We start from the raw sequence: 57,671 nt of genomic DNA, 5'->3' as shown, positions 1-57,671 counted from the left end.
AAATTCGTGAAGTTGGTCGTGAGTACGGAACAACAACTGGTCGTCCGCGCCGCGTAGGTTGGTTCGATAGCGTTGTTGTAAGACATGCGCGTCGTGTTAGTGGTTTAACGGATCTATCATTAAATTCTATCGACGTTTTAACAGATATTCCAACTCTTAAAATTTGTGTTGCTTACAAATACAATGGCGAAGTTATCGATGAAGTTCCAGCAAACTTAAACATTTTAGCGAAATGTGAGCCTGTATATGAAGAGCTTCCAGGTTGGACAGAAGATATTACTGGTGTAAAATCATTAGACGAGCTTCCTGAAAATGCACGAAAATACGTAGAACGTGTTTCTGAGTTAACAGGAATTCAATTATCTATGTTCTCAGTTGGACCAGATCGTAACCAAACGAATATTGTTCGTAATGTATACGAAGCTTAATTGATATTTTAAGAAAAAACTCATGTCCGCATGAGTTTTTTCTTATCTTTTATAAAAAAATGAAAAAAAGTATTGCGAAGAATACAGAATACATGTTATGATACATCTTGTCGTCACGAAAATATGACGTTGGTGAGTATGAGCCATTAGCTCAGTTGGTAGAGCATCTGACTTTTAATCAGAGGGTCGAAGGTTCGAATCCTTCATGGCTCACCATTTTATTTTTCGTGGCCCGTTGGTCAAGTGGTTAAGACACCGCCCTTTCACGGCGGTAACACGGGTTCGAATCCCGTACGGGTCATGTTTTTTTATGCTTATTTTTGGTCCCGTGGTGTAGTGGTTAACATGCCTGCCTGTCACGCAGGAGATCGCCGGTTCGACCCCGGTCGGGACCGCCACTTTTGTTTATACCACCATTAGTGGTTTTATATATAGTTTTGGCTCGGTAGCTCAGTCGGTAGAGCAGAGGACTGAAAATCCTCGTGTCGGCGGTTCGATTCCGTCCCGAGCCACTCTCAGGATATTAAGTGGGCCCACTTAATATCCTTTTTATTTATGTGATTTTACAAAACTGAGTAGTTATTTTAAAATAGAACGAGGAGCCTCTAGCAGTTGAAGCTAGAGGTTTTTCTATAGATCGTATAGGATTCCGTGTAAAAGTGGATCATACATGAGTCTATGAGAATAGAGGAGAAAATACTTAAACAAAGGATGCGGTCATATAGGACATACTATGTAAACATCAATATGTTTAGGGATTATTGACCATATTTTTATAAGGAGGAAATAGACGATGATGGGAAAGAAAATTTTAGTAGTTGATGATGAAAAGCCGATTGCAGATATTTTGAAGTTTAACCTAGAAAAAGAAGGTTTTGAAATAGTAATGGCGCATGATGGTGATGAAGCAATTGAAAAAGCTAATGAAGAACAACCAGATATGGTTTTATTAGATATTATGCTACCAGGTAAAGATGGCTTAGAGGTTTGTCGTGAAATACGTAAAAGTTCAGAAATGCCGATTATTATGCTTACAGCAAAGGACTCTGAGATTGATAAAGTATTAGGGCTTGAGCTTGGGGCAGATGATTATGTAACGAAGCCATTTAGCACGAGAGAATTACTTGCTCGTGTGAAGGCGAATTTACGCCGTCACCAACAAGGTGGTGCTGCAGAAAAAGAAGAAAATACAGAAATGGTTATTGGACCAATTGTTATTAATCCAAATGCATATAGTGTAACGAAGCGCGAGGAAAATATCGAGCTTACACATCGTGAATTTGAGTTGCTACATTATTTAGCGAAACACTTAGGACAAGTTATGACACGCGAACATTTATTACAAACAGTTTGGGGTTATGACTATTTTGGAGATGTGCGCACAGTAGACGTAACAGTACGTCGTTTGCGTGAAAAAATTGAAGATAATCCAAGCCATCCTACTTTAATTGTAACTAGACGTGGAGTAGGGTATTACTTGCGTGACCCAGAGCAGGAATAGTATATGAAGAAAGTTGGTTTTTTTCAATCTATTCATTTAAAATTTGTGCTTATATATATGCTATTAATATTAATAGCGATGCAAGTTATTGGGGTATATTTTGTAAGGGAATTAGAGAAGAGCCTAGTACAAGGTTTTAGGGATTCTTTAACGCAGCAAACAAACTTATTATCATATAACTTGAAACAAGAATTTAAAAAAAGTTATACAAAAGCAGAAACAGAGTCAACAGATGAAACGATTAAAACTTCTATTCGAAAGTTTGCCTCTGATCAAAAAAAAGTTATACAAGAGGTAAGTGTATTTGATTCGCATAGAAAGTTACTGGCTATTTCAGATGAATCAAAGCAGAATAAGGTGAATAGAACATCAACTGATATAGCTGTTCAGCGAGTGTTGGTGCAAAAAAAGCCAGAAGTGAAAATTGAGAAGGATGGTAGTACAGGCCATCGTGTTCAAGTTATGCTTACTCCGATTCTAGATGATAATGGCAAGGATGCGCTTGGTGTTATATACATCGTTGCATCTATGGAAGATGTATATAAACAAATGAAGGATATAAATCAAATTTTTGCTACGGGAACAGTAATTGCCTTATTAGTAACGGCCGTACTTGGGATTTTATTGGCTCAAACAATTACAAGACCAATTTCAGATATGCGGAGACAAGCAATCGAAATGGCAAAAGGAAATTATTCGAGAAAAGTAAAGGTGCATAGCCATGATGAAATTGGACAACTGGCATTATCCTTCAATAATTTATCAAAAAAATTACAACAAGCTCGTTCTTCTACAGAAAGTGAAAGGCGTAAACTATCATCTGTTTTATCTCATATGACAGATGGAGTAATTGCTACTGACCGAAAAGGGGATATTATTTTACTAAATGACCCTGCGGAAAAAATGTTAAATGTTTCTCGTGAAACAGCGCTCGATCAATCTGTTTTAGAGGTATTAGGGATACAGGAAGAATTTACGCTCGATCATTTATATGAAGAGCCAGATTCTGTTTTATTAGATTTTAGTACGAGAAATGAACCATATATTTTACGTGCTAGTTTCTCTGTTATTCAAAAAGAAACAGGGAAGGCAAATGGTTTAATTGCCGTATTATATGATGTAACAGAGCAGGAGCGTATAGAAAGGGAACGCCGTGAGTTTGTGGCGAATGTCTCTCATGAATTAAGGACGCCATTAACGACAATGCGCAGTTATTTAGAGGCACTTACAGATGGAGCATGGCAGGATCCGAATATTGCACCACAATTTTTAACGGTTACACAAGAAGAAACAGAAAGAATGATTAGACTTGTAAATGCGTTGTTACAGCTATCTAAACTTGATAGTACAGAGCACCGTTTAATGAAAGAATGGGTCGACTTTACTGATTTCTTTAATAATATTATTGATCGCTTTGAAATGTCTAAAGAACAAAATGTAAGTTTCAAACGATCTTTCTCTAAGAAGTCTAGGTTTATTGATATGGATACTGACAAAATTACTCAAGTGCTGTATAACATTATTTCTAACGCATTAAAGTATTCACCAGAAGGTGGAACAGTAACATATCGCTTACGTGATCGCGGTGATTTATTAGAAATTAGCGTAAGTGACCAAGGAATGGGTATTCCAAAAGAAAACGTTGATAAAATCTTTGAACGTTTTTATCGCGTAGATAAAGCTCGTTCAAGACAAATGGGTGGTACGGGACTTGGATTAGCAATTGCAAAAGAAATGATCGAGGCACATGGTGGCTCTATTTGGGCGAAGAGTGAAGAAGGAAAAGGGACAACTATTTATTTCACGTTACCAATGGCAGCAGATGAAGAGGACGATTGGGAATGAGTATGGAAAACTTTAAAACAATAGTTTTAATTAACCTAGTTGTAATTAGCCTGTTTCTTACTTTTAACCTATGGACGTATGTGCCAGATTCTACATCCATGCAAAACGCAAAATTTGTACAGGGCAATGAAGGAACGAATCAAACTAAAATTTCCGATGTTGTCCGTCCTACTTCTATCATCGTGCATAAAGATAAAAATCATTATGGGAGCAGAAGAGAGGCAGATATAGAATCAATCTATAAGCCTTTGGAAGTAGGGGAACTACATGAGTTTAGAGAGATATCAATCACTAAGGGTGATTTCCTATCCTATGTGCATGGTGAAGGGAAAATTGAACTTGTTTTCCCTACTGATATCCCATTTGATGCAGTTAAATCTATGTTTAACATGAAAGAGAAAAGTACAGATAAGCCTAAACATTTTAATCGTATTCTCCTTGATCCTTCTAGGAGTAAGGATCAAGAAATTAAAATTAACTTTGTTTCTGATGGTGATAACTTTAAAATATATGAGGCAAAATTAAGTGGTGTGTATTTAAAAGATATTGTAAATGCTCAAAATCAATTTATAGTATCAGCAAAGCCCTATTTTGATTATCAAATCAATGATATGAAAAAGTTATTTTTACCAGATGGCACGACAGAGTTAAACAATATAACATATATTTCATCTAATTTAGCAGTTGATACGTTTAAGAATGCTCTGTTTAGTGATCCTCGTTATTTAAGTCCGATTACTGAGATATCGAAAGAAACATTTACAGATGGTATTAGATCCATGGAAATTGAAAACGATCGTCACATGCTAAAGTATAAAAACTCTTCTGTCTTAACTGAGAAAACGATAGATAATTTAATGCTGTTACAAAAAAGCTTTGAATTTGTAAGTGGTCACAGTGGAAGTTTGGATTCATATCGTTTGGACTATATGAATAAAGGAGAGACAGTATTTCGCTTACATGAAGATGGATATTCCGTATTCAATACAGATGGATTAGCTGAATTGAGACAAAAATGGGGATCAGAAGAAGTAATGGAATATGAAAGACCGTTGCTGTCTTTAAATACTAAAGGCATAGAACAGAAAGTTACTCTTCCGTCAGGGCATGTTGTAATAGCATCCCTAGAAAATAATCCAGAGATAAAGAAACAAGTAATTAAGGATATTGGTATTGGATACAAGTTATCACTAGATGGGCAAGTAGTTCGACTACAACCAATTTGGTATGTAAAGCTTGTTGAAGGTGAAACGGGTAAACAGCAAATCTATGAGTGGAGTGAGGGAGGACTAAATGGATTGGGATCGAATTAAAACCATATTTATTGTGACCTTTTTTGTTTTGGACCTCTTTCTCATTTTTCAATTCATTCAAAAGCAAGATAGTAATCAATTGGAGCTTATTGCAGAAACAAAGATAGATCAAGAATTAAAAGCAAATAAAATTACTATAGGGAATATCCCTAAGGAACCGAAGAAAGAGTCATTTATTAGAGCGGAAAATAAAGCCTTTAAAGAAGATGATATACAGTCTTTGAAAAATCAAACGGCGCATATACAAAATATGTACACGATAGAAAGTAAGCTAAAAGAGCCTTTTTTAAATACGAAATCATTATCAAAAGATAAGTATAATGAATTTTTGAAGAACTATGTATTGGATGGACAAAAGTATGAATTTGGAGCGGTGAAAGACTCTAAAATTTATTTCTTCCAAAAATATAAAGATAAGCCTATTTTCTATAATAATCAGGCGATGATTGTTGTGGAATTAAATGAAAAAAATGAACTTGTTTCATATACGCAGACAATGCTAACTGATTTAAAAGAAATGGGCGAAGGTGAAAAAACGAAAGAGCAAGAAATTATTACGGCTCAAACAGCTTTAGAAAATTTGTATTTAAAAAATAAAATTCATGGAAATACACATGTTAAAGAAGCGCAAATTGGTTATGCCACTCTTACCGCATCTACTTCTAATAACCAAGTACTTGCTCCAACGTGGAATTTAAAAACGGAGCAAAAGCAGGACTTCTTTGTGAATGCAATTGAAGGACAAGTTATGGAATTAGGGGAAAAGGAAAATCAAGTGGCTGATGAACATACTGGAGTGAGAAATAATGGGGTTGCATTTTAGCGTACTTGCAAGTGGAAGTACAGGAAATATGCTATACGTAGGAACCGATGAAAAAAAATTACTAGTCGATGCAGGTTTAAGTGGTAAAGCGACAGAGGCTTTATTTAAACAAGCAGAACTGAATATAAATGATGTATCAGGTATTCTTGTAACACATGAGCATAGTGATCATATTAAAGGGTTAGGTGTATTGGCGCGAAAATATGATTTACCCGTTTATGCGAATGAGAAAACATGGAATGCAATGGAACATTTAATAGGAAATATCCCAACTGAGCAAAAATTCATTTTCTCAGTTGGGGATGTGAAAACATTTGGTGATATTGAAGTCGAATCATTTGGAGTTTCTCATGATGCGGCTGAACCGATGTTTTATGCTTTCCATAATAATAATAGGAAATTAGCGCTTATTACAGATACGGGATACGTAAGCGACCGTATGAAGGGCGTTATTAAGGGAGCTAATGCTTTCGTATTTGAAAGTAATCATGATGTGGAAATGCTTCGTATGGGACGTTACCCATGGAGCATTAAACGACGCATTTTAAGCGACGTTGGGCATGTTTGTAATGAGGATGCTGCATTAGCGATGGCAGATGTAATTACAGATGAGACAAAGCATATTTATTTAGCCCATTTAAGCTTAGATAATAACATGAAAGAACTAGCTCGTATGTCAGTATCACAAGTACTAGAGGAAAAAGGATTTGGAGTGGGTGAATCCTTTGAAATTCACGATACAGATCCAAAAATGCCTACAAAAATTCAATACGTATAATTCTTCATTTTAGTAAACAATAAAGGTGAATATAGTTGTTTTCAGGAAGATGGGTGAACAAATATGTCCTTTATTGATGAAGAAAATTATCGTATGAAACGTGCAGGAAAAAAGAAGCATAAAGGTATAGTTCTTTCTAGTATAGCGGGAACAATTGTAGGAGCTTCTTTATTTGCGTTTGGAGCTCCTTTATTTTCAAATTCTGCTGATACGCTTCCGCAAGCGGAAGCAAGCGGAAGTAACATGGCCGAAGCTCAAGGAATTAAACAGATTAGCTTTGTAGATGCTGTTGATCGTGCATCTGAAGCTGTTGTGGGTGTTATTAACATTCAACGAGATAACTTTTCAGAGGCAGATTCAGAGGCTGGTACAGGATCAGGAGTAATTTATAAAAAGACAGATGGTCAAGCTTATATTGTAACGAATAATCATGTTGTAGCTGGAGCGAATCGTATTGAAGTAAGTCTAAGTGACGGTAAGAAGGTTGCTGGAAAAGTATTAGGAACCGATGTAGTCACAGATTTAGCTGTATTAGAAATAGATGCAAAGCATGTGAAAAAAATAATTGAAATTGGCGATTCTAATACTGTTCGCAGAGGAGAGCCAGTTATTGCGATTGGAAATCCACTTGGACTGCAATTCTCTGGAACTGTTACGCAAGGTATTATTTCAGCTAATGAACGTATTGTCCCTGTAGATTTAGATCAAGATGGACATTATGATTGGCAAGTAGAAGTGTTACAAACAGATGCGGCGATTAACCCAGGGAATAGTGGCGGTGCGCTTGTAAATGCAGCAGGACAATTAATTGGTATTAATTCAATGAAAATTGCTGCAAAAGAAGTAGAAGGAATCGGACTGGCTATTCCAGTGACTAGGGCTGTTCCGATTATGAATGAACTTGAGAAGTATGGAAAAGTAAGAAGACCGTATGTTGGGATTGAACTTAGGTCATTAAATGAAATTCCAAACTATTATTGGTCAAAAACATTACATTTACCAGGTACTGTAACAGAAGGAGTTTGTATTTTGGATGTGAAAAGTCCTTCGCCAGGCGCGGATGCTGGTTTAAGAGAACATGATGTTATTGTGGCAGTAGATGGAAAACCGATTCGCGATATTATTGGATTCCGCACGGCCTTATATGATAAGGAAATTAATGATAAAATGACTCTTACGTTTTATCGTGGTACAAAAAGAGTAACAACAACAGTGAAATTAGGCATTCAAAAGTATTAAAAACAGGAGGGCCTACCTCCTGTTTTCTATTGTAGAAAAGTGAGGTGAAGAAAATGAATTTACCTTGTTGTTTAGAACATGTTGAATTAGCGTTAGATATTATTGTGGATGAGTGTGAAGTTGCACCGGTTATCAACAGTGTGGATAACTCAGAAAAAGAGAAAAAAACATGTGAATTTTGTCAAAATGAGGCGACATATGTTGTATCGAACACAGATTCTCACACAATATGTGGGTAGTGTTTGTGGATATGTGGATAAGTTTTGTGGATAACATGTTTGTAAGGTGGAGGATACGTGTGAATATCTCGATTATTTCAATTGGGAAATTAAAAGAAAAATATTTGAAACAAGGTATAGCAGAATACTTAAAACGATTATCAGCATACGCAAAAGTAGAAGTAATTGAATTGCCAGATGAAAAGGCACCAGAAAATTTAAGTGAAGCAGAAATGTTAATTGTAAAGGAAAAAGAAGGTATACGTATACTGGATAAGATTTCTGATGACACGCATGTGATTGCATTAGCTATAGAAGGAAAGCAAAAGTCATCAGAAGAATTTGCGGTCAGTCTAGATCGCCTTGCTACATATGGAAAGAGTAAAGTCGCATTTGTAATTGGTGGATCACTCGGACTAAGTTCAGAAGTAATGAAGCGTTCAAACGAATCACTTTCTTTTTCAAAGATGACGTTACCACACCAATTAATGCGATTAGTGTTGCTTGAGCAAGTGTATAGAGCGTTTCGGATTAATCGTGGGGAACCGTATCATAAGTAAAATATTCTATGTAAAACAAAGGTAAGACGCTGATATTATCATATTTATTTTATTATGCCTATAACTGGAGGCTATGTGAATGGTAAGTGATCAGACGAGATATTCTAGGCTCGCGAATATAACAAAAATAATAAATACGAAATTAGAACTACGTGAAGTATTGCAGCGTGTGACAATGGCGATATCAGAGGAGATTGTTAGGTGCGATGCTGTTGGAATTTATTTACCCCAGGAAGATGGAACATTTAGAGGATTTGCAGGAAAACCAGAGACCATAAATGGCGTAACACTCGATACTCAGGTAGTGGATCCTGAAATAGACTTACTGGCAAAAGAAGTTATTGAAACGAAAAAAACCATCTATATTCCTGATACCTCAAAGGATCATCGACCAGATCCGAGACCAGTTGATGCGTTTAAAATTAAGTCCTTATTAGCTCTGCCTATCTCATTTAGGCAAGAGTTATTTGGTCTGGTTTTTTTATTTGATTATGGGATTCCGATGAACTTAACAGATTCAGAAATTCAAAGTGTTGAAGCTTATGTAAATATGGCCGCGGTCGCAATTCAAAACGCAAATAATTTAACACAAAAGGAAGACCTTATTGTTGAGAAGCAGCTGTTATTAAATGTTACCCGTGATTTATCAATGTGTTCCTCGATACAGGAGAGTTTTGATAAATGCTTTTTTTACTTAGAACAGATTTTAGAGAGTAAAAATATGACTGCCCATCTTCTAGATCCGCTAGACAAAACAACGATTAAAACAACGAAATTAAGTAAGGGCTGTGATTGGACAGAAGCTGATTGGACAGAGAAAAGTTATGAAGCCAAGATCCAAGAAGTTATTCAAACAAAAAATATAGATAGTAAGGATTTATTGATGATCCCATTGATTTCAATAGGAGAAGTATTAGGGGTAATCGTCGTTGGGAAAGAAGGAAAAGCTCACAATTACGATAATTCTCAAATTCAACTAGCAAAATCTATCGTTGATGCCACAGCCCCTACGTTTTCAAATTTGTTATATATGGATAAACTAGAAAGTATAGTGGAAGAGCGAACGGGAGAGCTAGCTGCTGCTAATGAAAAAGTTACAAGTGTGATTGAATGTATTACGGATGGATTCTTTACTTTAAATAATAAATGGGAATTTACGTACGTAAATAAGCACCAATATTTTCCGCAAAGAAAAACAGCAAAAGATGTATTAGGAAAGAATATATGGGATGTTTTCCCGAGTGATATCGACACAGTTATGTATAAGGAATTTCATCGTGCGATGTCAGAACGAACTACAGTTCATTTCGAATTTCTTTCTACTGCAGATGAATATTGGCACGAAGTTATTGCATACCCGTATGATGATGGTATTTGTTGTATTTTTAAAAACATAACGGAAAAAAAGAAATATGAACAGGAATTGAAAAGATTATCTAACATTGATTTAATAGGGCAAATGGCAGCAGGTATCAGCCATGAAATTAGAAATCCAATGACAACGGTACTAGGATTTTTGCAGTTATTAAAAGAAGAGAATACCTATGAGAAACATAATAAGTACTTTCATTTAATGATTGAAGAACTTAACCGTGCCAATTCTATTATTACTGAATTTCTCTCAATGGGTAATACAAGGAAATTGGATTTGCAGATGTTAGATTTAAATTCACTTATCCGCGATATTATTCCTTTAATAAAGATTGATACGTATAATCAAAATAAATATATTCAATTCGATACAAATGACATTCCGAAATTACTTTTAAATCGTAATGAGATACGGCAATTATTAATGAATCTATATCGTAATGGCTTAGAAGCGATGAGTACAGGGAAAGTTCTAACCATTAGCACCTACAAGGAAGGTCAAAATTGTGTGGTGCTTGCAGTGCAGGATCAAGGACAAGGTATCAGGCCTGAAGTATTAGAGAAACTGGGTACGCCATTTTACACGACCAAACATAATGGAACTGGATTGGGATTAGGTGTATGTTATGCCATTGCTGCCCGCCATAATGCAAAAATAGAAATTCAAACAGGATCGGAAGGCACTACCTTTTTTGTTAAATTTAATTATGAAAATAATAAAAAATAAGCTTATTTAGAATAGTTATGATGAACCGTATCATAAATAAATTTATTCTTTGCATATAAAAAGGATAAAAAGACCATTGGACAAAAATTACCGATGGTCTTTTAAATATTATTAGATGGTATGTAGATTTCCTAAAATAAGTATGTTTCTATTTCCATAAAAATATGCTGTAATATGAAGAGGAAAAAGTATAAGTAGTTAGAGAAGTGAGGAATTAAAGGTGAAGAAGTTTAAGAAGTTTTACTTGGAGATTACGAGTGTATGTAATCTTGCGTGTAGCTTTTGTCCGCCGACGGAAAGGCAGAAGCAATTCATTTCTGTAGAGGATTTTGCTAAAAGATTAGACCAAATTAAACCTCACACAGACTACATTTATTTGCACGTGAAGGGTGAGCCGTTGCTCCATCCGAAAATAGATCAACTATTAGACTTAAGTCATGAAAAAGGGTTTAAAGTTAATATTACAACGAACGGAACGTTAATTAATAAGAGAAGGCATAGGCTGTTAAATAAGCCCGCGTTAAGACAAATGAATTTTTCACTGCATAGTTTTGATGGACACCCAGGTTCGCAAGATAAAGAGGGCTATGTAAGGAGTATACTTTCCTTCATTAGGGAAGCGACAAGTCAATCAGATTTAATTGTATCGTTAAGGTTATGGAATTTAACTCAGGATAATAAAACAAATGCTGAAATTCAGAAAAATAGGGAGTTATTATCCATAATTGAAAATGAATTTGATCTATCTTATCAGATTGAAGAGAAGCTTACACCAGGAAAAGGTATAAAAATTGCAGAACGTGTCTTTATTAATCAAGACTATGAATTCCAGTGGCCAGCATTACATGAAGAAGAGGATGATGGGAAAGGATTCTGTCATGGACTTCGTAATCAAGCAGGGATTTTAGCGAATGGGACGGTTATTCCTTGTTGTTTAGATGGTGAAGGGATTATTAACCTTGGAAATATTAATAATGATTCATTTTCTAACATTATAGAAGGTGAAAGAGCAACAAACATTGTCGATGGATTTTCCAAAAGAGTTGCGGTTGAAGAGCTTTGTAGGAAATGTGGATATCGTAAAAGGTTTGGGAAGTAAATATGAAATAAGCCCTCATAAAGCGAGGGCTTATTTTTTATTCTTGATAAGAATGCTCTAATTCATCAATTAATGAACCAACGTAAGAAACAGCTTGACGGATTGCATCTGGTTTTGACATATCTATTCCGGCATGTTTCATTAGTTCAAGTGGTTTCATTGTACCACCAGCGCGAAGCACATCTAACCAACGATCAATAGCAGGTTGTCCTTCATCTTTAATCATTTGAGCTACTGCAGTAGATGCAGTGAGGCCTGCGGAATATGTGTAAGAATATAGACCCATATAATAATGAGGCTGACGCATCCAAGTTAAGCCCGCACCTTCATCGATTTCTACAGAATCTCCCCAGAATGTCGAAAGGACATTTGTTTTAATTTCAGTTAAAGTTGTAGCTGTAAGGGCCTGTCCTCCTTCTGCTAGAGCATATACTCTACGTTGGTATTCACCCTCAAGTAAATGGGTAACAAAGTTGTGATAATATGTGCCGAGTAGTTGTAGAATGACCCATCTGTGCATCCTCTTATCGTCAGTAGTCGCTAGTAAATGCTGAGCTAATAGTAATTCATTCATAGTTGATGGTGCTTCAACAAAGTACATAGATGGGCGTACGTTCATGATACGTTGGTTTTTATTTGCTAAATAGAAATGACCAGCATGTCCAAATTCATGTGCTAATGTGAAGCATCCACGCATCGTATTTTGCCATGTAATTAAAATATAGGGATGAGAGCCGTATGGACTTGAGCAAAATGCCCCTGTTGATTTGCCTACGTTATCTGCAAGATCTACCCATCTTTCTTTGAATCCTTTTTCGATTATGGAACTATATTCATCGCCTAATACTTTTAAAGAATCTTGAATGAGCGTGGCTGCTTCTTCATAAGTAATCGTTGGATTAAATTCGGGATCTAAAGGTGCATGTAAGTCGCAGAAAAGCATTTGATCGAGTCCTAATACTTTCTTTTTTAAATCTGCAAAACGGCGCATATGAGGTGCTAATTCTTTATAAATAATATCAAGTTGGTTGTTATACATTTCAAGTGGAACCTTTTGTGGTTCTAATAGCATATGGGTAACGGATTCATATTTACGTAAACGAGAAAGTGTTACTTGTTTTTTTACTTCAGTAGCATATGTCGTCGCAACTGTATTTTTATATCGTTTCAAGGTGGAAACAAATGATGAGTATGCTTTTCTACGTATGTATGCGCTTGGAGAAAATTCATATTTACTTTCAAATAATGCGAATGAAACAGGGAGTTCGTTTCCTTGTTCGTCTTGTATAGAAGTGAAATCCATATCGGCCAATTTAGTCATGCCATAAATTTTGTATGGAGAACTATGAACTTCGCCAAGTGCAGCAAGAGCTTCTTCTGTTTCAGGAGAGAGTGTATGCTGCCTTTTTTGTAGTATTTCTAGTAGTGATTTACGGAAAGGTTCAAGTTTTGTTTCTACGGTTAAATATTTTTCAATTGTTCCTTCTTCAAGTGAGAGAATCTCATTATGGATAAAGGATAGTGCAGTATGTACTTTCGTCCATAAAGCAGAAATTTTGGAAGAGTTCGCTTGAATAACTGGATTTGTACGATCAGTAGATTCTTTTAAATTTGCATATGAGTACAGTTTTGTTAACTTCATTAAAAGCTCTTCTTCTAAAAGTAGGCAATTTAATAAAGTTGTGGAGTTAGTATGTAAACGTCCTTTAAATGCATCAAGTTTCTGTATATCATTTTCTAATACGTTTAATGCGGTATGCCACTCATCGTCGGATGTATACAAATCAGATAAATCCCATTTTAGTTCGTTAGGTACTTCAGCACGAACAAGACGATTCTCAATTATAGTTTTCATGTCTTATATCCTCCTTATTAAAAGCATCTAAAAATATGATACTAGAAAATTCAGTAAAATAAAAATATTTTACATTTTTATATATGAAAAAGAAGGACAAGCACTTCTATGCTTGTCCTTCTTTTTAAATTTAAGAATTAATATACTTTATCGCCGTTGAAAATCGAGTTTTTCACGACAACATAATCTACAGTACGAATAGCATCTAATTTTGTTCCACCAGCGTAAGAGATAGAAGATTGAAGATCTTGTTCCATTTCGATTAACGTATCTTCTAAAGAACCTTTATGCTCAACGAACATTTTCTTACCTTCAACGTTTTTCTTCTCACCCTTTTGGAATTCAGAAGCAGAACCGAAGTATTCTTTATAAAGTTTGCCATCTCTTTCGATAGTTTCCCCTGGAGACTCTTCGTGACCAGCGAATAGAGAACCGATCATTACCATAGTTGCTCCAAATCGAATAGATTTAGCTACGTCGCCGTGTGTACGAATACCACCATCGGCGATAATTGGCTTACTTGCAGCTTTTGCACACCAGCGAAGTGCAGCTAGCTGCCAACCGCCAGTTCCGAAGCCTGTTTTAATTTTAGTAATACAAACTTTACCAGGTCCAATACCAACTTTTGTTGCATCAGCACCAGCGTTTTCTAATTCTCTTACCGCTTCTGGAGTTCCAACGTTTCCAGCGATAACGAAGCTTTCTGGTAAATGTCTTTTAATATGTTGAATCATGTTGATCACAGCATTAGAATGACCGTGTGCGATATCAATCGTGATATATTCAGGTGTAAGGTGCTCAGCAGCTAATTGTTGTACGAATTCATATTCGTCCTCTTTTACACCAACGCTGATAGAAGCGATTAATCCACGTGATTGCATATCTCTAATGAATGAGATTCGTTTCTCTGGTTGGAAACGATGCATAATATAGAAGTAATTGTTTTCAGCTAAATAAGTTGCGATTCTTTCATCAATAATCGTTTGCATATTTGCAGGCACGACAGGTAATTTAAATTTATGTTTTCCTAAAGTGACAGTTGTATCACATTCAGAGCGGCTATTTACAATGCATTTTGCAGGAATTAATTGAATATCTTCATAGTCGAATACGTTTTCCATCATTTACACCCCTAAAATACGAATATTTTATTTTTATTAATTAAAAATGTTCGTCCATAGGATAATTTACATTATTTTTATTAAGAAGTCAAAGGATTTCTTAACATTTTTTTGAAAAACAGATTATATATATGAGAAATGACGTTAAAAACGAATTTAAAATGTATTTTCATTTATATTGTTCGTTTTATAAAAGGTGGGAAAATTGAGATAATTCCACAGGGTGTATATGTGCTTTTTACCTTTGGGGAGGGCTAGAGGATACTATGAAAAGGTTAATGCTAACAATACGAGTAAAAGATGTGATCAATTAGTTGAACAATATATGAAATGAAAAGGTTTATTTCTATATAAAAAGATGAATCTGGCATGATTCACCTTTTTATGTGAGGTTTCAAGTATAATAAGTAAAGTGATAGTAACGCATATAAAAGATAAAAAAGAAAATAATATAGAATAAAATGAGGTTAATATATGAGTAAAAAAAGTTTTTCTGATTATAAATTAAGTAAGGAAATTGTAAGGGCACTTACTGGATTAGGATATGATCATCCAACAGAAGTACAAGGAGAGGTTATTCCAGTTGCATTGCAAAAGAAAGACCTTGTCGTGAAATCTCAGACTGGAAGTGGAAAAACAGCTTCATTTGGTATTCCACTTTGTGAAATGGTGGAGTGGGAAGAGAATAAACCACAAGCATTAGTTTTAACACCAACGAGAGAGCTTGCGGTACAAGTAAAAGAAGATATTACGAATATAGGTCGATTCAAAAGGATTAAGGCTGCGGCAGTTTATGGGAAATCTCCATTTGCACGTCAAAAATTAGAATTAAAGCAAAAGACACATATTGTAGTTGGGACCCCTGGTCGTGTGTTGGATCATATTGAAAAGGGTACCCTTTCTTTAGAGTGTTTGAAGTATTTAGTTATTGATGAAGCAGATGAGATGCTAAATATGGGCTTTATCGATCAAGTAGAGGCAATTATTGATGAATTACCTATAAAAAGAATGACAATGTTATTTTCAGCAACACTTCCAGAAGATGTTGAAAAATTGTCTCGTACATATATGAATTCACCAACTCATATTGAAATTAAAGCAGCTGGGATTACGACGGATAAAATTGAACATACTCTTTTTGAGGTGATAGAAGACGAGAAGCTTTCACTACTTAAAGATGTAACAACGATTGAGAATCCTGATAGTTGTATTATTTTCTGCCGTACACAAGAAAATGTAGATCATGTATATAGACAGTTAAAACGAGCTAATTATCCTTGCGACAAAATACATGGTGGTATGGTACAAGAAGATCGTTTTGAAGTCATGGATGATTTTAGAAAAGGAAAATTCCGTTATTTAGTAGCAACAGACGTAGCTGCGAGAGGAATTGATATTGATAATATTACACATGTTATTAATTATGATATTCCACTTGAAAAAGAAAGCTATGTACATCGTACTGGAAGAACGGGACGAGCTGGAAATAGTGGAAAAGCTATTACATTTATAACACCATATGAAAATAGATTTTTAGAAGAGATTGAGGAATATATTGGCTTTGAAATTCCAAAGGCAATTGGACCTTCAAAAGAAGAAGTTATGAAAGAGAAAGCTGCATTTGAAGAAAAGATACATGCTAAACCAATTATAAAGAAAGATAAAAATGCGGACATAAACAAAGGCATTATGAAGCTGTACTTTAATGGCGGGAAGAAAAAGAAAATTAGGGCGGTAGATTTCGTCGGTACAATTGCTAAAATTAAAGGTGTTACAGCAGAAGATATAGGCATTATTACGATACAAGATAACGTTTCTTACGTTGAAATATTAAATGGAAAAGGACCGCTTGTCTTGAAAGTCATGAAGACTACAACGATTAAAGGGAAACAATTAAAAGTTCATGAGGCAATTAAGTAAATAAAAAACTATCCACTCTAATAGGTGGATAGTTTTTTATTTATGATTCTTTCAAATCATCAACTAGTTGCTCTGCTAAACGTCTATACATATTACTCATAGTCACGAAGGATGTTAATAGTAGAAATTTTTCGAGCTTTGTATCTTCTAAGGAAGAGATTTCATTTACTTCAGCAACACGGTTATTTACGTCTTGTTTAAAGCTTTCGACATTGGTTTCAGTAAGAGCAAGATAATTTTTATATACCGTATTTAAATCGAATGTATCATCGTTTAATAAGGAGTTATTTATATTTTCTAATGAACTCTTTATGTCATTAATGGAGAGAGCGCCTTTTAATTGATAAATTAAGCTAATTAAAATCATATGCTCTTTTGAATACTTTTTATTTTTGATAGGGATGAATAGTTTCCCTTTTGCGTAATTATTAATCATCGTTTTTGTTAATACTTTTTCATCATCAGCTCTCGTTGTATCTGCATAAGTATTTTCAAATAGTTGGACAACTTGGTCTACATATAAGTCAACATTTGGAATATCCTCAAGTTTAATATTTTTTTCTAAATGTAATGTTTCAAGTAATTCATTTATATTTTCCACGTAGGATCCCTCACTTTTATAACTTAGTGGAACTTAATGTTTAATATATCTTTAAATATGGTATTACGAAACAAATGAATTGTAAATGTTGACCTTAAAATGAAATGTGTATATAATTACATGTAGTTATTAAAACTACATGTAATTATATAAGGGGTGTTATTATGAATGCTTATGTAAGAGAACCAGTTAATGCATTTACTCACTTGGGTGGAGCGATATTGTCATTTGTTGCATTATTAGCTATGCTTGTGAAAGTTTCTATTAAGATGCCATCATTTGCTGCAATTACAGCTGTTATTTTGTTTGGTATTGGGATGATGGTCCTTTATACGGCATCAGCTGTGTATCATAGTGTTGTGGCCAATGAACGTGTTATTTACTTCTTTAGGAAGCTAGATCATTCTATGATTTTTATATTAATTGCAGGTACATATGCACCCTTTTGCTTAATTACATTAAATTCAGCAAGTGGTTTGCTATTATTTTGTTTAGTCTATGCAACTGCGATTTGTGGCATTGTGTTTAAAATGTTTTGGTTTAATTGTCCAAGATGGTTATCGACAGCAATTTATATTACGATGGGTTGGTTAATTGTTTTATTCTTTGCGCCGCTAGCTGAGAATTTAAGTACAGGAGGCATTGTTTTCTTAGTACTTGGTGGCATTTTTTATACAATTGGTGGATTTATTTATGGAACAAAGCCAAAATGGTTAGAGTTTAAATATATGGGACATCATGAAATTTTTCATGTTTTTGTATTACTAGGTAGTCTTGCGCATTTTCTAAGTGTATATTGTTACGTAATTTAATAAAAAAACGCCACATAATTTTTATTATGTGGCGTTTTTTTATTACCTGATTAGAATCGTATATGTTATAAAATTATTATGGGATAAAATGTAAGTTTCTGTGTTCGCATATTAAACATAGGATAAGAAATATGTGATATACTTTGAGAAGTTTATAATGAATGAAATATGGAGGACTATAATTATGGCAATACTTGTAACAGGTGGAGCAGGGTATATTGGTAGTCATACATGTGTAGAATTACTAAATAGCGGTTACGAAATTATAGTAGTGGATAATCTTTCGAATAGCTCGATAGAATCTATAAATCGAGTGAAAGAAATAACAGGAAAACAATTTAAGTTTTATAAAGAAGACGTTTTAAATCGAGAAGCGCTTGACGTAGTTTTTGAAGAAAATGCAATTGAAGCTGTTATTCACTTTGCAGGCTTTAAGGCTGTAGGGGAGTCAGTAGCGATTCCATTAACATATTATCATAACAACATTACAAGCACGTTAGTATTATGTGAAGTAATGCAGAAACATAATGTAAAGAAGATGATCTTTAGTTCATCTGCAACGGTATATGGTATCCCGGAAACATCACCGATTACGGAGGAGTTTCCATTAAGTGCAACAAATCCATACGGTCAAACGAAATTAATGATTGAGCAAATTATGCGTGATGTAGCATTTGCAGATGCAGAATGGAGTATCGCATTACTTCGCTATTTCAATCCATTTGGTGCACACGAAAGTGGGCGTATCGGAGAAGATCCGAATGGAATTCCAAATAACTTAATGCCATATGTAACGCAAGTAGCAGTAGGTAAGTTAAAAGAGTTAAGCGTATTTGGAAATGACTATCCAACGAAAGATGGAACGGGAGTCCGTGATTACATTCATGTTGTAGACTTAGCAAGTGGTCACGTCAAGGCGCTTGAGAAAGTACTGAGTACAACAGGAGTAGATGCTTATAATTTAGGCACAGGTACGGGTTATAGTGTACTAGAGATGGTTGAAGCATTTGAAAAAGTTTCGGGCAAGAAAGTCCCTTATAAGATCACAGAACGTCGCCCAGGTGATGTGGCAGTATGTTTTGCTGATGCATCGAAAGCAAAGCGTGAATTAGGCTGGGAGGCAACACGTGGATTAGAAGAAATGTGTGCAGATTCTTGGAAATGGCAATCAAATAATAAAAATGGCTATTTAGAAGTTTAATGATGAATAAAAAAATGACCTTTGCATAAAAGCGATAGGTCATTTTTTTTTATTCATTTTCCATTAAGTTTATTAGCTAATTTAGAAAAGAACGTTTGCTGTTTTAAATGATATGATTTTACAATATCTTATGCTAGAAGCTAGTAGAATGAGATAGAGGAATGTATTATTTTGTTAATTTTTTATGGGAATTGAAAGCGTATTATTGAAAAGTATTCCAACACTTGTATCATTGCTAGAGTCCGTTTATAATCAAGGAATCCTAGTTCATGTTTTGATAGGATTATTTATTATTGAAAGCGTTTTAAGTTCGCTCCTTTTTAAGGTAGGAGGTCTGACTTATTCAGATGAAAAATTATGTATGTAGTTTTAAATGGGAAGAAAAATAATATCAGTATCACTTTATAGTGTGGGGAGGTTAAAAGTGTGAAAGGTAAAGATTTTCACACGAATATATATGGGTTATATAGGATTATTACTTTCAGGGGCAGCTTTATTTTTAAATAGTCTTGTTATATTAGGGAAAGCAGAGATGAAAAGTGCGGGTGTTTTTAATTTATTTGTGGGTGCACTACAAATTATTATTCCGTTTTATTTGATCATGATTTCTGACCAAAGCAATTGGACAGTGTATTCATATGCGGCTACTTTCTTATTTGGATTAACTTATTTATATGTAGGTGTTACTTTTATAAAAGGAATGGATAGTAGTGGTCTAGGATGGTTTTGTATTTGGGTAGCAATTATTGCTTTATTCTATATGGTTGTTTCATTTGTTCAATTCCATGATGTTGTTAATGCATTAACGTGGTTTATGTGGGCATTACTTTGGTATTTATTCTTTGTATTAAATACACAAAAGAAGAACATCAATCAATATCTTGGAAGGATTGCCTTCGTACAATCATGGGTAACATTGACTTTACCTTCACTATTTTATTTTATGGGAGTATGGGGAGAGGGATTCGTATATGAACTATGGGTTTATGTATCAGTAATTTCTATTTTGTACTTCTGTTATTGTATTTATAAATATCGAGTACGTTAATATATGATCTGCATAAAAGCATGGAATCGTTAAACTGATTTCATGCTTTTTTATATATTAGCGTTTTATAATAAAAGAGGTGGTATCTCATAAATCATGAAAATGGGGATGATGAAATTGAAGAAAGTGTTGGTGCTAGGAGGAACAAGGTTTTTTGGTAAACATTTAGTAGAGTACCTTTTGCAAGCTGGACACGATGTAACAATTGCCACAAGGGGAGTTACTGAAGATTCTTTTGGTAGCGCAGTAAAAAGAATAATTGTCGATAGAAAAGATAGAAAGCTACTAGAAGAGCGTCTAGAAGGAAAAAGTTATGATATTGTATACGATAATTTATGCTATAGTTCAAATGCAGCGAAAATGGTATGTGAAGTTTTGAAAGGAAAAACGAAGAAGTATATTATGACATCTTCAATGGCTGTCTATGAACCTGCATTAAGTTTGTTAGAAGAGGGCTTCAATCCATACGAATATGCAATTACATATGGAGATAGAAATGATTTTAATTATAGTGAAGGAAAGCGATTAGCCGAAGCGGTTTTATTTCAATATGCAACATTCCCAGTCGTTGCAGTGCGTTTTCCAGTTGTTATTGGAGAAAATGACTATACGAAAAGGTTACAATTTTACGTTGAATGTGTTGTGAACCAAAAACCTATCGTTGTGGATCATGTAGATGGAACTTTGTCATTTATACATGAAAAAGAGGCAGGAGAGTTTCTAGCTTGGTGCGGAATGGAAAATGTGAAAGGACCAATTAACGCCTGTAGTAACGGGGTAGTTTCTACGGAAGAAATTATTCATTTCATAGAAGAGAAGACGGGAATAAAAGCACTCATCCAGGAAGCTGGAGAAAATATAGCTCCTTATAATGAGGTAACTAACTGTACGTTACATAATGGAAAGGCTCGTAAATTTGGATTTTTGTTCCGAGAGCTGAAACTAGAAATAAAAAATGTTTTAAAACATTATATAAATACAATGAAGTAATCATAAATCCCCCGGTGGCAATCCGGGGGATTCTGGAGGATTTCGACAATACTGATTTTACATTACCAAATTTACCTTATACATACGACTAATGTTTTTGTGATTGAATTGCTTGTAAATACTTCTCGTTTACTTGGTCCCAGTTTACTGTATGCCACCAATTGGTAACAAACTCTGGGCGCCGATTTTGATACTTTAAATAATAAGCATGTTCCCATACATCAATTACGAGTAAGGGGATTTTCCCTTCTTGCAAAGGCGTATCTTGATTTGGTGTACTCATAACAGAGAGTTCCTCACCGTCAAGAACAAGCCATCCATAGCCACTTCCAAAACGACTAATAGCTGCTTTGGAAAGTTGATCTTTTAAGTTGTCAAAGGTATTGAAATAATAATCAATTACTTTTGCAACATCTCCATTAGGCTCACCGCCACCTCGTGGGCTCATCACTTCCCAAAAAAGACTATGACAATAGTGACCACCACCGTTATTTCTTACAGCTGTAACAATTTCCTTCGGTAAAGCATCTAAATTACATAGCAATTCTTCTAAAGATTTATTATGTAATTCAGTATAATTTTCTAAAGTAGCATTTAAATTGTTTACGTATGTCGCATGGTGCTTTCCATGATGAATGGAAAGTGTATTGCTATCGATATGTGGCTCTAGTTCATCATAGTCATATGAAAGCTTTGGCAATTGAAATGAAGACATAACATTACCTCCTTTCTATTTAAAAAGTTGGTCTAGGTAAAAATACTTTACCTGAGTCAAAAATACACCCATTTTCCATATAAGTCAATAGTAAGTCTGTTAATTTTCTGAAAAATATTACAATAAAAGTAACACTCTCAATTTCATTTGTGACTCCTATCCTTTTTGCTTATACTGTAAAGTAGCAAGGTTTTGTTGAAATAGAAGGAGATTGTTTATGAGTAAAACGAAACAATTAATAGAGGAAGCAAGTAATTTTATTACGATTTGTTATAAGGAGCTTCATAAAGAACAATTGATAGAAGAACGTATAAAAGAAATTCAAATTGAGATAGAGAAGACAGGGACATATGAGCATACATTTGAAGAACTTGTTCATGGTTCACGAATGGCATGGCGTAACAGTAATAGATGTATTGGAAGACTATTTTGGAGTAAGATGCACATATTAGATGCGCGCGAAGTAAATGATGAAGAGGGTGTATATAATGCATTAATTCATCATATTAAATATGCAACGAACGATGGAAAAGTTAAACCAACCATTACGATTTTTAAGCAATATCAAGGTGAGGAAAATAATATACGAATTTATAATCACCAATTGATTCGATATGCAGGATATAAAACAGAAATGGGAGTGATCGGTGACTCGCATTCCGCTACATTTACGGACTTTTGTCAGGAGCTTGGCTGGCAAGGAGAAGGTACGAATTTCGATGTATTGCCACTTGTATTTTCTATAAACGGGAAGGCGCCTACATATAAAGAAATTCCGAGGAAAGAAGTAAAAGAAGTGCCAATTGAACACCCAGAATACCCTATTTCATCACTTGGAGCAAAATGGTATGGGGTTCCAATGATTTCAGATATGCGCTTAGAAATTGGCGGTATTTCTTATACAGCCGCTCCGTTCAATGGATGGTATATGGGAACAGAAATTGGGGCGCGCAACTTAGCGGATCATGATCGTTATAATTTACTTCCGGCTGTTGCGGAGATGATGGATTTAGATACATCGAGAAACGGTACGTTATGGAAGGATAAGGCGCTAATTGAGTTGAATATTGCCGTACTACACTCTTTTAAAAAACAAGGAGTTAGTATTGTTGATCATCATACTGCTGCACAACAATTTCAGCAATTTGAGAAGCAAGAAGCTGCTTGTGGTCGTGTTGTAACAGGTAATTGGGTGTGGCTTATTCCACCGCTATCTCCAGCTACCACTCATATTTATCATAAACCGTATCCGAATGAAATTTTGAAGCCAAATTTCTTTCATAAATAATATTTAGTGCAGTTTTTTTCTGCAAAATATATTTTTTTTAATTACTGTTATGTAGCAAATGGAAGCCTTTACTCTCGGTTATTTTTGGAAGAGGATTTTTGAACCAAGGAGTTCCTTATGTTATAATCAAATTTCTGTTTCGAAGACCTTATAGAAATATAAGGTCTTTTGTTTTGCTTTTTTATGTAAGAGAAAGAGATTTTTTCTTTTTAATAAGGGATTTGGCATATTTTTAGGGACAACATAAGTATGTGGGAAGTCGATAAAATGTTATGCATATATAATTATTGTGTTTTGGGTTTAAACAATAAAACATAATAAAGTTGTTTTTTTAGATTGCTGAGGAAGGAGGAAGTGTAAATGAGGATGAAGAGTCGAAAAACTGATTGGCCTGTGTTTATTATTAGCGGTGGTTCACTTTTATTATTTGTAATTGCAGTTTTTTTGAACAAGGATTATGTAGAGAGCGCGATTAATAACAGTTTCGCTTTTTCAATTAAATATTTTGGTGCCTTCTGGCAAGTTTTATTATTAGGTACATTTATTGTTGCGATGTGTATGGCGTTCTCCAAATATGGGAGAGTTAAACTTGGGGGATTAGAAAAACCTGAGATTAGTACGGCAAAATGGCTTGCTATTATTATGTCTACATTACTTGCCGGAGGTGGCGTTTTTTGGGCAGCAGCAGAGCCAATGTACCATTTGATGACGGTGCCACCAATACATGATGGTATATCTGCTGGAACGAAAGAAGCAGTTATGCCTGCTTTAGCACAAAGTTATATGCATTGGGGATTTTTAGCATGGACGATTTTAGGTACAATTAGTGCGGTAGTTATGATGTATGGACATTATCATAAAGGTATGCCGCTAAAACCTCGAACGCTTTTATATCCTATTTTTGGGGAAAAATTAAGAAAGAGCCTGCTTGGAACGATAATTGATGCAGCTGCAATTATTGCAGTAGCTGCAGGTACAATTGGCCCAATTGGATTTTTAGGTTTACAAGCAAGTTATGGGTTACAAGAATTATTTGGAATTTCTGATGTATTTACTACTCAATTAGCAATTATTGTTTGTGTAGTGGCCGTGTCTACCATATCGGCAGTAACAGGTATTGATAAAGGGATTCAAATTATAAGTAATTTAAATGTTAGATTAGCAATTTTGTTAATGGCATTCATATTACTATTTGGGCCAGGTGGATTTATTATTGATTCGTTTGTTTCTTCGTTTGGATTTTATGTAAGTGAGTTTATACCGATGAGCACATACCGTGGTGATACAAGTTGGTTAGGATCTTGGACAATCTTTTTCTGGGGATGGTTTATTGGATACGGACCAATGATGGCAATTTTAGTGAGTCGAATTTCAAGAGGGAGAACGATTCGAGAAATCATCGTTGCAATTGGAATTATCGCACCTATTATTACAACGTTTTGGTTTACTATATTAGGTGGATCAGGTGTGTTTTATGAGTTAATGAATCCTGGTTCTATCTCGGATGCATTAAGTGAATCTGGTATGCCGGCAGCTATGATTGCAATTACAGGACAATTGCCACTTTCTAATATTATTGGACCAGCATTTCTTTTATTAACAATTTTATTTGTAGTGACAACAGGAGATTCAATGGCGTATTCCATTTCAATGGCAGTGACTGGAGACGGAGATCCTAGAATTAGTTTGCGAATTTTTTGGTCGCTTATTATGGGAGCAGTTGCAGCAATTCTTTTATATATGGGTGAAGGAAGTATTAATGCGCTACAATCGTTTATCGTAGTGACGGCAGTTCCGGTATCAATTTTGTTATTCCCGATGCTATGGTTAGCGCCTAAAGTTGCGGGAGAATTAGCATTAAAACAAGGTATTGTAAAAGAAGAAGATAAAACTGCATTCTTATTTCAGAAGGCTAGTAAATCAAAATAAATAAAAACGTAAAAGAGGAAGCATCTTAAATGAGATGCTTCCTCTTTTACGTTTAATCTAATACTTTTCCCTTTGTTTCTGGTACACATAGTAGCATTGTAATTAACCCGATTGGGTAGATGATAAAAATCAGGGACAATGCTCCAAGTAGGTTGCCACCTGTAGCGAGTAAGCCGATGATAACAGGCCCAAATCCAGCTAATCCACGTCCTGTACCGAAAATAAAGTTTTCTGCGGTAGAGCGAGCTTCAGCAGGATAGTTTTCAGCTAAAATTGCCCCAAATCCTCCCATCATTCCATTTGCAAAGAATCCAAGCAATGCACTTCCCCATAATAATAATGTTGAATCTGTGAATAAGAAGAAGTAAATGAGGCAGTATACTGTACCGCCAATATAATAAATTGCAAAAGTTTTACGACGACCAATTTTATCAGCTAGAATACCAAAGGTTGCAATTCCAATTAGCATACCGATGGTAGAAATGAACATCCAGCCACTTGCTTTTGCTAATGTATAGTTATATTTATTTGCTAAAATAGTTGGCATCCATGTGAAGATTCCGTAATATCCGAAGTTCTGGATAAATGACATAATAATAAGACCGATTGTTGTGATTGTTACTTTTTTACTGGCAAATAACTTTCGAAGTGGGAATTTTTTTATATGTTTTAGTTGTTCTGCTTCAGTAGGTGTTAATTTACCTGCAGCTTCTTTTTGCAATAGTTCTTTTTTGTAGCGTTGTTTTTGCTCCCATATTTTCGGTTCACTTAAACTTTTACGGACATAGACAGCTAGTAAAGCTGGAATTAATCCAAATAAGAAAACGGCTCTCCATCCAAAATGCGGGACAATAAATGCTGGAAGGAGTGAAGCAACCAGTACACCAAATTGCCATCCAAGTGCAACAACAGATGTCGCTTTAGCGCGCATTTCTTTAGACCATGTTTCTGTTACAATGGCCATTCCGATTCCGAATTCACCACCAACTCCCATTCCAACTAAAAAGCGAAGAATTAATAATTGCCAGTAGTCTGTTGCGAAATAAATGAGTGCGGTTGCTAGTGAAAACAGTAAGATTGTGAAGGCCATTGTACGAATACGTCCAAATAAATCAGCAATAAATCCAAATAAATAAGAACCAATTAACATCCCTATTGTGGTAGCTAATGTTAAGTTTCCACCTTCAACAGGACTTAAGTGAAACTCTTTTAAAATATAGACAAGTACGAAAGATAATAGCAACATATCTAAACCTTCTGCTGCATATCCTAGCGCAGAACCAAATAATGTTTTATATCTTTTCGCTTTCGTCTCCTCTGTTATTTGTTGTACATCAGTAGTGACGTTCATTATTACTCCTCCTTATTTTCTACAGTCGCTATGGAAGAATAACAAAAGGCCTTCTCACCTGATATGATGAGAAGGCCAAAAAAGCATACGTATCCCCAAAAAAGAACATACGTATATTGTATTCCGACTTCCTTCTCAACCTCACGGGGTTGGGTTAAAGGACTGTATTATATTACTTTATTTTTAGCACTCTTCTATTGTATTGTCAAATAAAGAGGAAGTTATTATGTGTAAAATATTTCAAAAAATATTTCGTTCTTCTTGACGCCGACTTCATTATTTTCCCATAATAAAACTAACTAAATAAAAAGGAATGAATCAAAGATGCTAAATTTAGTACTCATGATGATTGAACGAGTCGGACTTATAGTTATTTTAGGATTTTTACTCTCTCATATTAAAACTTTCAGACGTCTCCTTCATAAACAGGATGGCTATGTAGATAAGCTTAAGCTTATTTGTATTTTTTCGGTATTTACAATTGTAAGCAATTACACTGGGATTGAAATAGCAGGAAATACGATTATGAATGAAAATTGGTTACAAGGTGTTTCTTCGTCAAGTACAATTGCGAATACGCGTATTATGGGTGTTGGTATTAGTGGCTTACTTGGTGGCCCTATCGTAGGGGTTGGAGTAGGGTTTATTGCTGGTATTCATCGTTATATGCTTGGTGGTACGACAGCGCTAAGCTGCGCAATCTCTTCTATTTTAGCGGGGATTATAACTGGTTATATCGGATATATTTTCAAAAAATATAATCGTACAATTACTCCTAAGTTTTCAGCAGTTTTAAGTGTTTTTATCGTATCTTTAGAAATGGTTATGATTTTATTAATTATAGAGGATGGAATTAGCGTTGTGAAAACAATAGCGATACCGATGATTCTTGTAAATAGTTTTGGAAGTTTTATTTTACTTTCTATGATACAAGCTATTTTGCGTCAGGAGGAGAATGCAAAAGCACTTCAGACTCATAAAGTATTGCGTATTGCTGATAAAACGTTACCGTATTTTCGTCAAGGTTTAACAGAAGAATCGTGTAAGCATGTGGCACAAATTATTCACCGCTTTACAGGAACGGATGCGGTATCTTTAACAGATACAGAGAAAATATTAGCGCACGTTGGATTAGCATCAGATCACCATATTCCTTCACATAGTTTAATAACTGGTTTATCAAAAGAGGTTTTACATACAGGGCAAATAATGAAGGCGAAATCACGTGAGGTTATTAATTGCCAACATGAAAGCTGTCCCTTACAAGCCGCTATTGTTATTCCACTAACTTCACATGGAAATACGATAGGTACATTAAAACTGTATTTCAAAAATTCTAACCAGTTAAGTCGCGTTGAAGAAGAATTAGCAGAAGGGTTAGCAAAGATATTCTCCACGCAGTTAGAGTTAGGAGAAGCTGAGTTGCAAAGTAAATTACTTCAAGATGCGGAGATAAAAGCATTACAAGCGCAAATTAACCCGCACTTTTTATTTAATGCGATTAATACAGTATCAGCTTTATGCCGAACAGATGTAGAAAAAGCAAGGAAGTTACTATTACAGCTGAGCGTGTATTTTCGTTGTAATTTGCAAGGGGCACGTCAGTTATTGATTCCACTAGAGCAAGAATTAAACCACGTACAGGCATACTTATCACTAGAACAAGCAAGGTTCCCAAATAAGTATGAGGTAAAGATGTATATTGAGGATGAGCTAAAGACAACTTTAGTACCACCATTTGTTCTTCAACTATTGGTTGAAAATGCACTGCGACATGCTTTTCCGAAGAAGCAACCAATATGCGAAGTGGAAGTGCATGTTTTTGAAAAAGAGGGTATGGTTCACTTTGAAGTAAAAGATAATGGACAGGGAATTGAGGAAGAACGTTTAGAACAATTAGGAAAGATGGTAGTTTCATCAAAGAAAGGGACTGGAACAGCTTTATATAATATTAATGAACGTCTTATTGGGTTATTTGGGAAAGAAACGATGCTTCATATCGAAAGTGAATTAAATAAAGGGACGGAGATTACCTTTATTATTCCAAAAAAAGTAGGGGAGGAAGAGCCGGGTGTTAAAAGTATTAGTAGTTGACGATGAAATGTTAGCACGTGATGAACTAAAGTATTTATTAGAGAGAACGAAAGAAGTTGAGATAGTTGGTGAGGCTGATTGTGTGGAAGACGCATTAGAAGAACTAATGCAAAGTAGACCAGATATTGTGTTTTTAGATATTCAATTATCCGATGATAACGGATTTGAAATCGCGAATATATTAAAGAAGATGAAAAATCCACCTGCAATTGTATTTGCTACTGCCTATGATCAATATGCGCTGCAAGCATTTGAAGTAGATGCGTTAGACTACATTTTAAAACCATTTGATGAAGAACGTATTGTGCAAACATTAAAGAAGTATAAAAAACAAAAACAAGCGCAAATAGAAACGAAGCACGAAATAAAGGGGACAGATGTAGCAGCAGAGATGCATAAATTAGCATTACCAATTGAAGAATCAATCGTACTTGTGAATATTGAAGACATTATATATGTAGGGCTTGTAGATGGGAAAGTAACAGTAAAAACAATGAGGGAAACGTATGTAACACATGATACACTTGTAATTTTAGAGAAGAAGTTACCACAAGCAAGCTTCATGCGCATCCATCGTAGCTTTATTGCGAATATTAATCATATTACTGAAATTCAGCCATGGTTCAATTCTACTTATAATTTAATCATGAAAGAAGGATCGAAAGTACCTGTTAGCCGTACATATGCAAAAGAACTCAAGAAGCTGCTTCGTATTTAAGAAGCAGCTTTTGTATTTCATCCTTTTATATTTGTAACTGATTCTGTATATTTGACGTTCCGTTATGTAAACGCTTACTTTGGTGTTTATATCCTATACAATAAAGGTACCAAATCGAAAGAGGTGGCCAAAATGAGTACGAAAAAAGTAAATAGTTTCTTATCACAAGCATTTATATTCTCAGCTATTATGTTAATTTCAAATATTATTGCAACGCATTTACCAATTCCAATGCCTTCATCGGTAATCGGGTTAGTTATTTTATTTAGTCTATTATGTTTAAAAGTAATTAAATTGGAGCAAGTTGAATCACTTGGAACAGCTTTAACCGGTATTATCGGATTCCTTTTCGTCCCATCAGGTATTTCAGTTATCAATTCTCTTGGTGTAATGGGGCAATACTTTGTACAAATTTTAACTGTAATTGTTGTAGCAACAGTTATTTTACTCGCTGTAACAGGATTATTTGCACAATTCATTTTAGGAAAAGATGAAAAAGAAACAGAAGATACAAAAGAATTGAAAGTAGTAAATAAAGGACGCAAGCACGGAAAGGTTGCGTAACCATTGAATTTATATATTGTTAGGAGGTAATGAACATGGCAAGCACAATGACTCCATATTTCGGAATCGTCGTTTCATTAATCGCATACGGAATCGGAACATTATTATTCAAGCATTCAAAAGGGTTCTTCCTATTTACACCATTATTCGTAGCGATGGTATTAGGGATTGTCTTTCTAAAGGTAGGTAACTTTACTTTTGAAGAATATAATACTGGTGGAAAAATGATTAGTTTCTTCTTAGAGCCAGCAACAATTGCATTCGCTATCCCACTATATAAACAAGTTGATAAGTTGAAAAAATATTGGTGGCAAATTTTATCAGCTATCGTGGTTGGATCTATTTGTTCAGTAATTGTCGTGTTCATTGTTGCAAAAGCAATCGGTTTAGATACAGCAGTAATGAATTCAATGCTACCACAAGCAGCAACAACAGCAATTGCGTTACCAATTTCAGAAAGTATCGGTGGTATTCCTGCAATTACATCGTTTGCGGTTATTTTCAACGCAGTTATCGTATACGCATTAGGGGCATTATTCTTAAAAACATTTAGAGTGAAACATCCGATTGCAAAAGGTTTAGCACTTGGAACAGCGGGCCATGCACTAGGAGTTGCAGTAGGAATTGAAATGGGTGAGGTAGAGGCAGCGATGGCAAGTATCGCTGTAACGGTAGTTGGGGTTGTAACAGTAGTTGTCATCCCGATGTTCATGCCATTCATTGGATAGTAAAACTTACTTAAAAAATAAGAAAAGCAAGCTATTTGTAGGACAGATTTCTACTGATAGCTTGCTTTTTATGTTACAGTAGTGGTAAGACCTATTTAAAAAAATGTAAGTTTCCTTAAATCTTCATTAATACTATGTAGAATACGTTTTGAATTAGGTCATTGTATTGTAAAATAAGAAGTAAGCTACTATATACCTGTTAAGGTAGGCATATAATGAGTTTATAAAAATCTTAATATGAATGAATAATTAAAAGTAGAAAAGAGAGAGAAATCTACTTATTAACGTTTTAGTTTATAGGACAGGAGAGAGTATTCGTCGATTATGCAAATAAAAAACCTGTTTCAAAGCAAAGGATTTCAGAGGTTACTCGTATTAGTAATACTTGCTCTCGTGTTATACGGGCTGCAAAGTATGTTGAATTTAATATTAATTACGTTTATTCTCACGTATTTAATGGATCGATTCCAAAAGTTTATTTCCCGCAAATTAGATCATTTCATGCCTATTAATCGAAAAATTATTATAGCATTTCTATATGTAATGTTAATTGGTGGAATTGCTATTACGCTATTTAAATATTTACCAGTATTAACGATACAAATTTCACAATTGATTTACCAATTCAATGTATTTTTAAGAAACCCACCAGATAGTGAACTAATTAAGTATGCAGTTAATGCTGTCAATCATATGGAGCTTTCTAAATATGTAGGACAAGGCGTAGACATTTTGTATAAATCAATTACGAATGTTGGTAAATTTGGTCTTCAAGTTTTACTTTCTTTAATTTTGAGTTTGTTTTTCTTACTAGAAAAATCTCGTATTGTTGGTTTTACTGCAAAGTTTAAAGAAAGCAGGCTTGCAATTTTCTATACTGAAATTGAGTACTTCGGTAAGAAATTTGCACGTTCATTCGGAAAAGTAATCGAAGCACAATTTTTAATTGCAGTTGTTAACTGTGTTTTATCCGTGATTGCACTATGGATATTAGGATTCCCGCAATTATTAGGTTTAGCATTAATGATTTTCTTGCTTGGATTAATTCCAGTAGCGGGGGTTATCATTTCGTTATTCCCACTTTGTATGATTGCTTACAATATTGGCGGTATTATGTACGTTGTTTATATTTTAGTTATCGTAACAGTGATTCATGCGCTTGAAAGTTACGTATTAAATCCGAAGTTTATGTCGCAAAAAACAAATTTACCGATTTTCTATACTTTTATGGTATTAATTTTCTCAGAGCACTTCTTAGGTGTATGGGGACTGATTATCGGTATTCCAATCTTCATTTTCTTACTAGATGTTTTAGACGTGACAAGTGATGAAATTGAGAAGGATGTTGGAACAAAATAAAGTGAAGTAGAGAAAAAGCATCGATGTTCGATGCTTTTTCTTTTATAACATTATGTTTCTTATGCCATACTGTAAGGAGAATATAGAATAGGGGTGAAGTAATGGCTGTAAATGAAAAGGTAGAATTGGCTACATTTGCTGGAGGGTGTTTCTGGTGTATGGTTTCTCCATTTGAAGAGATGGAGGGAATTATACAGGTTGTTTCAGGTTATACAGGCGGTCATAAAGAGGACCCAACGTATAAAGAAGTGTGCTCAGAAACAACAGGACATTATGAAGCAGTACAAATTACATTTGATGCAAATAAAATGCCGTATGAGGAATTGTTAAATATATATTGGAGACAAATTGATCCGACTGATATTGGGGGACAATTCCACGACCGCGGGCAGTCTTATGAAACGGTGATTTTTTATCATAATGAAGAACAACATAAAAAAGCTGAGGCCTCAAAAGAAGAGCTTGAGCAGAGTGGACGCTTTTCAAAACCAATTGCGACAAAAATATTACCAGCAGCTACATTTTATCCAGCTGAAGAATATCACCAAGGATATCATAAGAAAAACACATTCCGCTATGAGTTATATCGTAAAGGCTCAGGACGAGATGCTTTTATTAAGCAACATTGGCCAAAGGATAATGCTCATTTAAAAGAAAAACTCAATGAGATGCAGTTTTATGTAACACAGGAAAATGGTACAGAACCACCATTTCGAAATGAGTATTGGAACCATAAAGAGGAAGGTCTTTATGTAGACATCGTTTCAGGTGAGCCGCTGTTTACTTCTCTAGACAAATTTGATAGTGGATGTGGATGGCCTAGTTTTACAAAACCAGTTATGTCAGCAAGTGTGAAAGAAAAGATGGATGTGAGTCATAATATGACACGTACAGAAGTGAGAAGTAAAGAAGGAGACTCACATCTTGGGCACGTATTTCCAGACGGTCCAGGACCAAATGGCCTTCGTTACTGTATTAATTCCGCAGCTCTTCGATTTATTCCAAAAGAGGAATTAGAGAAAGAAGGCTATGGCGATTTCCTAATCTTGTTTGGAAATAAAAAATAACCTCGCAGTTAGCGAGGTTATTTTTTTGTTATTTTGCTTTTTTCTTTTTGAACTTGCTTAATACTTCATAAACGATTGGAACAATAAGAAGTGTTAATAACGTTGAACTTGTTAATCCACCAATTACTGTTACACCAAGTCCTTTAGAAATTAAGCCACTACCTTCAAATCCTAATGCAAGCGGGATAAGAGCACCGATTGTTGCAATTGCAGTCATTAAAATTGGACGAAGGCGTGTTGCACCAGCTTCTAATAAAGCTTCACGTGTTGATAGACCTTCATTTTCTTTATGAATAACGCGGTCGATAAGCACGATTGCGTTTGTTACAACGATACCGATTAACATAAGCGCACCAATCATTGCAGATACACTTAATGTTTCACCAGAGATTAATAAGGCAACAAGAGCCCCAATAATTGTGAATGGTAGCGAGAATAAAATTGCGAATGGTGCAAGAGCACCGCCAAATGTAACGACAAGAACGAAGTATACAATGGCAATCGCAGCTAACATCGCTAAGCCCAGTTGTTTGAATGATTCTTCAATATCTTTAGTAACACCGCCCATAGAAACATCTACACCGGAAGGAAGATCCATTTTATCTACTTCTTTTTGGACTGCAGCAGATGCTTTTGAAACGTCATCAGATGTTAGTTTTGCACTAACCTCTGCATAAACACGTCCATCTCGGTGTGTTACTGTATTCGATGTTTCACCTTCTTTTACAGTCATAACATCTTTCACAGCTACTTCATTACCAAGTGGTGTTGTAATTTTGCGATTTGTTAAGTCATCGATTGTTTCATAATTTTGTTTTTCAGCTTCTACATATACATTGATATCCTTACCGTCTTTTTTAATTGTTGTCAGAACAGGGCGATCATGTTGATTAGAAAGTCCCATTCCAATTTGAGCAGCCGTTAAGCCCATTTTACTTAGCTTTTCTTGATCTGCGACTAAAGTGTACTCTGCATATGTTTTTGCAATACTAGAATCTATATCTTTTAAGTCTTTATTTTTCTTCATGATATTTTGAATATCTTTTACGACAGGCTTAATGTCTTCTGAGCTATCTCCGTAAACGTATAGTTTAATTTCATTACTACCGCCACTTGCTCCGAAGTCTTGGTTTTTCCATTCGCCTTTGCCAGACATCTTCTGTAAATCTTTAACGACTTGTTCTTTCTCTTTTTCGAAGTTTTTCGTGTCGTTATCATATTGCACGAAGAACATTGCTTGGTTTGATTGACCAGGACTCATTGGATTCTCTCCACCTAATGAGAACTGAATTGTTTTGACGTCTTTATTATCTTGGAAGTGCTTCTCAGCTTTTGTTGCAATTTTTTCAACGTCTTCTAACGTTTGACCTGGTTCAGGATTATATGTTGCAATAATCATTTTTTCTTCTTCAGAAGGTAAGAAACTTACACCGATAACTGGTACAAGTGCAAGACTACCAACCAATAGAAGGACAGCGATACTTGATGTAATAATTTTGTGATTTAAAGCCCATGCAAGTATGCGTTTATAACCATTTGCTAATTTACTTGGTTTTTCTTCATGATGTACTTCTCTTTCCCTCATACTCTCTTTCTTAAATAAAGAGTGAGCTAGCATCGGTACGATTGTAACAGCTACTAGTAATGATGCTAATAAAGCGAAGACGATAGTTAAGGCAAATGGTAAGAACATTTCACCAATCATACCTTTTACTAGTCCAAGTGGTAAAAATACAGCAATTGTTACAATGGTAGAAGACATAATTGGGATAAACATTTCTTTCGTAGCTTCACGAATTAAATCTTTTCCGCGCAATTTCTCTTCTGATAACGACATACGTCGGTAAATATTTTCAATAACAACAATTGAGTCATCGACAACGCGGCCTATAGCAACGGTCATTGCTCCAAGTGTCATAATGTTAAGCGTAATATCCATTTGCTTTATGACTAAAACAGCAATTAATAAAGAAAGTGGTATTGAAACGACAGAGATTAACGTTGTTCGAATATTTCGTAGGAACAGCATAATAATAACAATCGCAAAGATAGCACCGAAAATTGCTTTGCTTAGCATTGTTTCAACTGATTTTTCAATAGGTGCACCTTGGTCGAATGTTGAAATGATCTCTAAATCTTTATATTTTTTCTCAAGATCTTTTACTTTATCTTTTACTGCATTTACAATATCAACTGTATTTGCATCAGAGGCCTTCACAATTTGAATTCCAATTGCTTCTTTTCCATTTGTTCGAGAAATGGATTCTGCTTTCCCAACTTCTTTAATGTCAGCAATTTCGTCTAATGTAACTGTTGGAATCCCGTTCATAGCAGCTGGATTCATTTGCGGCGTTTGTGCACCAGCGCCAGCATTTTGACTACCTTGACCGTTAGGTGAGGAAGGTATAGCTGGGATTTTAAGTTCTTTTAATGCTTTAATCGTTGTAATATTGCCATCTACAACAACTGATTTTTCCGTGTCCTTAAATGTGTATAAGCCAAGTGGTAAAGATACATCCGATCCCTTAATCACATTTTTTACAGTATCTTCACTTAGTCCTAGTTCTTTCATTTTATCTTTCTTGAAGACGAGCTGTACTTCATCTACTTGTTGACCTGCAATTTGAACAGATGCAACACCATCAAGTCCTTTTAATCCCGGTACAACATTTTTCTCTACATTTTCAGTTAAGGTAGCTAAAGATTCATTCTTGCTTGCTACGCTTAACGAAATAACAGGAAAAGCATTGAAGTTTACCCGTGAAACTTTAGGATCTTTAACACCTTCTGGGAGTTTTACATTCGTGAGAGCTTCTTTAATTTCTGTTTCTGCTTTTTCCATATTTTTATCAAAATCGTATTCTACTTGAATAGAAGATGCGTTTTGAAAAGATGATGAGCTCACAACGTTAACACCGCTTAAATTTTGTAGTTGTTCTTCCATCGGCTTTGAAACTTTATCAGCTACTTCTTCTGGTGTAGCACCAGGATAGACCGTAGTTACTGTCACAATCGGTGTTGTAATATCAGGAATTGTTTCCAGCTTCATATTGAGTCCAGAGTAGATCCCCGCAATAGTAACAATAATGGTTAGTAGCCAAACTGCGAACTTATTTTTTAACGAGAAATTGATGATTTTGTTCATGTTTGCGCTCCCTTTTTATTATATTGACCAACTGGTCAGTCTAATACATAATATAACTGACCGTTCGGTCAAACGTCAATAAAAAGAGATGGTATAATACATTTATAATAAGATGCGAGATTAAATTTAGGAGAGAAGATATGAAAGAAAAAGAGCGTTTAATTATAGAATCGGCTATGAAGTTGTTTGCGAATAAGGGTGTAAATGCAACGTCGGTACAAGAAATCGTCACCACTTGTGGTATTTCAAAGGGAGCTTTTTATTTGTATTTTAAATCAAAAGATGAGCTTTTATTAGCGACGCTTCGATATTATTATGACAAAATCCAAAAGAAAATGCTGGATATTGAGCAAGAGTCTTTGTTACCACGTGAAAAATTTGCAAAACAATTACATTGTCAGTTTAATGATATACAAAGGCATAAAGAGTTTATTATTATGCATGCGAGAGAAAATGCGATTCCGTTTAATAAAGAAGTGGAAGAATTTATGATGCGGATGAAGTTAGAGTCTCATGCATTTTATCGAAATAGTTTATTGTCCATTTATGGTGAAAAGATTATGCCATATTTATTGGATTTAGTAATTATGGTGGAAGGCATATGCCGTGGGTATTTAGAATTAATTATTTTACAAGCAACAGAAATTGATTTATCTTACGTCTCTGCTTTTATTTTAAAAAGAGTAGATAATCTAGTAGATGGCTTGGTAGAGTCTTCGGAAGAGCCTATTTTACATGAAGAAAAGCTTGGAGAATTTCTTTGTAAATCAGAGCTCATTAAGGAACAGGTTAAAGAGCATTTTTTAAAAGAAATTATTGGATTTAAGCGCACTCTAGCTGATCAATTAGAGGACGATGAGTTGCTAGTAACATTAGATGTTTTAGAGGCGGAAATGCGATTACTTAATCCAAGAATTCCGGTAATTAGAGGTATGTTAGCAAATTTAGAGGCGTATCCGGAATTAAAAGAATTTCGATTACGCCTTATAGGATACTACAATATAAAAAATTCTTAATAAAAACAAGTAAAAAACTCCTTGTCTACACAAGGAGTTTTTTCTTAAAGACTACTTACTATTTTGAGACCATTCTTCAACATCCCAAACCTTTGTGATCCAATCTTCATAGAATTCCGGTTCGTGACATACAAGGAGAATTGTTCCTTTATATGCTTTCATAGCCTTCTTAAGTTCTTCTTTTGCTGTAACATCAAGATGGTTTGTCGGCTCATCAAATAGTAGCCAGTTACTTTCTTCACCCATTAACTTACATAAACGAACTTTTGCTTGTTCTCCACCACTTAATTGACTTAATGGGCGAGAAATATGTTCATTTTTTAATCCGCATTTTGCTAACATCGCACGAATTTGATGCTGGTCTAGGCCAGGGAATGTATTCCATACATCATCAATTGGTGTTATATTATCAGCTTTAACTTCTTGCTCAAAGTATGCAGGCTCTAAGAAGTCACCAAGACTTGTTTTACCGTTTAAAGGTTTAATTTTACCTAAGATTGTTTTTAGTAACGTTGATTTACCAACACCATTACATCCAACAATAGCAATTTTTTCACCACGCTCAATTGTCATTGATAGCTTTGGTAGTAGCGGATGTGTATATCCGATTTCTACATTTTCACCTTCAAAGACGAAGCGACTACTTGCACGACTTTCTTTAAATGAGAATTCAGGTTTAATTGCTGTTTCCGGACGATCAATAAGTTCCATGCGATCAAGTTGTTTTTGACGACTCTTTGCACGACCTGTCGTTGAATAACGAGCCTTGTTCTTTGCAATGAAGTCTTCTTGCTTTTTGATAAACTCACGCTGCTTTTCATAAGCGTTTATATGTTGATTTTTATTGATTTCTGCTAGTTCTAGGAATTTTTCATATGTCGCTGTATAGCGCGTCATTTTTGTGAATTCTAGATGGAAAATAACATCAACACATTTGTTCATAAATTCTGTATCATGAGAAATTAATAAGAATGCATGTGGATATTCTTTTAAATAAGTTGTTAACCAATGAATATGTTCAACGTCTAAATAGTTAGTAGGTTCATCAAGCAATAACACTTCTGGTTGCTCAAGTAATAGCTTTGCAAGCAATACTTTTGTACGTTGTCCACCACTTAGTGCTGAAACATCACGATCTAAACCAATAGCATCAATTCCAAGACCACGTGCAGCCTCTTCAATTTTCATATCTAGTAAATAGAAACCACCTGCTTCAAGTGCATCTTGTATTTCTGCCATTTGTTCAAGAAGTTCTTCTAGTTCTTCTGGTGTAGCAGTTCCCATTTTTTCTGTAACTTCATTTAAAGCTGTTTCCTTTTCGAATAACGGTAAAAATGCATCCGCTAGTACGTCACGAATTGTACGTCCAGGCGTTAAAACCGTATGCTGATCTAAGTAGCCGTAATGTGTGCCCGGTGTCCATTCTACGCGACCTTGGTCATGAATAAGCTGACCAGTAATGATATTCATGAATGTTGATTTACCAACACCGTTTGCACCAACTAATCCAACGTGCTCACCTGCTAATAATCGCATAGATACATCTTTAAATAATGTACGATCGCCAAATGTATGTCCTAATTTTTCAACTGTTAATAAGCTCATAGTATCCTCCGTCCAACTTGAAATAGTACCTTGAATCATGATACTAAATTCTTTCATATAATGCTATCATTTCAAAATGTATATTTTTTCAAAAGAAGTGTTTGTAAATGTTAGTATATAAAAAAGTTACTTCTCCTACAGAAGTAACTTTTTGGTTATGCCTTTTGTTTAACTTCACTAACTTTCTTTTCAGCTACAATAAAATGCGGTCTACGTTTTGTTTCATAATAAATACGACCGATATATTCACCAATAACACCTAGGAATATGAGTTGAATACCGCCAATAAATAGTATAGCGGAAATGAGAGTAAAGTAACCAGGAACTTCCACACCACCGAGGATGATTTGAACGAACGTAGTGATTACGTATAAAAGTCCTAAAATGGTTGTTAGTAATCCAAGATATATAGATAGACGTAACGGTTTATTATTGAATGAAATTACACCATCAATTCCATAATTTAATAATTTCGAGAAGGTCCATTTACTTTCTCCATCAGAACGTAATACATTTTCATATTCAATGATTAATTCGTTATAACCGATCCAAGAAAATAAGCCCTTTGAAAATCGGTTGTATTCACTTAAAGATAATAAAGAATCTACTGCTCTTCGACTTAAAAGTCTAAAGTCACCAATACCGTCTACTAATTCAATATCTACAAATTTATTCATCACTTTATAGTAAAGACGAGAGACGAAAGAGCGAACGGGTGAATCACCAGTTCTTGTTCTTTTTGCAATGACTTGGTCGTAGCCGTCGTTATATCCTTCTAACAGTTCTTTTATTAACGTAGGAGGGTGTTGTAAGTCAGCATCCATAATAACAATTGCATCGCCTGTAGCATATTTTAAACCAGCTAACATTGCAGCTTCTTTTCCGAAGTTTCGACTAAATGATATGTAGTGTACCGATGAATCTGCACTAGCTAAATCACGTAAAATATTTAAAGTATCATCTTTACTACCATCATTAACAAAAACAAATTCATAATCGGTAGTTAATTTATGAATTTCAAGGGAAGTCTCTGAATAAAAGGCTCGAAGCACCTTTTCTTCATTGTAGCATGGTACAACTATTGAAAGGGTCATGTTTGACACTCCTTGTTTGTAGTGGATTAAAATAATATTTAGATATTATTTTAGGAAGCTATCTAAATAGATAGCTTCATGATTCATTAAGTGCTCATTATTGCTTTTTAAAAGAAAATTTTCGTCGTGCTTTTGGATTTTTGAAAATTAGTAAAGCTATACAGATAATTAGTGAGATGATTGATATAGTCATACCTAATTTGAAGTAAGGTGTAACGTAAGTCATTTCGATTACATGTGAACCTTTTGTAATTGGAACACCGATAAAGGCAGAATTCGCTTTCGTAAATTCTGTTTCTTTCCCATCAATTTTTATAGTCCAGCCTTTACTATATGGGACAGATAGATATAAGAGCCCGTCTTTATTTGATTTGATATCCCCTTTTAAATAATTGTTCTTATAATAAATATTTTCAAGCCTATTTTCAGTTAGTTTTTTTGTTTCTTTTTGTATACTTTCATAGTTTACAATATTTGCTTGCAAGTCACCTAATTCATACTCACCTGCCATATCAATAGAGATAGTTAGGTTTTCTGGACGCTCATTGCCCAAATTGTAAACAAACCTTTCTAACGGATAAGAGTATGCACCAGCATCGTCCCCTTTTCCTATCGTTTTTCCATTAACAGTTGCATTGAATGTGCCTGCATTTTTTAATTTTAATTCTATCAGTAGATCACCAGGTGTATCAGGATAATTGATAGGTACAATCATATTTCCAAAGCCATGAACAATTAGTTTATTTTCTTGTTTTTCCATGTTTTCGAATTTTGCTTTTTCCGTTTTAATAGATACTGCCTTTGATTTAAGGTCTTGTTTATTAAAATGGTTTAATGAAAATTCTTTTGTATTATTAACGACAACAGCATGTAATAATAATTGATCACGCTGAGCGAAGTTTAATTTAGAAAATTCTTCTTCACTTATAGCCGAATCATATACATATCCTAACGGTAAAGCATAGTCATTTTTGTAAATATTATATGGTCCTACTTGCTGTAATAGTTTATATCCATAAGGTACATTCTTTGAATCTGTATCAGCACTTAATACGCGATATTTTATACCTAGCATATTTTCGAGTAGTAGTCGACTATCAGCTTGATAAAACATTGAAGGTGTATCGTACATTTGGAATACGCCATATTTATTTTTCATAAAGTCATGGACATAATAATTAACCAAGCTTTGATACGTACTTACGCCATGATATCCTTGTAGCATTGGTGTGTTATATTCGCTATATGGATTAAGAATACGATAAAAGTCTTTATCATTTTCTTGTATGTAGCGAATTGCAGCAATTTCTTCTTGATTATCATAGCCTGGTTCGTGTAACTTTTCAGTTGAAATCTGGCTCTGCCCGTAAACTGTGCTAAGTATATTATTCGCATACATATAATTCATAGAAATTGTGCTAACGAGTACGTTCAATACAACTAAAAATTGTATGAAAGGTTTAGAAATATAACGCCATAAACATACTGTAATAACAGAAAGAACGACAGTTCCGAGTAAAATGTTATCAACGTCTTGTAAAGGTTTATCAGTTACATTTATATTTGCCTTTCTATAAAATGCATAAATGAATAATCCAATAGACACTAATAAACTTATTAAATAAGGTAATTTGTAGTCTTTCTTATGAATAATCATCCAATCTAGAATGTATGCAATTGTTTGGGCAATTACAAATACAAATAAATAAAACCATCTAGATTGCATTGCTGAAAAACCATTAAACATAGAATATGTATATGGAAGCATAAACAGAATGAACATGAATAACGTAAAGAATACTTTATTCTTTACGAGTTTATCACGTATAAACATTCCAAATACGATTAAGAATAAAATTAAAGCTGGTAAAGCTAATTGATGATTTTCAGCATTATACATGAAGAAAATATTTTCCATTAAATCTTTATAAAATTTATCTTCAAATAATAATGGTATCTCAAACTTTTTTGATAGTCGATCAGCGCTAAATACGGCATTAACTGATGGGAGGAAGCAAACAGCGGCTAAACCGAGTGATAATCCGTACAATAAACCGATTCTAATATAATAAGTTAGAAAAGAGACAATCGTTTTATTTTGTTGTGTCGCAAAGTATTGGAATAATGCATAAATAAATATGAAAATACTTGTGATAAAAGCAAAATAAAAGTTTGATGCTAACATTAAAGTAGCAGCGATTAGGAAAAGGCCGTGCTTCTTTTCAATAATATATTTATCAAGTCCCCATATTACTAATGGTAAAAATACAATGGCATCAGCCATGAAATCCCATAGTAAAGAGTGGCGGATGAAAGTAATACAGCCACCATATATAATAGCAGCAACAAAAGATGAGAATGCTGTTTTATTATGGTAACGTAAAGAACCATACATGAATACCATAGCTAAAAAGTTTTTTAAAATACTCATGTATAATTTCACGTCATATACTTGCTCAAGACTTAGTTTAGGTAGTAACAGTGTAATCCAGAAAAACGGTGATGTGCTGTAATAATAACTAAACTCTCCAAATAAATCTCCACCTAATCCATAATCAAAAGACCAAAAAAGGTTGCCATCTTTAAAGGCATGTTGTAGAAGAAACGTAAAAAAGCCAAATTGACGTAACGCATCCCCTGTACCAGAAAAGGCTTGATTAGATGTTAAAAAGAAATAATGAAAAGCAAAAGCGCACAATAATAATATTGGTATAATTATCATTGTTTTCTTGGAAAAGAATTTATTATTCGGCTTTATGCTCATAAAAATTGATAATCCTCCTTTGAAAGTCGTTACATGTAGCAACTAGTTTTTAGGTAGCATATAAAAACACACCAATTTTTAAAGGTGTGTTCTTTAGTTTTAACATGAGAAAATATATATTTTTGTTGAAGCATATATATTTTTACAAGCGTTGAATTTCATAGTTTATATATAATTTAGTATAAGGCATTTTCAGAAAGTAAGTCAATTTGAGCTGGAATATATAGCATTTTTTTACTGAAGAAAAATGATGGTATATAAAAAAAGCAAAAAGCTTTTCCATTTTTAAATAGGAAAAGCTTTTTGCTTTTAAGCATGTTTGCGAATGAGCTTTTGTTTTATAAACCCTAAAACAAATCCACGTATTTGAGGATCAATTCCAATTCCAATTATACCGTATAGTATACCAGTAAGAGTTAAAGCAATTAGTGGCGGTAAGTTGATTAATGCAATTCGGTATATACCGTAACTAATAATAAAGGCTAAGGAATTAAATATAATTCCTTTAACTAATAATTGCATGCCTTTACGAATAAAGAGGGTAAATCCAATTAATAGTGTAATTTCGGTAAGGATAGCTGCGGCAGCTGCTCCCATCATTCCATATTTACTACCTAATACAATATAACCTATGATGGCAACAACCAATCCAATAGTCATTGTTGTTGCACGTTTCCATTGCTGGCCAATCGTTGTTAAATTATCGGCTAGTGGATAGTTAATTGATTGTAAAATAACCATAAACGCTAAAATAGCAAGAGCGTCACCAGCGGGAGCGTATTTTTCTCCTAATAAACTAACAATCCAGAAACTTGGATCAGCAATAAAGGGGATAGAAATTCCCATTCCTAAAAAAGACATAAGTTTTAGTTCAAAGCTTGATAATTTTCTATGTTCTTCAATATTTTGCTCATTACCAAAAGCAAAAAGCCTTGGATAAAAGGCAGCTGCAATTACTCCAGGTATTTGATATAGTACGGCAGGTATTTTATATGCAGCACCAAAGAATCCAACTTGCTTATATGTTGAAACTTTTTCTAATATAATAGGCCCTAATTGTGGTAAGAGCATAATGATGATTCCATTGATTGTGAAAATAAGTAGTTGATCTAAAATACCTTTATCCCAACCCTTATGTACTTTCGTATAGCGTATTGTCATTATAAAGGCAATAAAACCTGTTACAAGACTAGATACCCCGTACATGGCAGCAACCATCATAAGTGACCATTGAAAAGACATCCCTAATAATAGGGCAGCAGCAGCTGTTACACCTTGTAGTACAGAAATAATAGCTGTAAATTGCATGCGCTCTGTAACTTGGAAGTAAGCCATACCAACACCTTGTAAGGTTGCTCCGAACATCGTTGGTAGAACAACCCAATATACCATCGCACGTAAGTAAGCATCGGGATAGAAGAACTGGGCAAAAATGGCGAAGAGTACAGAAATTACGATAGCTAATATTAAACGAATACGTAAATAACTACTTATTAGTACACTAATATTAGCATCGCTTCTCGTTCCTTCACGCATAAACGTATGTGTCAAACCTGCATCTGTAAAGTAACAAATAACAGCTGAAACTGCTAATGCAGTTGTAAACATACCGTAATCCTCTGGAGAAACATATCTTGCAAAGAGAATTGTTGCAATGGCCAGTACAAAGCGGACAGTAATGTTTCCTACAAAGAGGTAGGATGCGTTTTTTAGAATTTTATTTGTTTTCATGAGAAAGGACCTTTCTATTCTTTAGGACCCGGTTAGCTTGTCCTATTTGTAAATTTGATTTGTTTACAGCAAGAGAGAGTATCGTTATATTTTCGGTTTAAGAAAACAGAAATTTAATTCGTACAAACCAAAGCATTGCATATAGCTTTTTACTACGCTTTCCATTTTTTGAATAGATTTTACGGCAATATCTCTTTATATCTTTTTTGATTAATTGAACTTGGGCATTATTTAATTGAGAGTTTTCTTTAATGTATATACAAGCATTATTGATAACCGTATAAGGGAATAAATAAGTCTCAAGAATTTCAATAAGTGACTGAGAATCTTTTGTAATGAAATCTTGGGATTTATTATGTACCCAGTCCTTCATACGATTGAATACTTCCAGCTCTTTTGTTGTTTTTAATTCATAATCTTTATACTTAGAAGAAAGATTTCCTTCTGATAAGATTCTATAATATGTTAAGTATTCATCGACATAACATACATTTGTCACACTCATAAGCTTAAATAAAAACTCCAAGTCTTCGCCCCAACTACATCCTGGTGTAAAACGAATGTTATGATCCATTACGATGGATCGTTTGAAAATCCAAGTACTTGTTTGAGCAACAACTTGATGTGTTAGGAATGCTTTTGCCATATCGCCTTTAATAAAGTTTGTTGTATGTTCAACCTTCTCGCCTGTTTCTTCGTAGAAATTCATATAACCACAATAGCACGCGTCCATGTTGTTTTTATGCATACTTTCGACTTGCTTCTCAATTTTAGTTGGATGCCATAAGTCATCACTATCAAGGAAAGCGACATATTCTCCGCTAGCACTTTCGATACCTGTATTACGAGCTACCGAAACACCTTGGTTTTTTTGATGAACGTATTTTACTTGTCTTGGATATTTTTCGGCAAGGTTTTTCACGATAGAAGGTGATTGATCTTTACTTCCATCATCTACAATTACAATTTCAATGTTTTTATATGTTTGATCTAGTATTGACTGCATTGTTTCTTCAATATATTTTTCCGTGTTATACAGAGGTATGACAACAGAAACAAGTTGCTTTTGTTCCATCATAGAATTTTTATCTCCTCAAGTTTTTTATGTCTTGCACCATATATACAAGCCCTTTGAAAGGGAGAAGATTACAAGAACATCTGTATAAGTTTAACGCATATAAACTTTGTAAATCAACTTTCTATTAAAAAGGTGGCGGGAAGTGAGATTCTTATGGTTAATTCTCGTATTTCAAACAGCTTTAACATGTCTATTGCATATAAATTCTTATTTATACCATTTTAACTTATTAGTAAGTAGGATGTATTTATTGTAACGATTGTGAAGGCGAATAAATTATTATTGAGAATAAAAAAACCTCTTAATTTTTGAAATAAATTAAGAGGTTTTTTATATTAACTTTGAAATATTAGGTTAGTCTTTGTCTGGCTTAGTTGCATTTAATTTTTGCTTTAGTAACGCATAATCTTGCGTTAATGTTACAAGTTGATGATGTTGTTTAGAAATTTTTCTTGTTAGGTCAAAAATTAAGATGAAACAGAATAATAGTCCAAATAAGAATAAAATGGAAGGGGGATATTCTACTTTTAATAGTTTTCCAATCCAGTTTATAATTTTATCAGTAGAACTTAAAATAGCCATTGCAATACAAACTAAAATCCATAAAATAGCATATTTCGTTTCTAAAGTTCCACGGCGAATGGAATTAATAATTAATAATAATAATAATAAAATAAAGATGAATGAAAAGGTAATTATAGGCATTTATATTATCAACCTTTCACGATTTTTTGCATCAATATAGCAAGGCTTACTTTAATCATGTAATATGCAGATTTAAAAGGTGTAATGGAAGATTGTCCACCTTGTCGCTCTTGCATATTTACAGATATTTCATTAATACGAAGTTTTTTCTTTTTTAAATGAATAAGAACTTCTGGTTCTGGATAATCTTTTGGATAGTTGTGTGCAAAAATTTTAATTACCTCTCGATTGATAGCACGATATCCAGAAGTTGGATCCATAAATGTTTGTTTTGTTAGTACTTTCAATAGAGCAGTAAAATAAAAAATACCGATCCTTCTAGAAATACTACCTTTATATGCTGTTTTTTCTGTAAAACGTGACCCTAGCACCATATCGCATTCATCTTCAGCGATAGGCTTTATAATTTTATATAAATCATCTGGATTATGTTGTCCATCAGCATCGAACTGAATCGCAATATCATATCCGTTCTCATATGCGTATTTATATCCAGTTTGTACAGCTGAGCCAATACCTAGGTTATATGGTAAATTCACAAGGTGAACAGGAAAATCTTTTACGATTTGAGCTGTTTTATCGTGTGATCCATCATTAATAACGCAAATGCTTAATCCTGTAAAATGCTGTTTTAGTTTTAATAATCTTGTTAATGTATCTGCAATTGCTTCTTCCTCGTTATACGCTGGAATAATAATTAACGTTTTTGGTATTGAAATTGGTACTTCAATAGTCATTACCGCACCATCCCTTATATACTTAATCATATTATGGTTATTTTTAAACGAACTTTATTTAATATACCATTAACAGTATAACAAAATAAAGGAAAAGCTGATGCATGATTTAGGAGAACAGATTGAGAATAAAATGGTAAGAGGTGATATTTTGTATAAAAAAATACATGCAAGGAAGAACCTGTGCATGTATGATGAAAAGATTGTATTAAATATTCCAAGGCTTACTTAAAGTTAAAACCTCAGCCATCTCTTTACTTTTTAAACGTCCCTTTTTTCGGTTTTCCGCGCGTTCTAAACCGGTTGTGTGTAACCAATGTTCTTCCTGAGTTTCAGGGAGTACTTGTGGTACGGACGAAGGTTTTCCATCTTTTATTGCTACAAATGTAATGAAACAAGTAGCAGCAATTCTACGCTCGCCTGCTAATAAATTTTCTGCGATTACTTTTACGAAAACTTCCATTGAAGATTTCCCTGTATAACATACAAATGCTTCATAACAAACAGAATCAGCTTGGTGAATTGGAGTTAAAAAATCAACTGAATCAATAGATGCTGTTACGCAATGTTTACGACTATGTCTTGCAGCCGCAATTGAAGCAATACTATCAATTTCTGCTAATAATTTCCCTCCAAAAAGTGTTTGGTGATTATTTAAATCGTTAGGAAAAACACGTGTTGTCTTAATTGCTTTAGATTCTCGCATGAATTTCTTTTCCATATATTCAGCCCCTATAGTCTGTTTTCAATCAGAATAATATGTGTAAGCGGAGTACTCATATTAGATATTTAATGAAGTAAAGTGTATTCCAAAAGAGGATTATTTAAACTTCTGTATTTGTATTCATGTAACTGAAAGAAAATTTATTTTATCTAAAATGTAGTGTAAAAGAGGATTCGCTTACATTGCAAGTAAAAAGTAATGACTATGTATTCGTCATAGAAATTCCCTATCAGCTGTGTACCCATTCATGATAGAATCATTTTGTTATGAATGGAAATAGAGGTGCAATGGACATATGAATCATATACAAACAAATTTTTCATCTTTCTTCAATAAAATTACGATTGGTGCGATGCTCGCATTTTTTGTTTATAGTTGTTGGGCAGCATTTGAGGCTAGTAAGCAATTCTTTGGAGGAAGTACAACAAGTGTAACAATTATATTAGCAATTTTTATCATACTTATTTTGTTAGTGGCATCAATTCTACAATATCGTTTTACAGATAAACAATTTCTTATTTTTCTTATAAGTATATCTACAGTTGTGAGGCTTAGTATGCTGTTATTTGTAGATGCTCCAATAATTGGTGATATGAAAGTGATGTATGAGTCTGCAAAGCAGATTGCAATTGGTAATAATATAGAGACTGTAAATCATTTGCCTTTTATTATATATGAGTCAGTAATTATTCGTATATTTGGTGATACATTATTCGCTTTACAACTATTTAATGTGTTATTTTGCGCAGGAACCGCATTTTTTATTTATCGTATTGCGGCAATAGTTTTTGGAGAAGAATGCGGTCGTATTGCTTCTATATTTTATGCTCTGTATATTCCGAATATATTGCTGAGTTCCGTATTAACTCCTGAGTCACTTGCAATATTTTTATTTTATTTTGCTTGTTACATACTTTTATATAAAGGGTTAGATCATCCTTATATGTGGGTGTTTTCAGCGATTTTATTTGCATTTAGTAATATGATTTTTCCAATGGGATTATTTCTTCCTATTTTTATCACTGTATATGTATTATTAATTGAAGTGTTTCAATCAGCAACGAAACAAAAAGTGTTACTAAAGATGGTAGGGATACTTATTCTATTTTATAGTACTCATTTTGGTGTGAATTATGGAATTAAGACAATGGGAATGTCACAATATACGATTTCGAATGAGACGTATGTTCAATCTGTCTTAATTGGAAAAACGAAACATGAGGAAAAAATATCGAAAAATCAAAGTGTAACAGAGCATATTGATCAAAAGTTAAAAGAGATTGAGGGAGAAAGATTTAAACTTTTAGAGCCGATGATAAATCAGTTTTCAGATGAGGGGATAAATTCTATTCTTTTCAAATGTGAAAAACTGATATATATAGCCGTAACATTGTTTATGACTATAGCTCTATTACACTTCCTTATTAAGAAACAACAAAATGAGGGATATATGTTGTTCTTATTTTTAATTAGTGGCTACGTATTGTTAAGGCTCTTCCAAGTAGATATGGCATATTACAATGTAATTATGCCGGCATTGTTTATTTTGCAGAGCTTTGGTGTTTATATGAGTTATGTGTATTGTCAAAAAATATTTTTCAGAAAATAAAAAGAATCCATTCTGGATTCTTTTTTTGATGGAAGATGAAATTTAGTAGTCAGTACAGATGGAAAGTATGCCTGACTACTAAATTTCATCTTATCGATTTAATTCTAGTTGCAAATTATCGGCTGTTAGAGCCATTTGTGAGGAATCATCTTGAATTCCTTTCATTACTTGTGAAATAGCTTGTAGCTCATGTTCAATTTTCTTATTCTGTTCTTTTGAGTTAGACATATCTTTTACAATTTCTTGGAAGTATCGATCTGTTGCTGACATACTATCCGTTCCTTCCGATACGAGAGAGCTAATTTGTTTCACGGAAGACGAGACACGGGTAATTTGTTCATTTGTTTTTTCGACGAGCTTTGTAACGTTAAATATAGATTCTTTCGTTTGCTCTGATAATTTTCGGATTTCACCAGCAACAACAGAAAACCCCTTCCCAAATTCTCCAGCACGTGCAGACTCGATAGCAGCATTTAGTGCGAGTAAATTGGTTTGCTCCGCAATCGATTTAACAATATCTATGATTTCATTAATTTTGTTAGAAATATTGAGGAGTTCATGAGTATCTGTAATAATCGTTTCCATATTCATTTGAATAGATCCCATTCGTTTGTTTTGCTGGTTTAATTGTTCTTTTCCTTTATTCGCTTTTTCTTCAGATGTTGTAGCTAATGATGTACCTGTTTTAGCAATCTCTACAATAGTTTCAGATTTGGTGGTTAGTTTTTGAATAGAAGAGCTTGTTTTTTCAGATACAGCAGCTAGTTCTGTTGCGATATGCGTAATTGTCATAGCAGTTAGTTCTTTTTCTTTCTCATGCTCTTTTTGCATTCTTTCATATTCAGATTCATAAGCTGCAAGAACAAGTTCTTGTTCAAGAGTGAATAATTTATTTATAACATTTATAGAATAGGAAAAATCATCGATTGTTGTTATTTTTGTTTGCAAAATCTTCATGATAGAGCGGAATAATTCTTGATAAGCAGCTGTATACCATTTTCGATGTAAACCAATTTGCACATGTCTTTTGGCGATTCTAACACGCTGTTCAATGAAATCTTCATGCATATTGCCGCTGAATAATTCTTTAATATGTGTTTTTAAAGTTTGTTTTAGTTTTGGAATAGAGCTGTAACGTTCAATAATAGTAATTAAATTAGGTTGTTTTGTAATGTTGGCATAGAATTTTTCAGTAATCCAATCAATTTCTGCATAAATAAAAGGCTGTAGTACTTTTACAACTTGTAAATCTTCTTTTGAAATATGTAGCATATCCATTTGAATTTTCAATTCAGAATTAGTAGGTACATTAAAAGTTATTTGTTGGTCCTTACTTAATTCGATTATACTGGCATTTGTTTTATTAATATTTTTTCTGAAAACCCCAAGCATCATTCTTCCCCCTGTATATAAAACGTTTTCAATTTTAAAACTAATATAGAGTAATTATATATGCTTATATATAATTACTCTATATTAGTTCGTTGAATAGTATATAAATTAAGAGAATTCTATCTAGAATTCTCTTAATGGCCTCTATTAATTTTAGCATGTGTTTTAAAGAAAACAGGGAAATGCACATTATATATTACAGTGACGACACGAATAACGAATGTTACTAATAAACAAACATAGAAAGCTAATACGTGCGCCCCCATAGCGTGTGTGATTAGGAAGCTAATTGCTCCTAAGATAGAAGCGATTGCGTAAATCTCTTTTCGGAATACGTAAGGGATATCTTGAGCACAAATATCACGCAAAATACCGCCTCCAATACCTGTAATGACTCCCATTGAAACAACTAGAAATGATGCGTCAACATGATGTGACATTGCCGCATTTGCACCAATAGCTGTAAAAACGCCTAAGCCAACAGCATCAGAAAGCATAATAACGACTTGAAGTTTATTGATACGCTCAAAAAACATACAAGTGAATAATGCTGATAATACACTTACGAAAAAGTAAATGGGTTTTACAAATGCGACAGGGGGCAGGTTACCAATCATGATATCACGAATAATACCGCCGCCGAGCGCAGTGGCTACAGCTAAACAAAGGACACCAAATAAATCTAAATCTTTTTTTAAACCAACTAATGTACCAGAAATGGCAGCGGCGATAATGCCAAGAAACGTAAATATATCGATTAATAACATGGCCTTAATCCCTTCCTCTTAAAGATGTTCCAGAGAAAAAATATACACTAAAGTATTGGAAATAACAATTACTTTTCGCTACATGTAGAAAAACGGATAAAATTCATAAAGAAAGCGTTTGAAAATGTTTGGAAAATAACCATAAAGTAATCTGAAAAAGATATGAAAAGATTAATTTTACATTTTTTGATGTTGTTCATTTGGTAAAATATTACAATTAGAGGTGAGATATTTATATTTGTATAAAATGATAAAAAAATATGTATATACTGACAAAAATAAGGGGATGGTTGTTAGATAGATTTTGTAAAAATAGGGGAGTATAGCTAAAGGACGATGATTTCTATTACTTATTAATACTTGTCCTGGCTAGTTTTAGCTGGAAAAATAGTTCTCGATTTGAATATGAGTTATGTTATAATTGCTAGGTGTGTTTGAATGATAAAAAATTATGATTAAAAGATAATGTTAAGATTTTGTATGGAGGTCTTGGAATGTTAGCAAATCAAGCTAGGGTTAGATTTGAGCATTTTTTGCTCTTTTTTATTATTTTACAGCCTGTTTTAGATTTATTAACGTCTCTTAGCATCACTTTATTAAAGTCAAATGCTACCGTTGGAATTTTAGTAAGATTCCTTATTATGGCTGTTGGTGGTATTTACATTTTAATTCAGGCAAAAGAGAAGGAAAATAGAAAGTTTTTAATTTATCTTATATTATTAGCCGGAGTTTTAGGGATAGGGTTTATTAATAACAAACTAGTTAAAAATCCTATTGTACTTGGTGAAGAGGTTAAATTCGTTGCGAAAGCATTATATATATATATCATGCTGGGATCATACATTTTAGCTTTAAAATCATTGAAAAAGACAGTTAATATTAGTGATAAGGTTCGAAATAGTATTGTATATTCTACATTAATCATTAACGCAATTATGGTTATTTCTATTTCAACATCTACTGACTTTGGTAGTTATGAATGGATGAAGGTTGGTTCTCGAGGTTGGTTCTATGCAGGGAATGAACTAGGTTCAATCTTAGCTATTATTTTCCCTATTGTGGTACTATATTCTATTCAAAAAACAAAGAGCTGGAAACACATTTTATATTGGATTCCATCACTTTTAATGATTTATTCGCTAATTCAAGTCGGTACAAAAGTTGGAATGGGCTCAATTGGTGCTACGTTAGGGGCAGCAATCGGAATCATTGTACTACAATTATTATTTGATAGAAAAAATCCGAACAAAAAATCCCTTGCGCTTAATGCAGTAATTGCTATGGTCCTATTAGCTGGTGTAGTTGGGACGTTTAAACAAACACCATTAGCACAAAATATGGGTATTCACAATAATTATTTATCAGAGCAAAATGTGGCACAGCAAGGTCAAAAAGAAAAAGAAATTAAAGAGAAGCTGAAAAAAGAGCAAGAACTTAAAGCAAAAGAAGAAAATCATCATAAAGTTGAAAAGCCAGAAGAAAAGGCGAAGATAGAAGAGGAAGTTAAGAAAGAGCTTGAGAAAGAGCAAAAGAAAGAAAATCAAGAAAATCTTATTTTCAGTGGACGTCAAGTATATGAAGAAAGACATAAGCAGTTCTTTAAAGAAGCGCCAATGTCACAAAAGTTATTAGGAATGGGTTATGCAGGTAACTTTAAATACAATGAACAAAAGCAGCCAGATCCAAAACTAATTGAAATGGACTTCCATGATTGGTTTTATGATTTCGGGATTATTGGCTTTGTATTACTAATGATTCCATTTATTTATTACGGGCTAAGAATTTTACTAGCATTTGCTACGAGATTTAAGGACATATTTAATATAAAATATGGAATGATTTCAGCAAGCTTATTGTTAGCGTTAGGTATTGCTTATATTGCAGGACATATTTTAACAGCACCAGGAGTTGGAATTTACTTTGTAGTGGTGTTAGCTTATCTAATAGTAGACCTAGAAATTGAATGATAAAAATAAAAGCTAACTTTTGTTAGCTTTTATTTTTTAGTACAGTAAAATAAAAATAGATGGAAACGTAGCGAGGATTTAAAGGAGGAAAAAATATGAGAATATTGCATATGAATGCAGGAGCAGAAGATGGGGGAGGGAAAACACATATTATTTCACTTCTCGATCAGTTTCCAACTGGTGAAGTAGAATTAGCAGTATTTGAAGATGGAATTGTTGCGAAGGAAGCAAGGGAGTTAGGGATAAAAGTCCATGTGTTTTCACAAAAATCGCGCTATGATTTATCCATTTTAAAGAATATAAGTGAATTTATTAATAAAGAAAAATTTGATGTAGTTCATACACATGGTCCTAGGGCTAATTTCTATGTTTCTTTAATGAAAAAGAGAATAAAGGCAAAATGGGTAACGACTATTCATAGTGATCCATTTCAAGACTTTACTAAACAGGGCTTAAAAGGTTGGATTTTTACGAAATTAAATTTGAAAGCCTTAAAAAATATAGACTTATTTTTCGTTGTAACAAATAGATTGAAAAAAAGCTTGGCAGCATTAGGCATTTCAAATGACAAGATGCATGTTATTTATAATGGAATTGAATACGATCAGGAAAAAGCAGAAGGCTATAATAAAAAAGAAATGTTCAATATTGATGAAGATGTATTTACGGCAATCCAAGTAGCACGATTACATCCCGTCAAAGGACATGAAGTTTTATTCGATGCGTTACAACAAACAAAATTAGAGAAAATTAAAGTATTATTAGTTGGCGATGGCCCATTAGAAGAAAATTTAAAGTCATTAGCTACTGAAAAAGGGATTAACGATAAAGTAGAGTTTTTAGGACATCGTCAAGATGTAAAACAATTATTTGCGTCGTCACATGTAAATTTATTAACTTCCCATAGTGAAGGGTTCCCACTAGTTTTATTAGAAGCGGCAAACCAACGTGTACCATCAATTGTGACTAGGGCTGGAGAAATTGAGCCATTAATCGTAGATGAAACTTACGGATGGATTGTGCCAACAGGTGATGGAAAGACTTTAGCATTAGCTTTAGAAGAAGCGTATGATAAGTGGAAAACGGGAGAATTAGCAGCAATGGGTAAACATATTTATGAGCATGCTACTATGAACTTCTCACTTCAAAAACTATATGAAGATACAAAAGAAACATATAAGCAATTAATAGCGAAAAACTTGTAATGATAGAGAGGATAGTTAACTATGGCAGTACAAACAGTTGATATTCTAGGCGTTCCTTTTTCTACAATGAAAATGGATGAAACGGTCCAATATTTAAAAGAACAACTAGAAGCGGAACGAACTCATACGTTTCAGGTAGTAACAGCAAATCCTGAAATTGTTATGTGCGCAAAAAAGGATGAAAAGTTCTATCAAACATTATTGAATACAGATTTAATTACACCTGATGGTATTGGGGTTGTAAAGGCAAGTGGTATGCTTGGTACACCTTTAAAAGAGCGTGTAGCAGGTTTTGATTTAATGTGTAATTTACTTGCGAAGTTATCAGAAGATAGTAAACCAGTATCTGTTTTCTTATTAGGTGCAAAGCCGCATGTTGTACAAGCTGCAGCAGATCATTTAACAAAGACATATTCAGCTGTATCCATCGCCGGTACACAAGATGGTTATTTTAAACAAGAAGACGAAGAGAATATTATTTCTCGCATTCAAGAAGCAAAACCAGATTTATTACTTGTTGCACTCGGTTTCCCGAGACAAGAGAACTTTATCCAAAACAATAAGCATCGTTTAGAAACGAAAATGGCTGTTGGAGTGGGTGGAAGTTTAGACGTATGGGCTGGAGAAGTAAAACGTGCACCAAAATGGATTCAAGCGATTCATTTAGAGTGGTTTTATAGATTATGCAGTAATCCAACACGCTGGCGTCGTCAGTTAGTATTAGCGGAATTTTTAAAAGAAGTAATGCGTTCGAAAAAGTAGCGAAATATCGCTGCTTTTTTTATTTGTTCATTTTTAATAAATTGAAACTTTAATCAGTGAGGCATCCCTACTGATTATTAGCCCTCACCAATCGGGATAGACGTTTTACTTTTTGGGAATGATGAAGGAGAAATTTTTTACACAAAAGTATTTTACTTATACAATTCACACATGTAAAATGATGTGTAAAGACACCTGTGTAAGGAGGACTTCTAGTGGACAAGGTAAAAGAAATTTCGAAGCGCAAACTACTTGGTATAGCTGGGCTTGGATGGCTATTTGATGCAATGGATGTTGGAATGCTTTCATTTGTAATGGTAGCCTTGCAAAAGGATTGGGGATTAACGAGCCAGGAAATGGGCTGGATAGGTAGTATTAACTCAATCGGTATGGCAGTAGGAGCGCTTATTTTTGGGATACTATCAGATAAAATAGGGCGAAAATCAGTCTTTATTATTACATTATTATTATTTTCTATCGGTAGTGGTTTAACTGCGTTAACGACGACACTCGCGATGTTTCTCGTTTTACGCTTTGTAATTGGTATGGGGCTTGGCGGAGAGCTTCCGGTTGCCTCTACACTAGTATCAGAGAGTGTTGAAGCACATGAGCGTGGGAAAATTGTTGTGTTATTAGAAAGTTTTTGGGCAGGTGGATGGTTAATTGCAGCTCTTATCTCGTATTTTGTTATCCCGAAATATGGTTGGGAAGTTGCGATGGTATTGAGTGCAGTTCCAGCACTATATGCTTTATATTTAAGATGGAATTTACCGGATTCCCCAAGGTTCCAAAAAGTGGAAAGAAGACCATCTGTTATTGAAAATATAAAATCAGTTTGGTCTGGGGAATATCGTAAAGCAACAATTATGCTATGGATTCTATGGTTTTGTGTTGTCTTTTCCTATTATGGAATGTTCCTTTGGTTACCGAGTGTAATGGTGCTAAAAGGGTTTAGTTTAATAAAAAGTTTCCAATACGTACTTATTATGACGTTAGCTCAACTTCCAGGGTATTTCACCGCTGCTTGGTTTATTGAACGTCTCGGTCGTAAATTTGTTTTGGTTACGTATTTAATCGGAACAGCTTGCAGTGCCTATTTGTTTGGGGTTGCGGATTCATTAACAGTATTAATCGTGGCAGGTATGTTACTATCCTTCTTTAACTTAGGTGCTTGGGGAGCATTATACGCCTATACACCTGAGCAGTATCCAACCGTTATTCGTGGTACAGGTGCAGGAATGGCAGCAGCATTTGGGCGTATTGGTGGTATTCTTGGACCACTATTAGTGGGGTATTTAGTTGCCTCAGAAGCTTCACTATCATTAATATTTACGATTTTCTGCGGATCAATTTTAATTGGTGTATTCGCTGTAGTAATACTTGGACAAGAAACGAAGCAACGAGAATTAGTATAAAGTGAAATTTTAAATGTATGCCTGATCGTTTATTACCCTACACTACTTGGCTCTTTCTAGGCAGTTAATGTAGGATAAAGGGGGAGAGGAAACCGAAGGGGTTTCCTTTTTTCTGTTTTTTTAGATAAATAATGGTATAGTAAGAAAAAGGGATTATTTCTTATAAAAGCGAATGTATACAGCAGGACATATGGACAAAGAATTAGGTGGTTGAAGAAATGAAAATTTTACTGATCATGGAAGAGGCAGAAGAGAGAAGAGAGTTAGCTGAAAATTTCACTGAAAATATGAGAAATGTAGAATGTTTTGAAGCAAAGACAGGAACAGAATCTTTATTTATGATGAAAAAACATATACCAGACTTTGTTTTTTTAAGTTCCAAATTACTAGATGGTACTGGTTTTGAATATGCAAGTTTATTACGAGAAATAAATTGCTATACAAAATTTATTTTTGTAGGTGAAAACATAGAGGAATCTATTACAGCTTTTCGTTTCCAAGCATTTTATTATTTATTACGACCATTTCGTGAAGAAGATTTACAATTTCTTTTATATAAAATAGGTAAAGAACAAGGTGAGAAAGCAAAGAGTTATTTGCGGAAACTACCGATAGAAAGTCAAGAAGGTATACGATATATGCTTCCAGAAGATATCGTATATGTAAGTAAAAATAAAGAAAATAAAACTGTT

At 34.1% G+C, this 57,671-nt stretch carries 47 protein-coding genes and 4 tRNA genes (2 of these 51 only partly in view); 35 read left to right on the top strand and 16 right to left on the bottom strand.

The features are described from left to right. From H6481_RS08170 to H6481_RS08100, 15 genes are all read left to right on the top strand, one after another. Window positions 1–428, top strand: partial view of an adenylosuccinate synthase gene (locus H6481_RS08170; RefSeq protein ID WP_000100230.1) — the final stretch only. Its footprint begins 862 nt before the window's first position; the window shows 428 of its 1,290 coding nt (coding positions 863–1,290); its start codon lies beyond the left edge, outside the window; the stop codon is at window positions 426–428. Between the two features lie 140 nt (window positions 429–568). Then, window positions 569–644, top strand: a tRNA-Lys gene (locus H6481_RS08165). 13 nt (window positions 645–657) lie between these two features. Further along, window positions 658–729, top strand: a tRNA-Glu gene (locus tag H6481_RS08160). 21 nt (window positions 730–750) lie between these two features. Continuing rightward, window positions 751–826, top strand: a tRNA-Asp gene (locus tag H6481_RS08155). Between the two features lie 41 nt (window positions 827–867). Then, window positions 868–940: transfer RNA gene (locus H6481_RS08150), tRNA-Phe, on the top strand. 281 nt (window positions 941–1,221) lie between these two features. Next, on the top strand, window positions 1,222–1,929 hold the full coding sequence (gene walR / locus H6481_RS08145) for a cell wall metabolism DNA-binding response regulator WalR (RefSeq protein ID WP_000971865.1): 708 nt from the start codon (window positions 1,222–1,224) through the stop codon (window positions 1,927–1,929). Between the two features lie 3 nt (window positions 1,930–1,932). Next, window positions 1,933–3,774, top strand: coding sequence for a cell wall metabolism sensor histidine kinase WalK (gene walK, locus H6481_RS08140; RefSeq protein ID WP_000755367.1), 1,842 nt, complete (start codon window positions 1,933–1,935; stop codon window positions 3,772–3,774). Then, a complete protein-coding gene (gene yycH / locus H6481_RS08135; RefSeq protein WP_000061569.1) occupies window positions 3,771–5,087 on the top strand; it encodes a two-component system activity regulator YycH in 1,317 nt (438 codons plus the stop codon). Before walK ends, yycH begins: the two co-directional genes overlap by 4 nt. Further along, the gene (locus H6481_RS08130) at window positions 5,068–5,910 is read left to right on the top strand and encodes a two-component system regulatory protein YycI (RefSeq protein ID WP_182811412.1); all 843 of its coding nucleotides are present in this window, start codon (window positions 5,068–5,070) and stop codon (window positions 5,908–5,910) included. The genes yycH and H6481_RS08130 overlap by 20 nt, the downstream gene beginning before the upstream one ends. After that, entirely contained in the window at window positions 5,894–6,688 is a 795-nt protein-coding gene (locus H6481_RS08125; RefSeq protein WP_000522837.1) for an MBL fold metallo-hydrolase, read from the top strand. Before H6481_RS08130 ends, H6481_RS08125 begins: the two co-directional genes overlap by 17 nt. 63 nt (window positions 6,689–6,751) lie before the next feature. Then, window positions 6,752–7,927: a S1C family serine protease gene (locus H6481_RS08120; protein ID WP_182811409.1), complete on the top strand. Its 1,176-nt coding sequence runs from the start codon at window positions 6,752–6,754 to the stop codon at window positions 7,925–7,927. A gap of 53 nt (window positions 7,928–7,980) precedes the next feature. Beyond that, on the top strand, window positions 7,981–8,166 hold the full coding sequence (locus tag H6481_RS08115; RefSeq protein WP_001052833.1) for a CxxH/CxxC protein: 186 nt from the start codon (window positions 7,981–7,983) through the stop codon (window positions 8,164–8,166). A 59-nt stretch (window positions 8,167–8,225) separates the two neighbouring features. After that, window positions 8,226–8,705 (top strand): 23S rRNA (pseudouridine(1915)-N(3))-methyltransferase RlmH, encoded by a 480-nt coding sequence (gene rlmH, locus H6481_RS08110; protein WP_001027003.1) that lies wholly within the window; start codon window positions 8,226–8,228, stop codon window positions 8,703–8,705. Between the two features lie 79 nt (window positions 8,706–8,784). Further along, window positions 8,785–10,803: an ATP-binding protein gene (locus H6481_RS08105; RefSeq protein ID WP_182811407.1), complete on the top strand. Its 2,019-nt coding sequence runs from the start codon at window positions 8,785–8,787 to the stop codon at window positions 10,801–10,803. Window positions 10,804–11,023: 220 nt separating this feature from the next. Beyond that, window positions 11,024–11,902 (top strand): radical SAM/SPASM domain-containing protein, encoded by an 879-nt coding sequence (locus H6481_RS08100; protein ID WP_000713633.1) that lies wholly within the window; start codon window positions 11,024–11,026, stop codon window positions 11,900–11,902. 37 nt (window positions 11,903–11,939) lie between these two features. On the opposite strand, the gene pepF is transcribed toward H6481_RS08100, so the two are convergent. Both pepF and guaC read right to left on the bottom strand, forming a co-directional pair. Continuing rightward, complete coding sequence (gene pepF, locus H6481_RS08095) at window positions 11,940–13,757, bottom strand: oligoendopeptidase F (RefSeq protein WP_182811404.1); 1,818 nt, start codon at window positions 13,755–13,757, stop codon at window positions 11,940–11,942. Between the two features lie 137 nt (window positions 13,758–13,894). After that, window positions 13,895–14,878, bottom strand: coding sequence for a GMP reductase (gene guaC, locus H6481_RS08090; RefSeq protein WP_098611985.1), 984 nt, complete (start codon window positions 14,876–14,878; stop codon window positions 13,895–13,897). Between the two features lie 474 nt (window positions 14,879–15,352). On the opposite strand from guaC, the gene H6481_RS08085 reads away from it, so the two are divergent. Beyond that, on the top strand, window positions 15,353–16,798 hold the full coding sequence (locus H6481_RS08085; RefSeq protein ID WP_182811400.1) for a DEAD/DEAH box helicase: 1,446 nt from the start codon (window positions 15,353–15,355) through the stop codon (window positions 16,796–16,798). A 40-nt stretch (window positions 16,799–16,838) separates the two neighbouring features. On the opposite strand, the gene H6481_RS08080 is transcribed toward H6481_RS08085, so the two are convergent. Then, complete coding sequence (locus tag H6481_RS08080; RefSeq protein WP_023523627.1) at window positions 16,839–17,399, bottom strand: DUF1836 domain-containing protein; 561 nt, start codon at window positions 17,397–17,399, stop codon at window positions 16,839–16,841. A 164-nt stretch (window positions 17,400–17,563) separates the two neighbouring features. Between H6481_RS08080 and H6481_RS08075 the strand changes: the two genes are divergently transcribed. The 4 genes from H6481_RS08075 to H6481_RS08060 all read left to right on the top strand — a co-directional run bounded on the left by H6481_RS08075 (window position 17,564) and on the right by H6481_RS08060 (window position 21,450). After that, window positions 17,564–18,211, top strand: coding sequence for a hemolysin III family protein (locus tag H6481_RS08075; protein ID WP_000995368.1), 648 nt, complete (start codon window positions 17,564–17,566; stop codon window positions 18,209–18,211). 184 nt (window positions 18,212–18,395) lie between these two features. Continuing rightward, on the top strand, window positions 18,396–19,412 hold the full coding sequence (gene galE, locus H6481_RS08070) for a UDP-glucose 4-epimerase GalE (protein ID WP_000996531.1): 1,017 nt from the start codon (window positions 18,396–18,398) through the stop codon (window positions 19,410–19,412). 457 nt (window positions 19,413–19,869) lie between these two features. Beyond that, window positions 19,870–20,460, top strand: a complete 591-nt coding sequence (locus tag H6481_RS08065) for an AmiS/UreI family transporter (protein ID WP_000540540.1) — start codon at window positions 19,870–19,872, stop codon at window positions 20,458–20,460. Window positions 20,461–20,556: 96 nt separating this feature from the next. Continuing rightward, window positions 20,557–21,450, top strand: a complete 894-nt coding sequence (locus H6481_RS08060) for an NAD-dependent epimerase/dehydratase family protein (protein WP_182811397.1) — start codon at window positions 20,557–20,559, stop codon at window positions 21,448–21,450. An 88-nt stretch (window positions 21,451–21,538) separates the two neighbouring features. On the opposite strand, the gene sodA is transcribed toward H6481_RS08060, so the two are convergent. After that, entirely contained in the window at window positions 21,539–22,165 is a 627-nt protein-coding gene (gene sodA / locus H6481_RS08055) for a superoxide dismutase [Mn] (RefSeq protein WP_000094037.1), read from the bottom strand. 217 nt (window positions 22,166–22,382) lie between these two features. Here sodA and H6481_RS08050 point away from each other — a divergent pair, with 217 nt between their 5' ends. Together H6481_RS08050 and H6481_RS08045 are read left to right on the top strand one after the other, a co-directional pair. Beyond that, window positions 22,383–23,453 (top strand): nitric oxide synthase oxygenase, encoded by a 1,071-nt coding sequence (locus H6481_RS08050; protein ID WP_000047620.1) that lies wholly within the window; start codon window positions 22,383–22,385, stop codon window positions 23,451–23,453. Window positions 23,454–23,813: 360 nt separating this feature from the next. Continuing rightward, on the top strand, window positions 23,814–25,382 hold the full coding sequence (locus H6481_RS08045; protein ID WP_001242450.1) for a BCCT family transporter: 1,569 nt from the start codon (window positions 23,814–23,816) through the stop codon (window positions 25,380–25,382). A 52-nt stretch (window positions 25,383–25,434) separates the two neighbouring features. Here H6481_RS08045 and H6481_RS08040 read toward each other — a convergent pair whose 3' ends face one another. Beyond that, window positions 25,435–26,733, bottom strand: coding sequence for an MFS transporter (locus tag H6481_RS08040; RefSeq protein ID WP_016513283.1), 1,299 nt, complete (start codon window positions 26,731–26,733; stop codon window positions 25,435–25,437). A 324-nt stretch (window positions 26,734–27,057) separates the two neighbouring features. Between H6481_RS08040 and lytS the strand changes: the two genes are divergently transcribed. From lytS to msrB, 6 genes are all read left to right on the top strand, one after another. After that, window positions 27,058–28,827: a two-component system sensor histidine kinase LytS gene (lytS, locus tag H6481_RS08035; RefSeq protein WP_000933592.1), complete on the top strand. Its 1,770-nt coding sequence runs from the start codon at window positions 27,058–27,060 to the stop codon at window positions 28,825–28,827. After that, entirely contained in the window at window positions 28,805–29,545 is a 741-nt protein-coding gene (locus H6481_RS08030) for a LytTR family DNA-binding domain-containing protein (protein ID WP_000921848.1), read from the top strand. The genes lytS and H6481_RS08030 overlap by 23 nt, the downstream gene beginning before the upstream one ends. A 132-nt stretch (window positions 29,546–29,677) precedes the next feature. After that, the gene (gene lrgA / locus H6481_RS08025) at window positions 29,678–30,109 is read left to right on the top strand and encodes an antiholin-like murein hydrolase modulator LrgA (protein ID WP_023523620.1); all 432 of its coding nucleotides are present in this window, start codon (window positions 29,678–29,680) and stop codon (window positions 30,107–30,109) included. 35 nt (window positions 30,110–30,144) lie between these two features. Next, entirely contained in the window at window positions 30,145–30,837 is a 693-nt protein-coding gene (gene lrgB / locus H6481_RS08020) for an antiholin-like protein LrgB (RefSeq protein WP_000168869.1), read from the top strand. Between the two features lie 324 nt (window positions 30,838–31,161). After that, window positions 31,162–32,196: an AI-2E family transporter gene (locus H6481_RS08015; RefSeq protein ID WP_001166009.1), complete on the top strand. Its 1,035-nt coding sequence runs from the start codon at window positions 31,162–31,164 to the stop codon at window positions 32,194–32,196. 101 nt (window positions 32,197–32,297) lie between these two features. Continuing rightward, entirely contained in the window at window positions 32,298–33,263 is a 966-nt protein-coding gene (gene msrB / locus H6481_RS08010; protein ID WP_000290179.1) for a peptide-methionine (R)-S-oxide reductase MsrB, read from the top strand. Between the two features lie 28 nt (window positions 33,264–33,291). On the opposite strand, the gene H6481_RS08005 is transcribed toward msrB, so the two are convergent. Continuing rightward, entirely contained in the window at window positions 33,292–36,408 is a 3,117-nt protein-coding gene (locus H6481_RS08005) for an efflux RND transporter permease subunit (protein WP_182811394.1), read from the bottom strand. Between the two features lie 140 nt (window positions 36,409–36,548). Here H6481_RS08005 and H6481_RS08000 point away from each other — a divergent pair, with 140 nt between their 5' ends. Then, a complete protein-coding gene (locus H6481_RS08000) occupies window positions 36,549–37,424 on the top strand; it encodes a TetR/AcrR family transcriptional regulator (RefSeq protein ID WP_182811391.1) in 876 nt (291 codons plus the stop codon). Window positions 37,425–37,475: 51 nt separating this feature from the next. Here H6481_RS08000 and H6481_RS07995 read toward each other — a convergent pair whose 3' ends face one another. From H6481_RS07995 to H6481_RS07960, 8 genes are all read right to left on the bottom strand, one after another. After that, the gene (locus tag H6481_RS07995) at window positions 37,476–39,029 is read right to left on the bottom strand and encodes an ABC-F family ATP-binding cassette domain-containing protein (protein ID WP_097961411.1); all 1,554 of its coding nucleotides are present in this window, start codon (window positions 39,027–39,029) and stop codon (window positions 37,476–37,478) included. Window positions 39,030–39,184: 155 nt separating this feature from the next. Beyond that, window positions 39,185–40,123, bottom strand: coding sequence for a glycosyltransferase family 2 protein (locus H6481_RS07990; protein ID WP_000175825.1), 939 nt, complete (start codon window positions 40,121–40,123; stop codon window positions 39,185–39,187). 97 nt (window positions 40,124–40,220) lie between these two features. Continuing rightward, the gene (locus tag H6481_RS07985; RefSeq protein WP_097961412.1) at window positions 40,221–42,887 is read right to left on the bottom strand and encodes a YfhO family protein; all 2,667 of its coding nucleotides are present in this window, start codon (window positions 42,885–42,887) and stop codon (window positions 40,221–40,223) included. Window positions 42,888–43,196: 309 nt separating this feature from the next. After that, entirely contained in the window at window positions 43,197–44,618 is a 1,422-nt protein-coding gene (locus tag H6481_RS07980; RefSeq protein WP_097961413.1) for an oligosaccharide flippase family protein, read from the bottom strand. Window positions 44,619–44,715: 97 nt separating this feature from the next. Further along, a complete protein-coding gene (locus H6481_RS07975) occupies window positions 44,716–45,696 on the bottom strand; it encodes a glycosyltransferase (RefSeq protein WP_097961414.1) in 981 nt (326 codons plus the stop codon). 354 nt (window positions 45,697–46,050) lie between these two features. Beyond that, window positions 46,051–46,401 carry a DUF2304 domain-containing protein gene (locus H6481_RS07970; protein WP_097961415.1) on the bottom strand — a complete coding sequence of 117 codons (351 nt, stop codon included), beginning with the start codon at window positions 46,399–46,401 and terminating at the stop codon, window positions 46,051–46,053. Window positions 46,402–46,409: 8 nt separating this feature from the next. After that, the gene (locus H6481_RS07965; RefSeq protein WP_000151535.1) at window positions 46,410–47,138 is read right to left on the bottom strand and encodes a glycosyltransferase family 2 protein; all 729 of its coding nucleotides are present in this window, start codon (window positions 47,136–47,138) and stop codon (window positions 46,410–46,412) included. Between the two features lie 208 nt (window positions 47,139–47,346). Next, complete coding sequence (locus H6481_RS07960; RefSeq protein WP_000412126.1) at window positions 47,347–47,859, bottom strand: acyl-CoA thioesterase; 513 nt, start codon at window positions 47,857–47,859, stop codon at window positions 47,347–47,349. Window positions 47,860–48,157: 298 nt separating this feature from the next. Between H6481_RS07960 and H6481_RS07955 the strand changes: the two genes are divergently transcribed. Next, the gene (locus tag H6481_RS07955) at window positions 48,158–49,471 is read left to right on the top strand and encodes a glycosyltransferase family 39 protein (protein WP_182811389.1); all 1,314 of its coding nucleotides are present in this window, start codon (window positions 48,158–48,160) and stop codon (window positions 49,469–49,471) included. 90 nt (window positions 49,472–49,561) lie between these two features. Here the strand turns inward: H6481_RS07955 and H6481_RS07950 are convergent, their stop codons facing one another. Both H6481_RS07950 and H6481_RS07945 read right to left on the bottom strand, forming a co-directional pair. Then, window positions 49,562–50,863: a globin-coupled sensor protein gene (locus H6481_RS07950; protein ID WP_097961417.1), complete on the bottom strand. Its 1,302-nt coding sequence runs from the start codon at window positions 50,861–50,863 to the stop codon at window positions 49,562–49,564. 134 nt (window positions 50,864–50,997) lie between these two features. Then, window positions 50,998–51,630 (bottom strand): trimeric intracellular cation channel family protein, encoded by a 633-nt coding sequence (locus H6481_RS07945; RefSeq protein WP_182811386.1) that lies wholly within the window; start codon window positions 51,628–51,630, stop codon window positions 50,998–51,000. A 494-nt stretch (window positions 51,631–52,124) separates the two neighbouring features. Here H6481_RS07945 and H6481_RS07940 point away from each other — a divergent pair, with 494 nt between their 5' ends. The 5 genes from H6481_RS07940 to H6481_RS07920 all read left to right on the top strand — a co-directional run. Next, window positions 52,125–53,597, top strand: a complete 1,473-nt coding sequence (locus H6481_RS07940; RefSeq protein WP_000880755.1) for an O-antigen ligase family protein — start codon at window positions 52,125–52,127, stop codon at window positions 53,595–53,597. A gap of 95 nt (window positions 53,598–53,692) precedes the next feature. Continuing rightward, window positions 53,693–54,802, top strand: coding sequence for a glycosyltransferase family 4 protein (locus H6481_RS07935; RefSeq protein WP_001221224.1), 1,110 nt, complete (start codon window positions 53,693–53,695; stop codon window positions 54,800–54,802). Between the two features lie 21 nt (window positions 54,803–54,823). After that, window positions 54,824–55,564 (top strand): WecB/TagA/CpsF family glycosyltransferase, encoded by a 741-nt coding sequence (locus H6481_RS07930; protein WP_182811384.1) that lies wholly within the window; start codon window positions 54,824–54,826, stop codon window positions 55,562–55,564. A 215-nt stretch (window positions 55,565–55,779) separates the two neighbouring features. Next, window positions 55,780–56,979 carry an MFS transporter gene (locus H6481_RS07925; protein ID WP_182811381.1) on the top strand — a complete coding sequence of 400 codons (1,200 nt, stop codon included), beginning with the start codon at window positions 55,780–55,782 and terminating at the stop codon, window positions 56,977–56,979. Between the two features lie 218 nt (window positions 56,980–57,197). After that, on the top strand, window positions 57,198–57,671 hold the 5' portion of the coding sequence (locus H6481_RS07920) for a LytTR family DNA-binding domain-containing protein (RefSeq protein ID WP_000698259.1). The gene runs 243 nt beyond the window's last position; the window shows 474 of its 717 coding nt (coding positions 1–474); the start codon lies at window positions 57,198–57,200; the stop codon falls past the right edge of the window.

Origin of the sequence: Bacillus sp. ME78, assembly GCF_903970865.1 — a bacterium.
Taxonomy (GTDB): Bacteria; Bacillota; Bacilli; order Bacillales; family Bacillaceae_G; genus Bacillus_A; species Bacillus_A cereus.
Note: the sequence above shows the minus strand (reverse complement) of the source record. Positions and strands in the feature narration are given on the sequence as shown.

Coding starts and splice junctions, on each gene's coding strand:
- H6481_RS07940 (WP_000880755.1), top strand. CDS start 52,125: ATGTTAGCAAATCAAGCTAGGGTTAGATTTGAGCATTTTTTGCTCTTT.
- H6481_RS08125 (WP_000522837.1), top strand. CDS start 5,894: ATGGGGTTGCATTTTAGCGTACTTGCAAGTGGAAGTACAGGAAATATG.
- H6481_RS07930 (WP_182811384.1), top strand. CDS start 54,824: ATGGCAGTACAAACAGTTGATATTCTAGGCGTTCCTTTTTCTACAATG.
- lrgA (WP_023523620.1), top strand. CDS start 29,678: ATGAGTACGAAAAAAGTAAATAGTTTCTTATCACAAGCATTTATATTC.
- H6481_RS07955 (WP_182811389.1), top strand. CDS start 48,158: ATGAATCATATACAAACAAATTTTTCATCTTTCTTCAATAAAATTACG.
- H6481_RS08060 (WP_182811397.1), top strand. CDS start 20,557: ATGAAAATGGGGATGATGAAATTGAAGAAAGTGTTGGTGCTAGGAGGA.
- walK (WP_000755367.1), top strand. CDS start 1,933: ATGAAGAAAGTTGGTTTTTTTCAATCTATTCATTTAAAATTTGTGCTT.
- walR (WP_000971865.1), top strand. CDS start 1,222: ATGATGGGAAAGAAAATTTTAGTAGTTGATGATGAAAAGCCGATTGCA.
- H6481_RS08075 (WP_000995368.1), top strand. CDS start 17,564: ATGAATGCTTATGTAAGAGAACCAGTTAATGCATTTACTCACTTGGGT.
- H6481_RS08065 (WP_000540540.1), top strand. CDS start 19,870: ATGGGTTATATAGGATTATTACTTTCAGGGGCAGCTTTATTTTTAAAT.
- H6481_RS07980 (WP_097961413.1), bottom strand. CDS start 44,618: ATGAAAACAAATAAAATTCTAAAAAACGCATCCTACCTCTTTGTAGGA.
- galE (WP_000996531.1), top strand. CDS start 18,396: ATGGCAATACTTGTAACAGGTGGAGCAGGGTATATTGGTAGTCATACA.
- H6481_RS07950 (WP_097961417.1), bottom strand. CDS start 50,863: ATGCTTGGGGTTTTCAGAAAAAATATTAATAAAACAAATGCCAGTATA.
- H6481_RS07960 (WP_000412126.1), bottom strand. CDS start 47,859: ATGGAAAAGAAATTCATGCGAGAATCTAAAGCAATTAAGACAACACGT.
- H6481_RS07990 (WP_000175825.1), bottom strand. CDS start 40,123: ATGACCCTTTCAATAGTTGTACCATGCTACAATGAAGAAAAGGTGCTT.
- pepF (WP_182811404.1), bottom strand. CDS start 13,757: ATGAAAACTATAATTGAGAATCGTCTTGTTCGTGCTGAAGTACCTAAC.
- H6481_RS08050 (WP_000047620.1), top strand. CDS start 22,383: ATGAGTAAAACGAAACAATTAATAGAGGAAGCAAGTAATTTTATTACG.
- H6481_RS07985 (WP_097961412.1), bottom strand. CDS start 42,887: ATGAGCATAAAGCCGAATAATAAATTCTTTTCCAAGAAAACAATGATA.
- H6481_RS07975 (WP_097961414.1), bottom strand. CDS start 45,696: ATGATGGAACAAAAGCAACTTGTTTCTGTTGTCATACCTCTGTATAAC.
- msrB (WP_000290179.1), top strand. CDS start 32,298: ATGGCTGTAAATGAAAAGGTAGAATTGGCTACATTTGCTGGAGGGTGT.
- H6481_RS07970 (WP_097961415.1), bottom strand. CDS start 46,401: ATGCCTATAATTACCTTTTCATTCATCTTTATTTTATTATTATTATTA.
- H6481_RS08000 (WP_182811391.1), top strand. CDS start 36,549: ATGAAAGAAAAAGAGCGTTTAATTATAGAATCGGCTATGAAGTTGTTT.
- H6481_RS08130 (WP_182811412.1), top strand. CDS start 5,068: ATGGATTGGGATCGAATTAAAACCATATTTATTGTGACCTTTTTTGTT.
- H6481_RS08105 (WP_182811407.1), top strand. CDS start 8,785: ATGGTAAGTGATCAGACGAGATATTCTAGGCTCGCGAATATAACAAAA.
- H6481_RS07995 (WP_097961411.1), bottom strand. CDS start 39,029: ATGAGCTTATTAACAGTTGAAAAATTAGGACATACATTTGGCGATCGT.
- H6481_RS08015 (WP_001166009.1), top strand. CDS start 31,162: ATGCAAATAAAAAACCTGTTTCAAAGCAAAGGATTTCAGAGGTTACTC.
- H6481_RS08005 (WP_182811394.1), bottom strand. CDS start 36,408: ATGAACAAAATCATCAATTTCTCGTTAAAAAATAAGTTCGCAGTTTGG.
- H6481_RS07945 (WP_182811386.1), bottom strand. CDS start 51,630: ATGTTATTAATCGATATATTTACGTTTCTTGGCATTATCGCCGCTGCC.
- H6481_RS08120 (WP_182811409.1), top strand. CDS start 6,752: ATGTCCTTTATTGATGAAGAAAATTATCGTATGAAACGTGCAGGAAAA.
- guaC (WP_098611985.1), bottom strand. CDS start 14,878: ATGGAAAACGTATTCGACTATGAAGATATTCAATTAATTCCTGCAAAA.
- lytS (WP_000933592.1), top strand. CDS start 27,058: ATGCTAAATTTAGTACTCATGATGATTGAACGAGTCGGACTTATAGTT.
- yycH (WP_000061569.1), top strand. CDS start 3,771: ATGAGTATGGAAAACTTTAAAACAATAGTTTTAATTAACCTAGTTGTA.
- lrgB (WP_000168869.1), top strand. CDS start 30,145: ATGGCAAGCACAATGACTCCATATTTCGGAATCGTCGTTTCATTAATC.
- H6481_RS08085 (WP_182811400.1), top strand. CDS start 15,353: ATGAGTAAAAAAAGTTTTTCTGATTATAAATTAAGTAAGGAAATTGTA.
- H6481_RS07935 (WP_001221224.1), top strand. CDS start 53,693: ATGAGAATATTGCATATGAATGCAGGAGCAGAAGATGGGGGAGGGAAA.
- sodA (WP_000094037.1), bottom strand. CDS start 22,165: ATGTCTTCATTTCAATTGCCAAAGCTTTCATATGACTATGATGAACTA.
- H6481_RS08115 (WP_001052833.1), top strand. CDS start 7,981: ATGAATTTACCTTGTTGTTTAGAACATGTTGAATTAGCGTTAGATATT.
- H6481_RS07965 (WP_000151535.1), bottom strand. CDS start 47,138: ATGACTATTGAAGTACCAATTTCAATACCAAAAACGTTAATTATTATT.
- H6481_RS08045 (WP_001242450.1), top strand. CDS start 23,814: ATGAGGATGAAGAGTCGAAAAACTGATTGGCCTGTGTTTATTATTAGC.
- H6481_RS08040 (WP_016513283.1), bottom strand. CDS start 26,733: ATGAACGTCACTACTGATGTACAACAAATAACAGAGGAGACGAAAGCG.